Consider the following 57671-nt stretch of genomic DNA (forward strand, 5'->3'; position numbering starts at 1 on the left):
GTGGGTCGCGGACAGCGGTGGCAAGGCCCCGCAGTGGGCGACCGGGTTCTTCGGCGCCGACCACGTGATGACGGTGCTGGCCGTCTTCATTCCGCCCTTCGTGCGGATCGGCGGAGTCATGGAGCCCTGCCAGGTGAACGGGCAGCCCGGCGCGATCTTCCGCGACCGGGACGCGAAGATCGTCCACACCTGGACCATCGACTTCCTCGACGGGCGGATCCAGGCGATCCGGACCGTGAGCAACCCCGAGAAGCTCGGGCACATGGGCCCGGTCGCGGATGCCTGGACGGTCCTGCGCGACATGCGACGGGCCATGAAGAGCGCAGTCTGACCGGGCACACCGATCACGCCCCGGACCGTGTGGCGCGACGGGAACCGAGGGCCAGGCAGGCCACCAAGGGGGCTTGGCCACGCCGGTGCAGAGGAACACGTCACGAGACCCGGAGGTCACGCATGCTCAGGATCGGCATCATCATCGGGAGCACCCGTCCCGGCCGCAACGGCAAGGATGTGGGCACATGGGTACGGGATCTGGCTGCCGCACATGCCGGATCCGTCGCGGGCTTCGACCTCGTGGACCTGGCCGAACTCGCGCTGCCCCTCCTCGACGAGGCCGTGCCGGCTGCCCAGGCCCCGGGTCGGCAACCGCACACCGTGCGTTGGGCCCAGCGCGTCGGCGCTTACGACGCCTTCATCATGGTCACCCCCGAGTACAACACCGCCTTCGGGGGCCTCACCCACTTTCAGCCGCGGGACCTGCACACCATGCAGCTGCACGGCCTCGTGAACGAACTGCTCGCGTGGGCACAGGCGCTGCGCCCGCTCCGTGCGGCTCCGCTGGTCCTTCACCCGACGGCATAGAGGCAAGGAGAACTCACCCATCATGCACATCACCGTCTTCGGGGCGAACGGTCGGACCGGCCGCCTCCTCACAGGCCAGGCGCTCTTGGCCGGGCATCGAGTCTCGGCTGTCACCCGGCAGCCCGCCACGTTCCCGCTGCGCCATGAGCGGCTCGAGTTGGTGGGTGCCGACGTACTCGATGCCGCAGCTGTGGATGCCGCCGTTGCAGGGAAAGACGCGGTGCTGTCGACGCTGGGGGTCCCCGCGGGGAAGGAGGCGATCAGCACCTATTCCCGCGGGACTTCTGGCATCGTCGCGGCGATGAACCGGTATGGCGTCCGCAGGCTCGGGGTGGTCAGTTCGAGCGGGGTCGAGCCGCGCACCTACTCCGATGGCGGCTTCCTGTTCAACCGAATCCTCCTGCCGTACGTGACGCGGGTGCTCGGCAGAACGCTGTACGACGACATGCGGCGCATGGAAGCCCTGGTGCGGGCAAGTGACCTTGCCTGGACGATCGTCCGCCCAGGCGCCCTCTACCACCTGCCGTCGGTGACCGACCACACCCTCGTCCAAGGTCACGCCGACGGGAGGTTCACGGCCCGCGTGGACCTGGCCGCCGCCCTCTTGGGGTTGCTCGACGACGACCGTCACGTACGCTCGACCGTCAGCGTGATCACCACCGTCGAGAACCCCACCGTGCTCCGGTGGATCCGCAACGAAGCACTGATGAGCAAGGAGCGGCCGGCCTGACGGCAAGGAAGCACCGGGGGGTTCTCCGGGCTATGGACGTGACCGTCTCCTTCTGAGGTGGGTTCGTTGTCGATCAGCCCGTGCCAACAGCTCCTACGCGACCGTGCATGCCGGCCCCCGTCGGCGCCGGCGAGCGTTCTACTGCCATCGACGCCCCCGACCTGCTCGTCGGCGATGTCCGGGAGTTCTTCCGCAAGCCGGGCTGAAGCCACCGGGCCGCCGACGTCGAGCAAGTCGGTGCTGCGGCAGCATGTGGTGCCCAGGCTCAGCGAACGACCGGGTTGGGCATGGTCAGCGGGCTTCTGGGCCGCAGCCGCCTGGCCCGCAGCCATGGTTCCTGTGCACCACACGCCTTGCCTCAGGTGAACTGCTCGTGCCCGCTCCCGAGCTGCGGAAGTCCGTCCGCACACGCAAGACGGCCCGGGTGGATGCGTCGGGGACTTCGACGCCTCGGGCGCCGGGACACCTGGCTCCCAGTCCGATCCTTCAGAGGCCGGTCCCAGTCCGCCCCGGCGCGAGGCGCACGCACCCCCCCGATCAACTCTTCGGCGGACGAAGCCGTGGGCATGTTGTCGAACCGCACCGCGTGCGCCCCCTATCCACTGCGGCGGACCGTGCTGTTACCTTCGCCCGTCGGCATGCGTCATAGGTGTGACGAGCGGATACGCCGGTCGCCACACCCACGAGTGAATCGAGAACCGTATGCTGACCAACATCATGTACGTGACGGTCTACGTCACCGATCAGGACCGCGCGCTGGAGTTCTACACCGAGGGACTCGGTCTGGAGAAGCGGCTCGACTTCCCCGGGCCCGACGGCCGTTTCCTCACCGTCGGTGTTCCCCTCAGCCCGCTGCAGATCATCCTGTGGTCGCATGCGCCGGCCGCGGGACAGCCGGGCGGCGCGGGCGCCCCCGGACCGCTGATCCTCGAATCCGAGGACTTGCGAAAGGATTTCGAGAGCATGCGCCGGCGGGGTGTCGTCTTCGAAGAGTCCGAGCCTGTGGACTATCCGTTCGGGGTCCGCGTCGAAGCGGTGGACCCGGATGGCAACCGGATCTCGCTCCGTCAGCAGCTCAAGCCGTGAGCGCCCACCCGTCCGGTCTCGTGGCCGAGGCGTTCGAAGCCCAGCGCGATCGGCTGCGTGCCGTCGCCTACCGCGTGGTGGGCTCGCACGCCGATGCGGAGGACGTGGTCCAGGAAGCCTGGATGCGTCTCGCCCGCCAGGACGCGGCGACTATCGGCAATCTGGCAGGCTGGCTGACCACGGTGGTCGGCCGAATCAGCCTGGATCTCCTGAGATCCCGCAGAGCCCACCCCGAAACCGCCTACGAGCACGAGTTCGCGAACCTCGTGGTGACGGCCGGCAATGACCCCGCGCCGGACGAGTTGGTGGCGCTGGCCGATTCGGTCGGCCTCGCCCTGCTCGTCGTACTCGACTCGCTCACCCCGAGCGAACGTCTGGCGTTCGTCCTGCATGACATGTTCGGGGTCCCGTTCCAGGAGATCGGCCAGATCCTAGGCAAATCCGCCGATGCCGCCAAGATGGTCGCCAGCCGTGCCCGCCGCAAGGTCCAGGCCACGGATCACACGACGGGCCCCGGCCGCGAGCACCGGGAGGCCGTCCAGGCGTTCGGAGCCGCCGCCCTCAGCGGCGACTTCGAAGCGCTCCTGCGTGTCCTGGACCCGAACGTGAAGCTGACCGTCGACACCCCCGGTGGCGTGGTCGTCACCCTCGGCGCCACCAAAGTCGCCGCAGGCGCCCGCCTGTTCTCCGGTGAGGTCGCCCGCCAACGACCTGTGCTGCTCAACGGCATCCCGGGCCACATGTCCTGGAGCCCTGACGGAACACCGCTCTCCGTCATTGCCTTCACCGTCAGCGAAGGCCGGATCACCGGCATCCGTATCGTCGTCGACCCGGCCAAACTCGCCTCGATCCAGTTGTCCACCCCAGACTGAGGCGGTGCCGTCAAGCTCGACGAGTCAGCGGGCTCAGTCTCGCCCCATCGACGTACCCCGCGCCAAGAGGTCCTCACGTGTCCGGTCGTCGCCGGAGTCGGGCGACTACGGGGGCGACCGGCCGGGAACTGGGGGGGGGGGGGGGAAGAGCGCGGGCCCGAAGGGCGGTGACGGGGCGCCCCGCCTGGTTGATCATGGTCAGATCGTGGGGATCGTGACTCGTGCAGTGATCGTTCAGCAATCGCCGGATCACGGGATTGTCGGGCCATGTGATCGTGAACTCGTCGCCGGACTGGGCCCGTTACGGCATGATCGTCACGAGGCCAAGCTGGCATCTCGGCCGCTGAAGCGGGCTGTGGGAGCCGGTGCGAGCACCGGTTCGTGTTCGTCGACCGGCTCCTGGCCGCCCTCGTCCATCTCCGCCACGGAGCCACTCACGACGTCGAGGTGACGCGTGGCGCCGCAACGGTGAGCCCCGACGGGTGGTGCCGGGGCTCACGCGAAGTGGTGGGTCAGCGGTCCATCAAGGCGAATACGCCCCACCCGAGGTATTCCCGCTGGTACCTGACGTGCTGGAAGGGTGCCGTGGTCAGTTCCGCGCGCATTTCGTCGGCGAGTTCGTCGTGGGGGTTGGCGTCGAGCCAGCGCCGGATGTTGAGCCACTGAGCCGCGACGTACCTGTCCCAGCTGTCCTGGTCGGCGAGGACCATCTCGACGACGTCGCAGCCCAGGTCCCCGAACTGCTGGATCAGTTCCGGCAGGGTGAGCAGGTCGTCCTTGCGGGCCATGTGGCAGCCCTCGACGACCGTCTGGTCCTCGGGCTCGCGGCGCCAGTACGGCTCACCGATCAGCATCGTGCCGCCAGGAGCGAGACTGCGCCGCAGCAGTTCGACCGTGCCGGCCACGCCGGAGCCGATCCAGGTCGCGCCGACGCAGGCGGCGATGGCGACGGGTTCGTCGGCGACGTGGCCCGAGGCATCCGCATGCACGAAGTCAACCCGGTCAGCAACGCCCAGCTCCGCAGCCCGTTCCCTGGCGGCGTCGAGGAAGACGGTGCTGATGTCGACGCCCGTGCCGGTGACACCGTGGTCCCGGGCCCAGGTGCACAGCATCTCGCCCTTGCCGGAGGCGAGGTCGAGCATGCGCGTCCCCGGCGCCGGGCTGATGGCCTGGCCCAGCAGAGCCAGCTTGTCGCTGGTGAACGGGTTGCAGATGCGGTGGCTGCTCTCGCGGATGGTGAAGCTACGCGGCAGATCCATGACAGAGGTTCCTTCGGTTCGTGGAGGTCGCAACGGTGGGGCTGAGCGGCCGGAAGCAGTTGGCCGCGAGAACCTGAACCGCCATCAGATACACCTCTTCGAACGTATGAAGGCTGGGACCGTTCGAGGCTAAGGCCACCGTGATCACCGTGTCCAACGCAATCCCGCCCTGACGGCGAACGCCTCATGCGATGCTCGTGGCTTCGCGTCGGGCTCGTGCGCGCGGTGCGTTCTTGTTGTGGCGGCTGCGTCCCGTCGGCTGGATGCTGCCGTCGGGTCCCTTGCCCGCCTCGCGAGGACTGGTCACGGGCGACCCGTCGCTGTCGCCGCGCCCCCCGTACTTCGTGACCCACCGCACGGCGCTGACCACCGTGGAGCGCCTCACCCGCTTCACGGCAGAGCCGCGCCTCTCGCGACTGCCCGCACTCTTCGCCGCCGCGCTGCGGGGCTGACCCCCGCCCTCGGCGTTCCACGCAACTGCCACGCGACGCCCCTGGCGCCCGCCGAAGCATCCCCTACGGAGATCTCATGCCGCCGTGGGCGATGGAACTCGACCTCTGTCTTGTCATTGCCGATACTTCGGACAGCCTGAGAGTCAGGTCCTTCCTCAAGGACTGCGACTGTGCCAAGCCCACCCGCTGCCCTCACCCGCCCTCAGTCCGCTTCCGGGACCGCGCTCGGCAACCACGCGAGGAGTCCGGCTACGGCACGCAGGACGAGGCGATCGAGCGGCTCACGCAGCTGTACGCGGTCCGAAGCCCCCGAGAACTCGCTGTACCGCCCTACAGGGCTCGCCCACTCATCGCCAGCATCCGCAAGGCAGGGGGGTCTTGCGTGACGAGACGCCTCACTTGAAGGAATGACAGGCGAGGCCCGTAGACGTCGCAGGCCCAGCGAAGGAGACGGACGGCAGGGGCACACCGAAGCTGGCTTCGGGCCACAACGGAACACTGAACGCCCCTTCGCCTTGTACGAACCGCATGCTGGAACGATCAGTTGAGATCCCGGCGTCCGATGCGGACAGTACCTGTCCGCATCGAGGGTCATTGTGTGGGTGTGGCCGGAGAGACCGGTGACGAGGGACCCAAGGAGTCGGCATGGCGTTTCTGGTGGCAGGCGCGACCGGTACGGTCGGGCGGCAGGTCGTGGGAGCGTTGCGGGAGGCCGGGGCGCCGGTGCGGGCGCTGACCCGGCGGCCCGGAGAGGCTACGTTCGGGCCGGGAGTCGAGGTCGTCGGCGGCGACCTGACCGACGCGGCGTCGCTGGCGTCGGCGCTGCACGGAGTGACCGCCGTGCACCTGATCAACTTCGGGGGCGACGACTACGCCCCGCTGCAGAACGGCGGGGAGCTGGTGGCGATGATCGAGGCTGCTGGGGTGCGCCGGGTGACCATGCTGGCCGGCTGGTCGGAGTCGAGTCTGGAGCCGGCAGTACGGGCGTCGGGTCTCGCGTGGACCATGGTGGCGCCGACCGAGATCATGGCCAATGCCCTGGAGTGGGCGGAGGAGGTGCGCGCCGGACGGGTCGAGCGGCCGTACGGGGACTCGCGCACCGCGATGGTGCACGAGGGGGACATCGGCGCGGTAGCCGCGACGGCGCTGCTGGAGGACGGGCACGCGGGGGCGGAGTACCTCCTGACCGGCCCGGAGCGCATCTCGCTGCGGGAGAAGATCGCCACGCTGGGCTCGGCGGTCGACCGTGAGGTGGAGTTCGTGGAACTGACCCCGGACCAGGCGCGCGAGGCGATGCGGGCGCAGGGCGTACCGGAGCACATGATCGACTTCCAGCTGGAAGTGTTCGCCGAACCGCCGGTCGAGTACAACACCCCCAACGGCGTGGTCGAGAAGGTCACCGGACGCCCGGCGCGCACTTTCGCCCAGTGGGCAGAGCAGAACGCCACCGCGTTCCGGTGAGAGTCCTACGGCCCGCCGCCGGAGTCGGCGGCGGGCCGGACGTAGGCGTGCGGGATGCGTCCCCATCCGTCTGGCCGTACGACTACCGCCTCTTCCCTGACCGAGAATGGTTCTCGTCCGGATGCACGGAGTCCGGCAGCATCCGGAAGGTGGTCGATGGAGTCGGCAGTGATGGCAGCCTTCAACGTGACGGACGGCTCCCGGCTCGACCCGAGCACGAGGCCAGTTCAGCCGTACGGACACTGGATCACGCGTGTCCGGCCCGGCGATCCGAGCCGGCGCAGGAGATTCACCGAGTGGACGGCGGCTGGCTCCTGGTTGAGTGGTATCGGAGCGCCGTCGCGCCGGACGCACGGTGCTCGGCTGCTCGAAGCTGCGGACGTGGAACCCGCACGACAGCCCATCAGCGAGCAGCCCTCCCTGGGAACGACCTTCCGTCTCCTGTGCCCAGTCTCCTCGTCGAGGAGATCCGCACGGAACTCGCCTGGGAGACCACTTCCAGCTGGTGAACCGAGTGAGGCGCCGTTGGCAGCAGTTCGGATACGAGACTGACGCCGTATCCGTTGTGGGCCCGGGGGCCTGCCAGGCTGTTGGTGGGTCGAGCCGGCGCAGGGAGAGGAACGCGCCGTTTCTCTCCTCGGTGTCCTGGCAGAGGGCGAACAGCTCCTCGAACTGGTCGACGATCAGCCAGGTGTCGCCCGGCGTGTCGGCCGGGCGGAGGCACGACAGAGATCATTTACATCAGCGTCAGCCGGGGCAGACTCGAGGAGCGTAAAGCACCTCATGAACGCGGCTTCTGCCGCAGGGCGGCATACGGCCCACGCCACCCAGTCGAAGGCGGCGGGCACCAGCGCCCCGGCGGTGGTGTCCGAACCGCCACGGCGACGTGACGCGCGTCTCCTGGCATGCCGCCCCACGGTCGTTGCCGTTCTCATCCAGAGGGAACCACCGGTGTACCGAGTCCTGGGGACCGGAGGAGGCACGCCGCGACCGCGAGGCCCCCACGACTGCCTTCGCCGTTAGCGGCGTTCGGCGTGCCCTTAGATGTCGAGGCTCGTTGAGCTCAGGGGTCCGGGCGGCGACTCGCGGATCCCCGCTTCCGCGCGCTTTCTTCACTCACCCGATGGGAACCCCCGCAATGCCTCTCTCCTCACCGCACACTCCGGTCGGGTCATTGCCGGTACAGCGTCTGCCACTGGTACGCCGGCACCGCTGGGACGGATTGCGCTGTGAGTCGCGTCTCGTGCGGGCGGCCTCTCCGCGACTGCGTCCGCTGCTGCTGATCGGCGGCGCCTTCCAGAACAAGGAGACGTGGGGACGGTGCGAGAAGCTGCTCCTTAGGAACATGGACGTCTTCACCGTCGACCCGCCCGGCTGGGGCACGGCCGACCCCCTGCCCGCGAGGCAGAGCGTCGACGTGTTGGCGGACGCTGTCTGCCACATACTCGATGAGAGCGGCCTGCGGCAGGTCAACGTGGTCGGCGGCTCCTACGGAAGCGCCATCGCCTACCGCATCGCCCAGCGCCATCCTGAACGAGTGGGACGGATGGTCCTGGTCGGCACTATGGCCGCCATCCCCGAGCATTCCCGGGAGGCCATGGAGCGGGCGCTCGCCTTCCTGGACGTCGGCAGGATGGACGAGTACGCCCATGCCGCGGTCGACATCCTGATGAACCCGGAGCGTCTCGACGTGATCACCAACGGCTCGCGCGTCCGCCGGTTCCTGCTGCGTCGCCTGACCGCCCTCACCGAGGCCGAGGCCGTTCAGGTGAGTTCCAATACGCGGCGTCTTTTGCACCACGCGGAGCTCGACACGAGTGTGCGGGTACCGGCCCCGACCTTGACCGTGACGGGGGAGCATGACGCCTTCACCACCCCGGACCAGTGTCGTCGCATGGCTGTGGCGTGCGGCAAGGGGTGGTTCGCGGAAGTCGCCGAGAGCGACCACATGCTCTTCCTGGAACGGCCGACGGAGATCATCGACCTGGTAACCCGCTTCCTGGCCGACGAGCCACTGCATGGGCTGCCCTACTGCACGCGGGTCGAGCAGCTCTCCTCGAGCTCCCTCCCGGCGCCCCGGGCCGACGGCCCCAGGCCTGGAGGAAGGGCCGGCTGAACGGACTGAGCGTCAGGACGCCGGGAACGCCGCCAGCGCGACCGGCGGGCTGGCGGGCCGGGCCGAGCCACAGGCCGGCTCGAACGTGATCGCCATGCCGGTCGCCCCGGCCACCGGCCCGTCCATCAGCGTCGCGGTGGTGGTGTGGTGCGGGTCGATCAGGCCGGCGGGGCGCATCGTCACCCTGTCGTCGAACCGTAGTTGATAGACCTTGCCGTGGGGCCACGAGTCCAAGTCCGAGGCCGTGAAGACCGCCTGGTCGAGGCTCCTGGAGACGACGACGGTGCTGGTCGCGCCCTGCGGAAGCACCGTCGCCGTGAGCCGGGCGTACGGTTCCTGACCAGCAGACAGGACACTGCCTTGACCCACCCCGACGCCTTCGACGTGAACCTCACCCAGGTCGCTCTCGTGGCTCGCGTCGGCCGCGCGGCCGACGTCAACTGGCGCCGCCGCCAAGGACGTCTCGAAGCCACCGGCGGCACCGCGCAGAGCCCCCTCTTCCCTCGCGCGGTCGCGGTGGCTGCGCGACATCGAGCTCGACCGGCCCGGCATCCCCTGGCCCACCACGTTGGTCCGGATCGAGCAGCCGGGCAGCGTCCCCTACGAAGAAGACGACCCGTCGCAAACCGCCTGACCTGTGTTCCGGGCGCTTCCGTTCCTTCCGGGGCGCGGCTGGCCTGGGCGCGGGGATCAATCGGGCGCGAGCGCACTGCCCCCCCCCGCATGATGGTGCCGGTCCGCGCTGAGCAGGCGCCTTCCGGATCTTCCGCGATGAGTAGTGAGCCGGGAGGCGCTCTGGATGCGCAGCAGTCATGCGACTGGGACGGTCGGGGAAGGCAAGATCGAGTCGCTGGGGATCGATGGCGGGGGCCTGGTGTGGGGGACTGGCGGACCGATCCGACGTTCGCGATGTGCCGGGCGCTGGTGGACGGAGCGCATTTAGCCCCGCTCATGGAGGCGTGCTCGATGTCCGGGCGTTAGTGGCCGGCATCCGGCCCGAGACCAAGCGCGGGCTCCTCTTCGACGCCGTCCCGTGGGGAGTCTTCCCTCACGGGGACCGTGCCCGGGAGGCCGTTCACCAGTTGCACACCGGCGACAGCCCCGCTCGCCACGCAACGTGCGTTCTCGGTGGACTGTGTGCCAACGACAGCCGGGCCGCTGCCTCCCTCGCCGTACCGTTCCTGACCCCCATCGCCACCGACGTTCATCATCCACAGCGTTTCGACGCCCTCGGTGTACTCTCCGCCCCGGCCCGCGCCCGGCACTTCGGCGTCGCCTCCCGGGAGAACTCCTTCCCCACCGCACCGACCCGCGGCGCCACGCCCCCGACGACTACGACGACTACGACGACTACGACGACTACGGCGTCGAGGTGACCGGCTACCCCGCAGGCTGGTCTGTGCCGCCGCCCGAGCCGCGATCACTACCGAAACCCGCTCCTCCTGCCCCTGCTCGACGACCCCGACCCCACCATCCGCATCTCGCCTACGCACTGGCCACCGCAGCCGACCCCGACCACACGGTCCGAACCGCCTTCGCCACCAGGCTCGCCACGGAGCGTGACGCCATGGTCGGCGCCGCCCTGCTCCTCGCCGCCGCCGAGACCACCCGGTCCTACGCGCAGCGACCGATCGCCTCGTGGAGCCGCGGGCAGTGGCAGGACCGGACACAGCCCCCCGAAGCCCGCCTGACCGCAGCGATCGGCTGGCTTGCCTCAGCGACGAGCCCGGCCCCGAGGAGCTCCGCCGTACTCCCGACGTCCTCGCCGCCGACGAATGCGCGCAGGCCATGGAGGCCCTGCCGTGGACGGCCGCCGCCGGATCCGGTGAACCGGGACTCCTGCGCTGCGTTGCGCATGCTCCACCCCGAAGAGCCCGAACCGGACGATGACCCCTGGGCCGGCCCGCTCTGAGCAACGCGGACCGCTCGCGGCCCTCGGTCATGTCGCCCGTGTGGGCTGAGCTGGGTGTTCCCCGTTCGTCCCTCTTCTGAGAAGGGGGAGTTGTCGGTGGGTGCTGGCAGGGTGTGGGCATGAGGGACGGCGAGAGTGCCCGCATGACGCGGATCCTGAGCGGGCTGCCAGCAGCAGCCCGGGAACTGCTCTTGGGGACGGACTGGGAGGCTCTTCAGCACGCCTACGGCTCCGGAGAGGACATACCCGTCTCCTTGTGCTCCCTCGTGGACGAAGATGCCGAGGTGCGGTCCGAGGCGTTGGCCGCGTTGGACATGAGCGTGCTGCACCAGGGCTCGCTGTACACCGTCACCGCGCCCGCGGCACTGTTCGTCGCCGCGATTCTCGACCACCCCATGTGCCTCGCCGAGCACGAGGGGCACTTCCCGTGGGACGACGCGCCGCCGCGCAGCTTGCGGGCCGCCCTGTTGGTCTGGCTGGGCCAGGTTGCCGTGTCTGCCGCCTATGGGGAGGATCCGGTGCGCGACCGCACCGACTGGCAGTGGGAGCCCTGGCACGACCAGACGCGACGCGAGCACGACCCGGACGAGCTCGCGGCCCTACAGGCGTGCCGGGAGATACGCCCCACCCTCTATGACGCCGTCGAGCCGTTGCTCTCCTCTCCTGATCCCCACGTCCGCGAGGCCGCGCTCGGCGCCGCCATGCCGCTTCTCCTCACCCCAGGGCTCGCCGACCGGGTGCCGCGGGCCGCCAAGCTGCTGCGGGCACGGCTGGGCCCCGTGGCGGGGCGACGGGAGCGCGCGAGCGTGGCGCGGGCGCTCGGCGTGTGGGGGATGGACACCTCCAACCTGCTCGCCGACTCCGACCCAGCTGTGCGGGTCTGCGCTGCGCTGGGTCCCGCCCAAGTCGATCGGCCAGGCGCTCTCGCCGTCCTCCTCGACGCCCTGCGGGACCCGCGAACGACGGACGGCTGGTTCCCCGAGCCACTGCCCGGGCTCGACGGATGGTTCCGGTTCACCGTGCTGCGCTCCGCGCTCGCCCTGGCCGAAACCTTCGAGGAGGTGGCACCAAGAGCGGTCGCCATCGTGGCCGCCGGCGGCACCTCGCTCACCGACCACGAGCGCGGGCCGATCCTGCTCAGAGCTTTTGCCGATGGGTACGCCCCGACCCGTCCGCTCACCCCCGCCCAACGCGAACTGTTGCGGGCCTTCGTGGACACCGACGAGGCGACGGGAGGCATCGCCGGAAATATGCTGTGGTTCCGCGCGGCCGGGCTGCCCGAGAACCGGGACGGTATCGCCGCGTTGCTGTGGCCTTGCCCGCCACCGCGCCCTGCACCGATGACGCTCCCCGCCTGAGGCTGAGCGTCGAATTTGTCCACCCGGGCCATCTACGGGGCACGGTCAAAGACCGGTTGCGGTCCCGCTGCCTGACCACACCGGTGTGCCGGTGCACGATAGGTGTCACTGGACAGTAGGCCGCGATCTTCGGCCCGGACTGGGATCCGGAGGGGCCGGTGACGGCCCGGCGGTACGGGGACACCCTGCAGTGGCGCCAGTACGCCGAGCGTTCGGCAGCCCGCACGCCCGAGGAGTGGCAGGCGGTCCACGACGCGGTAGTCGACCTGGACGGTGAGCTCGCGTCCGCGCTGGACGCGGACGTCGCGCCGGGCAGCCCGGAGGTGGACGCCCTCGTCGACTGCCACCGCGCCGTCTTCACCGCGTACTTCCCCCTGAAGAGGGAGATGCTCGCGGGGATGGTCCCGTCGCCGCCGGCGACGGGATCCAGGGTGGTGGCCGCTCCCCGCTGTGTGGGGGTGTCTCGAGGTCTCTGGGAGAAGGCGGCCGGGCTACGCCGCTCCGCGCGCATCCGAATCCCACCGTGGCGAGAATAGCCAGTGGAGCCCGTTTTGCTCCTTTCCTCAGGGAGGCGACATGTCTCGTTCACGCTCATGGGATCTGCGGGGACGCACCGCCGTCGTGACGGGTGCGGCACGGGGTCTCGGCGAGGGCCTGGCCCGCCGGCTCTCGGCCCGCGGGATGCGGGTGGCTCTGCTGGGCCGTGAGGCCGCCACGCTGTCGGCGGTGGCGGCGACGCTGGACACGGAGACCCACGTCGTCGAGGTCGACGTCACCGACGACGACGCCATGAGCCGGGCCGCGGACGATGTCGTGCGGCACCTCGGTGCCCCCTCGGTCGTCATCGCCAACGCCGGTATCGCAGCCGGAGGCCCCTTCGAGTCCTCCGCCCCGGACACCTGGCGCCGTGTCATCGAGGTCAACCTCGTCGGCAGTGCCGTGACCGCGCGGTCGTTCCTTCCCGGCCTGCGGGCCACCCACGGCTACTTCCTCCAGGTCGCCTCCACGGCGGCCTTCGGCGCCGCCCCCATGATGAGCGCTTACTGCGCCTCCAAGGCGGGCGCCGAGTCCTTCGCCCGCTCCCTCCGCCCCGAGGTGGCCGGCCTTGGTGTCGCGGTAGGCGTCGCGTACCTGCACTGGACCGACACCGACATGATCCGCGACGTCGACCGGCACACGGTGCTCCGCGAACTGCGCGCGCACATGCCCGCGCCTGCCCGGCGCGTCTACCCGGTGGACCAGGTCGCCGCCTGGATCGAGCACGGGGTGGAACGCCGTCGCGCCACGGTCTACGCGCCGCCGTGGCTGCGCCTCGCCCAGGTGGGGCGCCCGCTCTACCCCGTCCTGGTCGACCTGCTGTCCCGGCGGGAGCTGCCCCGGCTCATGCGGGAGCACACGCTTGACCAGACGGGTCTGCTGGGGCACGGCGGGCGGGTCGAAGAGCGGTCGCTCGGCCTCTCCGGTGCGGAACGCAGGCGGGACCGGCGCGAGGACGCCGGGTCGTGAGGATGCCGATGACCCATCCGGGGGCCCTTCGAGTCCCCAATAGCTCCTTGAGATGACAACCGGCACACGGCCGCAGCCGCTGGGCGACCGGCCGATCGAATGAGCACCGCATAAACACCACGCTGACCCGGCGGCACATTCGGCGCGGGACGCGCCGCAGTGCCGAAAGAGTGCGGTGGCCCGCTCGACGACATGGCTGACGACCCGGTCGCCACGGCGGCCTCGAACAACCCCGCCCTGTCCACGCTCGTCACCGCGGTCGAGGAGACCGGTCTGGTCGACACCCTCACTCCCCGTAGCAGTGAGTAGGGCCCGGCTGGGAAAGCCAGCTCGCCGCTGACCACTTCGGCCACTTCGCACTCACCAGCGAGCTGTACTCGCTCCTGGCGGTCGGACGGTGCGCGTCGTCGTCAACAGCTCCGCGGGCACGTCCTGACCGACATCCGCGGCGGACTGAGCACGAAGATCCACCTCGCCTGCGACGGGCCGGGCCGGCCGCTCGCGTTCACGATTACCGGCGGGAACGTCAACGACTGCACGCAGTTCGAGCCGGTCATGGCCCGCATCCGCATCAAGCGATGCGGGCCGGGCCGGCCCGGCACCCGACCGCTGCGGGTGGTCGGCGACAAAGGCTACTCGTCCCGCAAGATCCGCTCCTACCTGCGGCGACGCGGCATCGCCTGCACCATCCCCGAACGCGTCGACCAGATCAACGGATGCATCCGCCGCGGCGAGAGCCTGTGCCGCCTCGACCGTGAGGTCTACCGGCGCCGGAACGTCGTCGAACGCGGTTTCAACCGGCTCAAGCAGAACAAAGCCCTCGCCACCCGCTACGACAAAGGAGCCCGTTACTACAAAGCCCTGGTCACCCTCGCCTGCCTGCGGCTATGGCTCCCCAGCTGACATTGCGGACACCCCCTAGCCTTCCTCGCCGTTCGGTGCTTCCGGGGTGTTCAGCAGCGCTTACGATGATTCTCCAGCTCTCCAGCTCTCCAGCTCTCCAGCTCTCCAGCTCACGGCTCGCCGCTTCTGCCGCGTCTCGGGCTGCTGTTCAGCCCTCCTGTCCGGTTCGGACGACGGCCTGGTCGCCGTGTGGGCCAAACAAGTGCAGGATCTCGACCGCGGTGTTGCCCGCGGGCCCGAACCAGTGGGGTTCGGCGGTGTCGAACTCGGCGACGTCGCCGGGGCGCAGGGTGGTGTCGGAGCCGCCCAGGATCAGGCGGAGTTCTCCGGCGAGGACGTAGAGCCATTCGTAGCCGGCGTGGGTGACGAGCTTCGGTTCGCGTGGGGCGAGGACCTGCTTGAAGACCTGCACGCGACCCGGGTACTGCGTGAGCGGTACCAGCACGCTGCCGTGGTCCTTGCGGTGTGGGCGCAGATGCACCCGTGGATCGCCGGTGGCCGGGGCCGCGACGAGCTGGTCCAGGGCGACACGGTGGGCGCGCGCGAGGGGGATGAGGAGGTCCAGGGTGGGGCGCCGGATGCCCGACTCAAGGCGGGAGAGGGTGCTGACGGAGATACCGCTGTCCTGGGCGAGCGCTTCCAGGGTGAGGCCCCGGTCACGGCGCAGGGCGCGCAGCCGGGGTCCGATGCCGTTGAGGATCTGGGCGAGTTCGGCGTCCATGGCTTCTATTTTGCGGTCTCCGCAAAGATGCTGGGTGCGGGTGGGCGGTCGGTCCGAGCATGGCGGCACATGATTCCGACGGAAGGCGCTCGCCGATGACTACGACCTCTTTGTCAGCACAACCCGGACTCGGCGCGCGCCGGCGCTGGACGGTCCTCGCCGTCTGCGCGCTCAGCATGTTCCTGGTGGGGCTGGACACCACCATCGTCAATGTGGGGCTTCCCGCGATCGGGGAAGGCCTGGGTATCGGCACGCGGGGCCTGGCGTGGGTGGTGGACGCCTACACCGTTGTCCTGGCCGCCCTCCTCATCACCTCCGGCGCGATGGCCGACCGCTTCGGACGACGGCGGGTGTTCCGCATCGGCCTGGTCGTCTTCGGAGCCGCGTCGCTGGTCTGCGCGGTGGCGCCGTCGCTGGGTGTCCTGATTGCGGCGCGGGCCGTGCAGGGGGTCGGCGCGTCGATGCTGAGCCCGGTGGCCCTGGCGATCGTGGTGAGCGCGATGCCCGATCCGAGGGAACGGGCCAGGGCCATCGGGATCTGGGCATCGGTGTTCGGGCTGAGCATGGCGGTGGGGCCGGTCACCGGCGGGGCCCTCGTCGCGGCGCTCGGCTGGCGGTCGGTGTTCTGGATCAACGCCCCGGTCGTCGTGGCCGCGCTGGTGCTTGTCGCGGTGTTCGTGCCGGAGTCCCACGGGCAGCGCACACGCCGTCTGGACCTGCCCGGGCAGGTGCTCCTCGTACTGGCCCTGGGGGCGAGCGTCTGGGTGCTCATCGAGGGCCCGCGCATCGGCTGGTCCTCTCCCGTGGCCGCGGCCGGATATGCGCTGATCGCCGTCACCACGGCCGCGTTCGTTCGGGTCGAGACCCGCCGGAGCGAGCCGCTGATGGACCTCGGGCTATTTCGGCGGCCGGCGTTCACCACGGCGGTGCTGGGAGCCATCGCCGTGTTCATCGCCCTCAGTACGGCCCTGCTGCTGAACACGCTCTACCTCCAGCACGCCCGCGGCTGGACCCCTTTCGCAGCAGGGCTCGCCGCCCTGCCCATGGCGCTCGGCGCCACCCTGTGCGCGCCCTGGGCCGGCAGCCTGGTGGGCCGCCTCGGGCCACGGCGTCCGCTGCTCCTGGCAGGCGCGTTCACCGCAGCGGGAGGCCTGTGCCTGGCCGACCTCGGCCAGCACACCGACATACGCCTCCTGCTGACGGCCCAGTTGCTGCTCGGAATCGGCTTCGGCTTCGCCAACGCACCCCTCACCAACGCCGCGATCAGCGGTCTGCCCGCCTCCCGCACGGGCGTGGCCGGGGCTCTCACGTCCACCGCCCGCCAGGTCGGCTCTGCCGTTGGGGTGGCCGTCGCGGGGGCCCTGGTCGCCGGGGCCGGATCGGGCGGGCTGGCCCGGGCGGCACGTCCCGGCTGGCTGCTGGTGGCGGCCTGCGGGCTGTTCCTGCTGGGCGTGGCGCGGGTGGCCGCGCCGGTACGCCGGGAGGCGTGAGAGCCGAGCGGCCGGCGAGCGCCACGCCCTCGGGGGCCCTGGTCCGGCACCGGGCACCGGCCTCAGGGCTTGTCCCGGCGGCCGATGCCGAGGCGGGGGAGGGGCAGCGCGCAATGTCCCTACGCCGACACCTGACGGAACGCGCGGACTTCTTCGAGGAGGGAGCCGCCACGGCCAGGGGGCTTGCGGCTCATCGGCGACGACGTTGCCGTGTTCTGCGGAGGCCTGCTCAACGATGCGTGCAGATACGCGGAGGTCTACCAGGAGTCCATCAGCGCGGAGACCGGCGCGGCCAAGGCGCTTCTCGACCACGACCCGCCCGTGCCTGACCGTCGTCGGGCCGTGCCTGACTGCGGGCGGCGACGGCACGTACGGGTCGGGACAGGCTTCATCACGCCGGACCTCGGCCTGTTCGCCACAGCGCACGAGGCTGTGGCGGTGGCCATGCGCCATTTGCCGTCCGGGCTCGGCCCGGTCACGCCTGGCGGATGACCTCGTCCGGCAGAGGAGCCGTGCCGGGTACAACCACCGCCCGCATCGCCCCGGCACGGGTGACAGAAGGGCAGCCCTCCTCGCCACGACTGGGCGGTGGTGGTGGGCGAGCAGCGCCCCCGTGTGGCGCCCGGCGGCGAAGTCGGTGCGCACCACACGGACGGGCCTGGTGCCGCGCGCTTGCCGACTGCCCTGTATGCGCCGTCAGAAGAGGCCGTGCCCGCAAGCGTTCGGACCTTGGTGATGGCGCGCCGTCGCAGTGACTATCACGCTGACCAGGCATGTGCTCAAGGTGAGGATCCGGTGTGCTACGCGTGGAGTCCCGTAGATCAAGCATGCGAGGATCGACTGAAATCGCGGCCTCGTTGGCCCGGAACCCGAAGAAGGATCCTCAAAGAGGCGCATACGTGCGTTCGTCGTCGCGCTGCTCGCGACGCTGATGCTGGGCGGTGTACTCGTCGCGCCCGCGTCGGCGGACGAGCCGTCGCCGAAGTCGGCACCCGTCCTTCGCTTTCTCAACTACAACATCTGTGGCAGCAACGACGAGCCCGAAAGCGTCACCCCGTGCGGACCCGACAGGGACGGCGTCAAGTCCCGGGTCGACGTCCTCAAGGGGCTGGTGGCGGACTGGGACTCGGACCTGGTGTTCCTCCAGGAGGTCTGCCGGTCCCAGTACGACGAATTGATGAAGGTGCTCAAGCCCAAGGGGTACGGCGGCAGTTTCGCCGTCATGATCACCCCTGCCCAGGACCCTGCCGCCGATCTGTGCAAGGCGCAGGGTGAGCAGCCCTTCGACGTGGAAGGCGAGTTCGGCAACGCGGTGATCGCCAAGGGGCCCGTGACCGACCCGACATCGAACTGAAGGTCGGAGGAGAGGGCCCCAACCAGACGTGGAGGTCGGCATGTGTTGAGGCGCCGCTCCAGGGCCGCAAGACCCGCGCGTGCTCTGTGCACCTGAACTCGTTCACGATCGACATCCAGACGAAGCAGGCCAACAAGCTGGCCGCCTCCGTGACGCCCTGGATCGACGCCGACGTACCGGTCGTACTCGGTGGCGACTTCAACGCGCAGCACAGCCCAACGGTGTGGTCGACTACAGCCGGACTCCTCAGGCGGCGTCACTCAATGCCTTCTACAGCCACTCGGGGGGCACGGGCCGCTTCATTGAGACGGACGAGACCGCGGCCTACTTCAGCCCGGAGTGCCGCGCCCAGACTCCCGCTCCGCTCCGCTGCCGCTCAGGGGAGCACACGGTCCTCAAGCCGACCATCCCCGTCGAGTCCAAGTACGACTACATCTTCCTCAGCGAGAAGCACTTCAAGAACGCCGTCGGCGACGTGCTGCCGCGCAAGGCCATGTCCGACCACTACCCCTACCGCGCTGCCGCGACCTGGTCGTACTGCCAGAACGCGCCCGACGGCAAGGCCGACCTGCTGCGCCGCAGCGCAGACGGCAGTCTCTACCGCCACTTCGGCGGTCACTCTGAACTGAAGCTCTACGCCCTGTACTGCAAGGTCGGGGCCAGTTGGAACGCCGACTGGAACGCGATGCGCCGCATCGCGCGCGCTGGCGATGTCGATGGTGATGGCGCGGATGACCTCTACACCATCGACAACACGGGAAGCCTGCGTCTCTACCCGGGCCACTACGGGAGCGAGACGTTCTTCCGGTGGCCGCGCACCCTCACGGCGGCCGGAGCCTGGCCGAACGCCGTCGACATGATGACCGTGAGCCCCGACATGAACGGCGACGGACGTCGCGACATGGTGGTTCGGTCCACGAACGGCTCCCTCACGCGGCTCCCCCTACTGACCGACGGAGACGTGGGTCCCGGTGTCACCCTCCCCGCCCCCGGCGGAGAGGCGTGGTCGGACTACGACAAGATCGTGGCCACCGGCGACCTCACAGGGAACGGCACGCCCGACTTCCTGGCCCGCACGCCGGCCGGACCTGTACCTCTATGAGACCGGCCCCGGCGACACGTTCAGCCCTCGCATCCGGATCGGCTGGGGCTGGAACCAGTACGACGACTTCATCGCCCCCGGAGACGTCGATGGTGACGGCAAGACCGACGTGCTGGCCCGCCACCCCAACGGAGACATGTGGTTCTACAAGGGCCTGGGATCCCTGAACGGCACCATCGTCTTCGCCGACAGGTACCAGAGCGGCTACGGCTACCCCGCGGGCGAGACCCTGTTCTGACCGCTGCACGTCGAGCGGCCGCGCCTGGAAGAGCGGGCGAAAACCGTGACGCGCACAGGTGACCGCTGAACGAGGGCCCGTCCATCTGACAAGGACGGGCCCTCACCCGTTGGACTCCACCGGATCCCCCGGTCCGGGCATGTGTCGGTGCCGAACGGGTTCGCCGCCTGTGCAGCTGTGTACCCATGACGACGTCGGCGCGCGGGTCGGGAACAAGAGCTTCGAGACGGCGACGTCCCTCCTCGCCGTAGGAGCCGGCGCCGGACGGCACCTGACCTTCAGCCCGTACGTCGCCGACCACTTGCGCTGCTTCCCGCGCGACACCAGCACCCGCGCGATGTTCTTGTCCGGGTGGGGCGCGGTCGCCACGTGGCAGCCTGCAGCGGCTGGACCAATCCTGCTGATGCGCACGCCGGCGGCAAGCTTGCACTCCGCGAGAGCACCGGCCCCGCGTTCGCCGTCGTCCCGGTGACGACCGGGTGTAACACTCGGTACTCCGACTCCGATACGCGCACCTGAACAGGTGTCCGGACACCTGGCGAATCCTTCCTTGCGCGAGCCCCAGGGCTGGCCCTTTGGGCGGTCGCCACGGTTTGACCGACGTCCCCACAGACCAGCATGCCCCTGCAGCGGCTGGTGTCAGATGGGTGATGGACCAGCGGATTGCGGCGGCTGGATGCCCGGACCAACCTGAAGGCCGAAACCGGCTGGGACGTCGAACCTGCCCCTGCCAGCTGATCTTTGTCATCCGCGGTGGCGTTCGTCGTTCAGATCACCGTGCTGCGCCTTGGGGCCGTGGTGCCTGGTTTGGGCGTTAGCTGTTCCTGTGTCAGCCGACTGGCGGGTCGGTCCGAGTTCGGGTCAGAAGCTTGGGCAGAGGTGCGTGTGAACGGCCTTGTTGATCGCTTTACCGGTGGTGGGGTTGGCGATGTCGGGGAGTCGGGTATCGACGGTGAATCGCTTCACCGCAGTTTGTGCGAGCTTCGCCTCGTCCTTTGCGTTCTTGATGCTGCCGCACTGGTTGATTCCGCGGCTGACGGCCTGGTCTTCCTTGCCGGGCTTGATGATGCGCGGGTCGATGGCGTTGAGCGCGTCGAGGTACGCCTGGCGATCCTTCGCGTCGGGATCGTTGGGGAGGACCGCGGCGGCGCGGAGGCTGGCCTTGGCGTCAGGGCTGAGCGTGGCCGGTGCAGCGGTGGAAGCCTCGGCGCCGTTCTTATCCGACGGGGTGGCGGGAGGGTTGTCTGCGGTACCGCATGAGGTGAGAGCGAGAATCGCGACAGCGGTGACGGTAATGGGCTTGATGCGCATCGGAACAGCTTGCCGAGTCTGCGTGCAGGATGTGAAGAAAGTGATCTTGCTGTGATTCGATATGTCGTCTCCTCTCGCTTTTTCATCCTGTAATGCCGGGTTGAGGGTAATTCCTGTTCCGCGCCACGCGAGAGTGGACTCGGCGGTGAGTATGCCGGGTATGGGGTTGATCATCGCGAGGCGGCCACGGCTTCGGACCATGTTGGTGCTTCGTAGCCGGGATTACAGCGCGTCGGCGCGCCTCGACACACACATCCTTGTCGCCGACGTCGTAGGTGTGCCCCTCGCGGAGCTGGTGCGGTCGCCCCGGCTGGAGACGGTCCGACCGGGGCGGTCGTCGGGGCGACTACCTGGCGATGACCAATCCGTGCATGGGCGGCTGCCGGTCAGCGGCGGCCACGCGTGCCAGGACGTACTCAGTGATGTCTCGCTGGTCAGCCGGGTCGACTACCTGCCAGGCACCCCCACGATCCTGCGGGTCCACCGGTTGGCCTGAACCGGCTGCGGTGTCGGGTCGCGGGGGCGGGTCTGTACTTGGGTGAGCGCTCGGCCTGGTACTTGGGTTTCTCCTTCGCCGTGAGCGCTCTTATCCGCTGGCCGGGTCGCCTGGCAGGCGCAGAGGTACATCCACTGCACGGCCGTCCCAGGGCAGCCAGGGAAGTTGTGTCTCGGGAAGAGACGCGGGGCGTTGGGCCGGGGACGTGACTGGGCCCCGACCGGGGGCTTTGGTCGGGGCCCAGTGGCGAGGTGCGCGGTTCAGCGGTGGCGGAGGGTGTCCTTGACGTCTTCCTTGGCCTGGCGGGCGTTGCCCTTGGCCTGGTCGGCGTGGCCTTCGGCGGTCATCCGCTCGTTGCCGACTGCCCGGCCTGTCATCTCCTTGGCCTTGCCCTTGGCCTGCTCGGCCTGTGCCTTGGCCTTCTCGGTGCCCGACATGGGGACCTCCTCGTGTAGTACCGGATTGGTCGTGACCACCGCCTGCTCGCGATTCCGAGGTCCAAACCCCGCGGGGCTCGCTGGCGTCGGATCTCTCCCGATTCCCCGAGGCGGTCAGTCGGCCCGGGGTGCGACGTAGCGGGAAAGGCAGGTAGTCGGGGAGTGAGGAGCCGGGCGCGCGCGTTATGCCCACCTGTGTCGATAAGAAACAACTAAGAATCGTATGCATGGGTGAGGGAGGGTAGGGAATCCGGTGCTTCGGAGGTTGATAACTATGGTTCCCCTGCTTCTTGTTCTTCTGCTCGCTCTGATTCTGTTCGGTGCCGGTTTCGCGGTGAAGGTTCTCTGGTGGGTCGCGATCGCCGTCCTGGTGATCTGGCTGATCGGCTTCGTTGCCCGGCCCAAGAACAGCAGCGGCCGCTGGTACCGCTGGTAGGTAGCGCGAATGTTCCTGGCGTAGTGAGGGCTGGCATGACGGTGGCCGTCCACCCCCGATCGAAGGGGGGTGGACGGCCACCGTCATGCCGAAACAAGGTCGCGTCTGTGCTGCCGGTGAAAGTGGATCCTGCGGGTAGCCGTATGTGTTCCGGGGCGGTGGCCGTGACGCAGCAGGGAACCTGCTCACCTCCATAGAACGGCTGCCGTCCCGGCCCGAACCGAATGCGGACGTGTGGCGTCGCGAACACGGGGCAGGCGGAGTTCAGGCCGGAACTTCAGTTCCGCTGCATACGTGATGTACCTGAAGAAGGCCGGTCGAGAATTCTATTCCCGATCGGTTCCCGTTCACGGAGGGACTTTCGAATGACTGAGAATGTGTGGGGCTACCGCGAGACGTCCGGCCGTACGGTCGGAGCCGACCTGACGGGTTACAAGGTCGAGGCCGCCGACGGTGCCATCGGCAAGGTCGACAAGCACTCCGACGAGGCCGGCTCCTCGTACATCGTGGTCGACACCGGCCCGTGGATCTTCGGCAAGGAGGTTCTTCTGCCGGCGGGCACGATCGACCGGGTCGACGCGCAGGAGGAGAAGGTCTACGTCGGCTGGACCAAGGACCAGATCAAGGCCGCCCCGGAGTTCGAGAAGGACAAGCACCTCGGCAACGAGGACTACCACCGGCAGGTCGGCGGCTACTACGGGGGCCTCTCCAACCGTCTCTGAGGCGGCCGCAGAGGCGGTGCGGGTGTGGGGCGGCAGCCATCGGGCTGCCGCCCCACACCCGTGTCCTCTCCACACGTGGTCACCGCGAAGCCCCAGACCGGCGTGCCGTACGCGAGTGCCCCGGCGACGACGGGCCCCTACGGATCGTCCCACGCGGGCGTCACCAGAGCGGCCGCCGCCGTTCCGAGGAGTGGTCACTGCCGCTCTGGCCGTGGGCCTGGCGAGCGGTGCGGTGCGGCACCCCCGGCGGTGGAGTAAGCCCCTCGCCGCCGCGGCCAGGCATCCCCACGCCGCCGCAGAGCGGGCCACGGCCAGCAGGGTGTGAGGTGAGTTCCCCATTACCGGGAGCGAGCCTTTTAAGGCCTGTTTTAGAAGTTGCTGGTGTACTGGGTGGGTCGTCCGGGGAAGTCGCGGGCGGCCATCCAGATGGTGAGGTCGCGGGCGATCCGGTCGATGCTGGTCTCGCTTACGACGTCGTGTTCACGGCGGGTGTCGTCGCGGCGGACGACCTCGTAGCCGCCTTCGTCCAGGACGGCGACGGAGGTGAACCAGACCGGGTCGTCTTCGTCGGGCTGGATGACAACGAAGGTGTTGTCCGAGTCGTTGAGGTCGTCGATCAGCATGAACAGGGCGTCCTCGGACGGGGCGTCGATGTGGTCGCCGCTCTCGCTCTCGGCCCGGTAGTACGCAGCCCCCATCGGCCCTGTCTCCCCTCAACCCGCTGACCTGATCGCGGCCAGAATGACATGCGGGACCGACACGTCCGGCAGGTCATAGCCATTCGTTAATCGCGGCGATGAGGATGGTGGCTTCGAAGCGGACCGCGAGCTTGTCGAAGCGGGTGGCCACCGCCCGGTTCCGCTTCAGGCGGTTGATGCCGCACTCGACCGCGTGCCGGGCCTTGTAGTCCTCACGGTCGAAGGCCGGAGGCCGCCCGCCCAACGTTCCCCGGCGCTTGCGGTGGCCGGCCTGATCGGACGGTTCCGGAATGGTGCAACGGATTCCGCGCCGCCGCAGATAGGCACGGTTCGCGCGCGATGAGTAGGCCTTGTCGGCCCGCACCCGCAACGGGCGGACCCGGGGCCGGCCCAGGCCGAGACGAGGGATCCGGATAGCTTCGAGCACCGCCGTGAACTGCGGGCTGTCTCCCCGCTGGCCTGCTGTGACCAGCAGCGATAACGGCCGCTGGCCTTGCTCGCAAGCTAGGTGAATCTTCGTGGTCCAGCCTCCGCGGGACCGGCCCAGACCGTGATCATCCGGTTCGGACCGGTGGCCGCCCGGCGGCTCTTTCTGGGCTTGACCGTCCCGCCGGGCGCCGGCTGCGTGTTGATGGGCCCGGCAGATCGTGGAGTCGACGTTCACGTCCCAGGTGATCAGTCCGGCTGCGTCCGCCCGGGCCTGCAGCCCGGTCAGCACCGACGACCAGACGCCATTGCGCTGCCAGCGCCGGAACAGCCCATAGACCGTCTGCCACGGACCGTATTCCCTGGGTAGACCACGCCACGGGGCGCCGGTCCGCACCCGCCAGCGGATGCCGTCGATCAACCGCCGCCGGCACACCGACGGCCTGCCCAGCCCCGCGACCGGCAACCCCACACCGCCCACTGGTCATCTGATAGATCCCCTCGCCCCACACCGAGATCATCGCGGCGCGAGGCGAGACACGGGCCCCAGTTCTAAAACACGACCTAAAGGGTGTTGCAGAAGGTCCGGCTTCGGCAGGCCGAATTGGTGCCTGGCCTGGTGTTTTACCGTGTCATGGCGAGGTTGTGCATGGTGGCTACGGCCTGGACGGCATGGTGGAGGCCGTCGCCTTTCTGGCGGCAGTCGCGCAGGATCTTCCAGTTCTTCATCCGGGCGAAGGTGTGCTCGACGCGGGCGCGGACGCGTCGGTGTTCGGCGTTGTCTTCTTCCTGCCCGCGCAGGAGGGGGCGTCCGGCTCTCTTGCGGTGCGGGACGATCAGGCCGGTGCCGAGGTAGGCGCCGTCGGCGATCACCGTCGTGCCGGCCGCGGTGGCCGGCAGGGCCGACTCCCGCCACACGTGGGCGTCGGCCTTGTTGCCCGGCGCGGGCCGGGCCGCCGCGATGACCAGGCGGCTGTCCGCGTCGATGATGACCTGCACGTTCGCCGAGAACCGGTAGTTGCGGGAGGAGGCTGCGACGGTGCGGTCGCGGACCGGGATCAACGTTCCGTCCACGATCCACAGCCGGTCCACGCCGGCGACTGGCCGCGGGGCCGCCTCGAGGACCAGCAACGGCCGCAAGCGGTGAATGACCCGGCAGACGGTGGCCGGGGAGATCCCGAAGAGCGGAGCGAGCTGCCGCATGGTGAGGTTCGTGCGGTAGTACACGGCCACCAGCAGGACCCGGTCCGGCAGCGGCAGGCACCACGGACGGCCGCCACCCGGCCCGTTCCCGCCGCGCTCCCGCACCACTTTCACCAGCTTCGCGAACCGGTCGATCCGCAAGCCCGTGAACGTCTCCACCCACACCGGCTCAGCCCGCAACACCCCACCCATGCAAGGGAAATGCCCAGAACTGAGCCTTCTGCAACATCCTTTAGGAGCGAGCCGTCGCAGAGCGGGCCGCAGGACGGCCTCCTCTGGAAGGTGTGGCTGAAGGTGAGCCGGAAGGCATCCTTGAGGGTCTCATGGCGTTCCCGCGCAGGAAGCGCCCCGACTCGACAGGGCCATGAGGCGGTCGAGTTCCGCGTGGTCGCGCCGCTGGCGGGACAGGACGCTGGACAGTCCTGCGAGCTGCTGGACGCTCTGTCGCGCGATGGACTGGCTCACGATCGGTCTCCTTCGCAGGGCGCGGTAAGGGAAGCGGGACGGCGTTGCGTCGTCCTCTCAATTGACGGGGGCGCGGCTCCGCACGTCCTCGGGGTGACCGCCCCCGAGGTAATCAGTGGTTTCCGGGCATGGCGCCGCGCGTGCCGGGACCGTGGCGACTGGTGTCCTTGTCCTTGTCGTGGGCGGCGGCGGGGGCGGGGGCGAGGAGGGTGGCGATGGCGCCGGTGATGAGGTTGCTCCCGATCGAGCGGGTGTGGGCGACATCGCCCGCCACGATCCAGGGGGCCACGCAGGTCCAGATGCCGATGGCGGCCGTGGCCCAGGCCATGGAATGGGTCCGCTTGTATGAATTGCCCAGGCCGCTCAGGAGAAGCATGCGAGCGATGCCCCGGCGATGAGGTTCGTGACGGCAAGGGTGGTGAAGCCGGGAAGCCCGTGTCGGCCGCGGCGCCCGCTCGCGCAGTCATCCCGTATCCCGGCCATCCGGGCTCACGTGTGTGTGCTTGTGCTGGGGCCGTACCAGTCGATGCACAGGACGGTGGCATCGTCTCTCGTGGGCGCCCCGTCGTGAGCATCGGTGACCGCGCCGACCAGCGTGCGCACAACCTCGCGCGGATGTTCGGCGGCGGTCTTTTGGAGGAGACCAAGCAGGTCGAGGGGCCTGGTGGGTCTGGCGGGCCTGTTCGGCAATGTCGGCCCCGGCGCGGCGGGAGCGGCGCGGGGGCGTTGACCAGAGGGTGGCCATACCGGTGGCCGGCGCATTGTCTGCGACCAGCCGGGAGGGGTAACCGCCTTCTTGCACAGGGCCGCGATTCCGGGCACCTCGGCGAGAGGAAGAGGGCAATGACACAGCAGGGCACTCCGTCACAGGCAGAAGGCGATCGCGCCAGCGATGAACGCTCCGAGGAGGAAGGACGGCGGGACACCGATCCGGGACCCGAGCGCACCACCCCGTCACAAGCCGAGGGAGAACGGGAAGGGGAAGACGACGAGGCGGCGTCGTAGAAGTTCGGCCTTCGGCAAGGCGCAGGCGCGACTGGTCAGCCGGTGTGACGGACAGCTGATTCCGATGCTACGGCCGACTCCGTCGCCCTCTGCGGCACCTTCAACGCGGGATCTTGCTTGCTTTACCGGCGGCGCGCGGCCGGGGCGAAATGTCCGCCGGCCGGTACCACTCATCCCTCGGCCACGGACTTTGCTCCGGCAGCCGTCGCCTGCAGGCACAGCTGTCTGCCGTTGTTGGTGTGCTGGTCGAGGATGAGGGGGGTGGCTGCTTCCGTTTGTTCGGTGTCGTGGATGTGTGCGTTGGTGTAGCCGATGTTGTGGGGGGTCCTGTTGAGGGAGGTTGGAGGGCGTCGAGTTTCGGTAGGGTTTTGGCGGCCCGCTTCTCGTGCCGGGTCGTGGGGCGCCAGTAGTTCTGGTCGAGGTCGTGCTCGACGGCCAGGTGGGGACTGCGCGTTGAGCCGTCTGGCCGACAGGACCGCCAGCAGGCCGACGGCGCCGTCGCCGGTCACGGTGACGCGGGTGCGCTCGCTGACGCCGCCGCCGCCGCCGCCGGCGGCGTGGTAGCCGCTGCTCAAGACATCCGACAGGGTCAGCAGTGACGGGACGAGGGCGGAGTCCGACGCGACGGACACTTGACCGGGGTGCCGTCGGCGAGCGGGACGCGGATGGCTTCGGCCTGACCGCCCTCTTGCGCCCTGACGTCCCGGAAGCCGACCTGCGCATGAGCGCAGGAGGTGTACAGGTACCCGCGGGAGAACGGGCAGGTGGTGTCGGAGCTCGCGAATGGGGCGACGACCAGGTCGCCGCGCTGGACGGTGGTGACCTCGGGGTCGGTGTCCTCGACGATGCCGATGAACTCGTGCCCCCAGCCGCCTGCACAGCAAAGGCCCGGACGACTGGCTAATCACCCACGGAGCTGCCCAACGCAGCGTCTGCCCACCCCACGGAGCTGCCCAACGCAGCGTCTGCCCCGATTTCTGCGCCCCCCTCATCCGCATCGAGGGCATGCTCGCGGGGCCCCCGTATGGTGACGACGAACCCACCCACCGGCGGCAGTTCTACTGGCCCGGCCGCTACACCCCGGACACGGACTGGGAAGAGCACATGAACCACCCCCGCCTCCCCGCACGCCTCCTGGCCCGCGAGTCCCTGCCCGGCATCACCGAAGCGCTGGGGAACATGGACGGCTGGCTCCTGCGCGACGGCGCGCACTGGCTCGTCACCCGCCAGCAGGGCACGATCACCACCAGCAGGATCAGCACCGACCGCTCTCAGGTGGTGGCCGCCCGTGCCACGTGGAGCGACCCGGCCGCGGACGGCTCCGACACCTACTGCTCGCCCCTGCCCGACGGCGCCCTGGCCACCAGCGCCCGGGAAGCCGTCACGGTCCATGAACCCGACGGAACTGTCCGCTGGGAGCACCACCACCGGGGCTGGCAGCATGCACCCGAGGCCTCCGGCGCCTGCACGCCCGACCCGGCCGGACGTGTCCTTCTGGCGACCATGGCCGGACCCCTCGGGGGGGGACGGCGTTTCCAGGGGCGACATCTGCCGCGCCCTCGACGTGGCCACCGGCGAGGTGCTCGCCGAGCACGTCCTGCCGTCGTTCTCAGCGACGTACGCCTTCCAGCAGTTTCCGGACGCACGCCCCGAGGTTCTACTCACCGCGTCCATGGGCCAGGACGGTACGCACTGCCTCCTGATCACCTACACGACCGACGGACTCGACGTCCGGGCGGCGGGCACCACCGAGGAGCCGTACGTCGGCCTCGGTACGGACGGGGTGCTGGTCAGCCAGGACGTCGGCGGGGACTATCTCTGCCGTACACAGGGGGGTGCCGACGGCGTCATCGTCGAGGCCGGCGAGGTTCTTCCCGAGGAGTGGGTCTTCGTCGGCTACACCCCGGGCTTCGTCGACGAGAAGCGGGTCCTGGTCGTGGCGGCCGAGGAGCAGTGGGCGGAGGAAGGGACTCACCTCCTGCTCGACGCCCGCACGCTCAGGCCGCTCGCCGAAGTCGACTATCCGGAGACGTCGGGGGTCTTCGCCGTACCGCTCGGCGACGGCACATGGCTCACCGCCGACGCAGAGACCGTTCTGCGCTGGAGCAGCGTCTGATCCGGCAATGCCCCTTGGCCAGCAGATCTGTGGCCGCGACCAGATCGCGCAATGTCACGCTGGCCATACAGGTCGCGCTGAGGAGCCGCTGCCGACCGCATCTGCGCTCCTTCGCAAGTGGGGTCGATGCCGATGAACTCTAGTTCCACGACACGCTCCCAGGGCAAACCATGTGCACAACTGTGCGCGTGACGTTCCCTCAAGGGATCGCGCCGGTCAGGGCCGCATCGGAAGCTGGCCGACTTCCGCCCTTCAGAAGACGAAGGGGCGGCAACGGGGACTGCCCTGCCTGCAGACCACTGACCGGGCACCTTGCCGTCAGATGCCTTGCCCGCGCCCACTGCAGAAGCGGTTTGCCGCGACCACAGGCACCACCGGGTGCGGTGGTATCTGTACCGCACCTACCCACACCCGGGGAGCTCCGTGGGTTCAGGGAACCGAAGCTTGTTCGGGGGGAACTCGCGGGTCGGTCCGTGTGCATCAACTGGTGGATCCGTGGGTTCGGCGGCACCTGCCGGGTGGGCCGCGAGGCGGCGGGCTTCCGCCGTGACCTCGGCATCGGCCTGAGCTGTTGCTCCGTCGCCGTCTTCGAGCATGCCGTACTCGTCATCGAGCTCGGCGAGCCGTTCAGCCAGGGGCAGCTCGTGCCCGTAGCGCCGGTGAATCCGGAAAGTGAGCTCCCAAGGTTGCAACTCGCCGGCAAGCATGCGCCGTGCGAGCGCTCGCACGGCAGCTTCTTGGCCGGCCTTGCTGCCGACCGGATGGAGGGTGAGGCCGAGTTCGGCGAGTGCCTGGGGAAGCAGGTCGTGGACGTCGTAGTCCGCCTCGGCGCGCGTGCAGGCGGCGAGGATCCGAAGGTTGGGGGTGTCGAGTCCGGCGACGAGCGCGTCGCAGGCGGAGTCGACCACCTCGCTCGCACTGATCTCCCCCACACGCCAAAGGGCGGCATGGTCCTGTAGAGCGATTGCTGCTGCTTCGGTCGACGTCACTCGCTCATGATTCCCTTCACGGTACGTCCCGGGCGAGCACATTTCAGCGAAGGTGCTGTTCAGCGGCCTGTTCCAGCAGGGCTCGTGGGGAATCCGCGTAGCGCATCGCGGTCTCCTCGTCGAAGCCGAAAACCTCGGCGAGGTGGAGCAGGTCGGGTCCGCAGGCCAGGGGCCTCTTCGAGTTGGTGGTTGACGCGGAGCCGCTCCAGGGCAGCGTCTGCCCACGCATGGGCGCGCTGATCCAGTGGTTGCTGGCCCGACCGCTCGTGTGGCGGCCTGGTTGTTGATCAGCAGGTGGAGGATTTGCAGTGCTGGGCCACCGGCGGCGCCGGTAGCCCAGCCAGTCCGTCGGGAGCTTCAGGGGGAGACCGTCCAGAGGCCGGGCGCGTCCGGCGAGGATCAGCCGGCGGTTGCCGAGGTCGAGGTCACCGAGCGTGAGGGTGGCAGTCTGGGCGACCCGGCGGCGTGGACCGCCGCGAGCGCCCAGGACGAGCCGTGCCGCCGGGGCGGTGGCCGCTGTGACGGAGTTCTCGACCTGCTCGGGGAGGAGAGGTTGGAGCATGCCGTACGCGTTCTGCCCGATCTTGACGCGGCTGGTGGGGTTGCGGAAGACCAGCCTGTGCCGTTTTGCCCAGGTCAGCAGCGAACGTAGCGGCGACGAGTTGGTCACGCCTCTGGTGAGCGTGCAGTGTCTCGACGTAGGTGAGGATGTCGTCATCCAGGGCCCGTAGCGGGGAGAAGACTGCCGTGTGCCGGATCACGTCGCCTTCGACGTGGCCGGTGAGGACGACGGCCAGGCTCCCGTTGACGGCGAAGCGGGTGTTGCGTCCCCAGCCGCGAGCTTCGGCGAGCCGGTGGGCTAGGTACGTCGCCCCGCCCCGGCCAACCACATGGCTGGCCAGAGCTGCGTCGGCCGGGCCGAGTCGGCAGACGCCACTGCTTTCAGGATGTGTGCCACCAACGAGTGCTCTATCAGCTGACAGCCGATGCCCCGCCCCGTCGTTCTCAGCCGCCGTCGTCCTGCCCGCCTGCCGTCAGCATGCTCCTGAGGACCTCGGCGGGCAGCTTCGCCCACCGGGCCACCTCCTCTCACGGCACTCCGCCGTTCACCGCCGCCACCGCAGTACGCTTCCAGGCCGCTTCGATCACACCGGCACTGTGCCCGAGACCGCGCAGCAGCTGCCGGGCGACCTCCGCGGTCGGCCCGCTCCGCACCCCGCGCAGCTGCAGCAGCTGCTCCTCGGCACCGTCGACGAGGCTGCTGATCCGCCCGCTGCTCGTCGGGTACCACCGCTCTCCACATCGCCCCCGAGCCCGGCGCCCGCTTCTCCTTGCCGAGCACCCGCAGCCGCGCCGCCATCGTCGCTGGCTGATGGCCCTGGTGCACCCACCACGGATCGTCCGTGTATCCCGGCGGCCCGCCGGCTCCGCGGCGCTGGCGGATGACGCCGCCCGTCCACGCGATGAACGGCCCGCCGTGGTCCGTCGCGGCCAGCGGCCCGAGCCACGGTCGACCGACCCGCTCCCCGACCCGGCGGCAGAACATCCCGTCCGCAGGCAGCGCCCGAGGCCACCCCGCCCCACTGTCCACCCACACCAGCTCCGCCATGCCCGGATCCAGCAGCACCTCGGCGACCGCCACCACCTCCGGGAAGACGACCGCGTCCCGCCCCACGATCCGCCACCACTCCAGATCACCCCCAGCGTCACCGCCCGCAACCAGATGCATGCGCCGCGGCCAGATCGTCTCCCACTCCCACCCATAGGCCTGCTCCCACCACCGGGCGACCACCGCCTGCGCCAGCGCTAACACCCGCACCGCCCCCCGGGCCTGACCCGCCCACCCCCAACCGTCGGCCCGGGCCCCGGGGTGGGCGCACCGCCGCGGCGGTCACTCGTCACGGTGGCCCCGGGCCGCGCCCCCACCCGGGGGTGTCCCGGGGCGGCGGGGGAGACGATCATTCGGTCATGAGACCCGAAGTGCAGACGTTCGTTGCCGACGGACCGCTTCCCGACTGGGACGCGAGCGAGGAAGAGATCGACCGGCGTGAACGCCAGCTGAGGGCGATCTCCCGCCCTGTCACGTCCGAAGAGGCCGCTGCCTTGGCCACCTGCTTCGGCCCCGACGACTGCTACGGCGTCGCCTGGACGCTCGTTCACCTGATCGAGACGGCTCCCAATCCGGTGCCGCCGTGGGAGGATCCGGGTCCTGAAGCTGGCGACTGGGTCGAGGTTCTGCGCGGGCGATGGGGCGGCGGACCCCCTGCGGCTTGACGGCTTAACTACATGAGGTGTCTTCGTACGCGATAGCCGTGGAGAGAGGTCTTCTCCCGCCTGGGGCCGGCGGCCAGGACGCGACGCTAACGAACTCGGTGCCCTACGTTCCCGCCCGCTCGGTCTCGCGACTGCGTCTCCCCTCGGGGGTCCGGCGCGGGTCGGGCGGAGAGGATCCGTCACCATGACCTTCATCGAGCCCGGCCTGTCCGTACGTAACGGCTTCGCCGAAGGACCACTCGCCGACGCCGCGCTGTCCCGCGCGGCGCGCGCCGGGCAGCTCCTCGAAGAACTGCAGGAGCAGGCAGCCACGATGACCGACCGCCAGCTGCGCGACGGCGTGCACCGGGCGCTACGCCGCTTCACCCAGGAGCAGCCGCCCGCCTGCCAGGTCGACCGCTTCACCGCGTGGATCCGGCGCGGGGTGCGCATCGATTGGGTTGTCCCCGACCGTCTGCCCTGCGCTTAATGCCCGCCGGGCGGGAGAGTCCCTCCAGCCTCTCCCGCCCGGCGGGAAGGGCCGGACTATCTGGCGCCGCCAGTCTTCCGCTGTCGGTGGTGGCTGGGACGCTGGTCGGATGAACGCCGATGACGAGCAGCTGCTGCGCGGTCGGGTGTACGGCTGCGACCACGACGACCCCAACCCGGGCCCGCTGCCGCACCAGACGTACGCCGTGCTTGTCGGCGGCCAGCTGGACGGCCTGCTGCTCGACATCACCGGCTGGCGGCCGGAAGAGGTAGTTGACGGTGTCGCCCTGGTGACCGAGCTGGGGGCGGTGGCCCGGCGGCCGGGGCGCTGTACGACCCGCTCCCCGACGCCCCGCGCCCGGCAGTAGGGCCGGGGGTATTGTGCCGCTTCCACTACTCCGGCGACACGCCCTGACTCGCGCGAGTCAGGCGTCGCCGATGTGGTCGAAGCCGCGGAGCATCGGCGTCAGCTCCTGTGCGCACCCCGCACAGCGTGCACAGCTGCGTCCCTGGGCTCTCCGCCACGTCCAGGGCGCGCTGCACATCGAGCAGCGGCGAACCCTCGGGCGCCTCTTCGCAGTCCGGCGCGTGCAGCACACCCCGGGCCGGGCCCCTTCCCTCGCGGGCCTTCGCCAGGATCCCAGCCCGGAGGCAGGCGCTCGCCGAGGACCTCGCGGACCGTCGACTCCGGCGGAAGGGGTTCGGTGGGGACTCGGTGGGGACATGGTCGTAGTCGACGTCGTCGACCGGCCATACGTGCTCGGGTGCCCGGACCCACACCCGGTACTCCGCGGCCTCCACGCCGCCGTCCTCGAGGTTGCGGTACGACGGCAGGCGAGGTACAGCCAGCCGCCGAGGGCTGCCGCCGCCTCCACAGCCGCGCCACGACCTCCTGCTCCGGGTGCTCGAGAACCGGGTCGGCGAGCAGCACAACGCGCACCGGCACCGGCTTGGCCGCGTCATCGGAGGCAGTGGTCACGACCCCACGGGAAGCCCCGCCGCTCCCCGCTGATGCACGACACCGCTCAGGCGGCTTGAGGTGAAGGCGGTCCATCGACTTCCTCACGTCTCCGGGCTGGTCGCCGAGCACTCCCATGACCGGCTGAGGCCTGGGGCGGGCCGTGGCTCGGCTGCGCGCGGCAGTAGGCCGCTGACCTGCGCGAAGTAACGGATCACTGCTCCCGAACCAAGTGAGGAGTGACAGACTGCAGAACCGTTGTGGAGGACCAAGGTGCACAGATCCGGTCATGATCCCGGACGGAGCCGTACTCCGTTCAGCGACGTCTACGAGGCGCATTTCGATGCGATCCTCGGATACGTCACCCGCAGAACCACCGACCGGCATACGGCCGCGGATCTGACCGCGGACGTGTTCGTGGCGGCGTTGGAGGCATTCGACAGCTACGACGTCAGCCGTGGTACGCATCGTGTCTGGTTGCACGGGATCGCCCGCAACACCCTGGCCGCTCACGCACGTCACACGGCGCGTGAGCGGGAGGCGGTGACCGTGCTGAACGGACGCCGGCTGCTCGACGAGGAGGACATGCTCCGCTTCGAGGAGCGTATCGACGCCGAGCGGGAGGCCCGGGCGCTGCTGGCCCGGCATGCGGTGCTGTCCGCGCCGCTGCGCGCGGTGATCGACTTGGTCGTCGTGGACGGCCTGACCACGAAGGAGGCCGCGAAGGTGCTGCGGATCTCCCAGGCGACCGCCCGTGTCCGTCTGCACCGTGCCCGGGCCGCGTTGCGCGCCGGGCTCACCACCCCGCCCGGCACTATCAGCACCCCTCTCGCGGAGGCCACCCGATGAACACCCCGACCGGTTTCAAGGAGCGGCTCGGTGCGGAGCTGGCGATCCTGGAGAAGGCGCGGGCCGAACGCGCCGCCGAGGAGCTGTCCGAGCACGGTACGCAGGCCGCAGGCAGGGTCTTCCCGCGGACCGCCGTGCGCCGGGGGGTCGCGCTCGCGGGACTGGCGGCCGCGGTCGCCACCACCGTCGTCGCCACCTCGGGTGGACCGGGAGCGCAGAGCGGTCCGGTGCGCGCGGTGACGGTCGCGCAGGTCCTGGACGCCGCCGCGGCCGGCGCGGCAAAGGGGTCGGGCCATGAGCCCGAACTCCGTCAATGGGTGTACACCGATACCGTGGTCTGCGAGCCGGCCTGCGGTCATTACACGTCCTGGAGGCGGTACGACGGGGCCCAAGGTGCCTCTGTCGGAAAGGCGTTCGAGACGCAGGGCCGCACGGCCGTCCTCGTGTCCGAGACTGACAAGCTCCCGAAACGAGGAATGGTCGGGGAAGACCCGCAGAAGACATGGAAGGTTCTCTCCCAGCTGCCGACCGAGCCGGGTGAGCTCCTGGCAAGGGTGAGCAAGGACCGTTTCTTCGCGGCCGGCCAGGACCCCAGCGCACCGTCCGACCCCGGCCCGGACAATGCCTACGGCTTCATGGACGAACAGCCCCCGGCTGCCACCCCTGGAGCCCGGTTCGCCAGAATCCTCAACATCCTGCGGGTCGCGCCGAACATCCCCCCCGAGATCAACGCCGCGCTCTACCGCGCGCTCGCCCTGATCCCCGGGGCCGAACTGGTCGACGCACCGATGAAGGACGCAGCCGGCCGGCCGAGCCTCACGATCTCATTCGATTTCCACGACCGCCATCGCACCCGCGAGTACCTCTACCTCAACCCCGAAACGTACGCGTACCACGGCTTCCGCAGGGACTGGCAGGGCGAAAGCAGCTTCACCGAGTCCTACGCCCGCACGGCGACCGGCATCGTCGACCACCCCGGCCAGGTCCCCGGGGGCCCCGCACCCGACCCCTCCGACATCGTGATGATGACACCGCCGACCATGCACTCCCGACCGGTAGGTCCTTGATCCCGGAGTGGCGGCCGGGCAGCTGCTGATCCGCGGGAGACCTCGCAGAACGCCAGGCCGTGGAGGACAAGATGCGGGACTGCCAGCAGTCCGTGCTTGCGAGCCCCCTCCTGCGCCGCCCGTGGCACTGCCTCCGCGCAGGAGCGTTCAGCACACGCCGCTCTCAACGCCGCAGCCGTACGCCGGCTGACCGTCCTGCGGGCACACCGCGTCGGATGGGGCGTCTGGGCCGATCTGGTGGCACTGCACCGCACCTGCGCCACGGACGTGACGGTGGTCCATCACGCCGGCTGCCCGCAGATGTGGTGCACTTGCTGCGCCACTGCGACCACCGTGTTCTCACCTCGCACGCCGATGTGCAGGCGCTGTATCCGCCGGCCCGGACGTCGGGGGAGTCCTGGGCGGAGGGACGTCACCGGTGACTGACCGTGCTGGGAAACGGTGCTGCGTCGGGCAGCGGCACGTGAGGTGGGGGAGGACTCTCCCCATGCGCCATGGGTCAACGTTCCGTTGTTTCGTTGTTCCTGAGGGTAGGGTGGGTGTCGTGTCGGACGACTTGGGGATTGAACCGCGTACCGGCCTGGCTGGCCTTCCGCCAGGTGACGGTGTGCCTGCGGGTGCTTTGCAGCGGGATGCCGCACTGCTCGGCAGGCTGCTGGCCGACGCCGGTCAGGGCGGCGGGGCGGGGGAGCGGGGGGTGTCGGACGAGGATGTGGCCGCGGCCTTGGCCCTGTTCGAGGACATGCGGACGGCGTTGGACCGGCTGGAGGCGCAGGTCGTCATCGAGGCCCGGCGCCGGGGTATGGAGTGGCGGCAGATCGCGTCCCATCAGGGCATGAAGTCCTCTCAGGCTGCGTCCCAGCGGTATCAACGGCTGGTGACACGTCTCGAAGAGATCCGCCAGGGCATCCGGTAAGGCAGGAGACCCCCTTTCTCATGAGCCATCCGCCCACCGATCCGCTCTCCGCTGTCGACGCGCTCCTCGCCGCCGTCGACGACGGCACCGTGCTGCCCCCTCCCGCCGAACGGGTCCGTCTGCGCGAGGCGGCGGGCCTGACCCAGGCCGCTGTCGCCCAGGCCCTGGGTATTCGTGTGCCGAGCATCCAGGCGTGGGAGGAGGGGCGGGCGGAGCCGAAAGCCGAACGCCTGCAGGCCTACCAGCGTCTCCTCGAAGGCCTCGCCCAGCGTTACCCCGCTCTGCAACCGGCCACGTCACCGGTCTGCCCACCCACATCCCCGGCCCTCCCGTCCGAGCCGGTGCCCTCTGCCGCGCCGCCTGGCCCGGCGTCGTCGGCGATGGCTCCGTCCCGGCCGGCACCCGGTCAGCCGCAGCCCGCTCCTGCGCCGCCGTCCGGCACCCCACGCCACACACACGAGTACCCTTCTTCGGCGCCGCGTCAGGCGGCCGCGGCCAGGCCGGGAGCGCCGCGCCGCCCGGCGATGAAGAAGGCCGCTTCGGCCGGTACGCCGACCTACGGCACGGATCCGCGGTTCGCGAACGGGCCGCTGGCGGTCGTGGACATCAACGCGGAGGGCCAGGTGCTGGCGTACTGCACCGGCGGCCTGGTCCTTGACGTGCCTGCCAAGTCCCTGCCGGCCCTGGTGGAGTGGACACTCAACGAAGCGGCGCTCGGGGCGCCGAAGCTCGCCGGGCCGGGCAAGGACGCCGACCCGCTGCTCGTCCTCACCGAGACCGCGTGCGAGCGCTACGGCCTGCCGGCCACGCTCACCGACGAGGAGCGCCACGCCGGGCGCCTCCCGGAGGGCCACAAGGCCGTCAAGCAGCTGCTGCGCGCGGAGTGGAAGCTGACCAAGCGCGGGCTGGGGCCGTGGGCGAGGATCTACCGCCCGGCCACCGGTTCGGAGCGTGCGTGCGTGCAGTTGTGCATCCCGTCGTGGAACGCGCTCGACACCCGCAACTGGGGGCACGCCGCACAGCTCCCGCCGGCGGACCTCGCCCGCGTCCTGGGCGTGTACGCCTCCCGCGTGATGACGCCGCGCGGCTCCACGGCTGTGACGGGGCTGGAGCTGATGACCGCCCTGCACCCACCGACCCGCGCCTCCGCGCCCGATGCCGCGGGCAAGCGGCACTCCGAACACAACCCCGGCTCCCTGGGCACCGAAGCAGTCGACCCGGCGCCGTGCGAAGCCCCGGACGGCCACCCGCTCCTGAAGGACCTCCCGCGCTTCCACATCCGCGGCCCGGGGGAGAAACTGTTCGAAGAGGCCTACGACTGGGCACGTCCGATGACCGACGCCGAGTGCACGCTGCGCCACCTGGTCGGCATCGACGTCAACATGGCCTTCGCCGCCGGCGCCAACGGCCTGACCGTCGGCCTCGGCGCACCCACCCACGTCACCAGCCCGGTCTTCGACCCGAAGCTGCCCGGCTCCTGGCTGGTCGACCTCTCCCACGTCGACCTGTCGAAGGTGAAAGCCGGCAAGGAATGGGTCCAGCTCGACGGCTCCCTGCTGCCCTCCCCGTTCACCCCGAAGGGCGAGACCCCGACCGGCCCGGCCTGGTACGCGACCCCGACAGTCGCCTACGCGGTAGAACTCGGCTACGAAGTCGCGCCCCTTGAGGCATACGTCCGCCACGACAACGGCCGCTACCTGGACGGCTGGTACACCAGGCTGCGCGACGCCTACCTGGCCACGATGGCGGACCTCGGCGTCAGCGCCGACCTGCCACCCGAAGCCTTCCTCACCGCGATGGACGGCTACAAAGACCGCGACCCCCAGCTGGGACTCGTCGTGTCGGCGATCAAGGCGACGGTGAAGGGCGGCCTCGGCAAACTCCGCGAACGCCCGCGCGGGGAAGGCTGGCGGCCCGGCGAACCGTGGCGCGCCCTGTCCCGCCCGACGTGGCGGCCGGACATCCGCGCGGCAGTCATCGCCCGCACCCGGGTCAACCTGCACCGCAAGATGATCAAGCACGCCGCGTTCACCGGCCAATACCCCATCGCGATCCTCTCCGACTGCGTCGTCTACGCCGCGAACGGACCGAGCCCGCTGGACTTCCTGCCCTACCGCCAGGGCAAGCCGCTCCCGGGCGGCTTCAAGCTCGGCGTCAACCCGGGCCTGGTCAAGCACGAGGGCACGCAGGAGGTCCTGTGGGGCGAGGAGGTCCGCGACCGCTTCGACGCACCCGAGCTCAACCTCGCCCGGTACATCAAGGACGGCAGCGTCACCGACACCGACAACGGCGAATAGGGAAAGGGGACGCGACGATGACCATGTTCGGCGACGGCCTGGACGCCGCGATGCACAAGACGTTCACCCGTCCGGCGCCCAAGAGCGCCGGCGCGCGGATGCGCTACCTGGTCAGAAAGCTGGGCGGCACCCGGCAGGTCGCCCAGATGCTGCGGATCTCCCAGCGCACCGTCGAACGGTACGTGAAGGACCAGATCAGAAAACCCCGCCCGGCCCTCGCCGCCCGCCTGGAGCGAGAGGTCAAAGCCCGCTGGCAACCCCAGATCCGAGCCAAGGCCCGCCAGAAGGCGGCGACCACCGGCGGCATCATCATCGACACCCGCGCCCGCCTCGGCTACACCGCCCCCATCGGCTCCACCGACCAGGACCGCATCCGCCACCTGACCATCGCCCTGCCACCCCTCTACGCCGCCCGCCTCTTCGACGCCCAGGACGCCGGCGCCACCGACGCCCGCCTCCAGGAGATCGCAGCCGAAGCGCTCAAGGAGGTGTACTTCCAGGACGGCGGCCGCCGCGCCGGCTCCCTGGAAGAAGTCCGCTTCACCGACATCGAACACCTCGAGTTCGACCTGTAGCAACCGCGAGCCCCGACCACCTGCCCAAGAGCACCGAGCCCCTGCTGCGGATCGCTGACATCGTCGCCGGCGCTATCCGCGCCTTGCGCACCAGATACCCGCAGTACGGCGCCACGCTGACCAACGAGATCGACTTCGACGTCTCCACCGACTGCTGAAGACCCCGGAAATGCGCCGAGCCAGGCTCCCGGTCTGCCCCAGGTCACCTGGCTCCCGCGGTCACCGGCTTGAAAAACGCACGACAGGTCGCCCTTCACTGTCCCAGGCGCTCCTGTCTTCGGGCGATGTCTAGGACAAGGGTGTGGGTCGCCGAGGGGGAGGCACGGCCCTCAGCAGCTCCCACAAGGGTGTGGAGCCGCCGGCCCATTCCGCGAGGACTGTGCGGTTGACCAGATGCAGTCGCTGGTCGCGGGCGAACTCGATGGCCGGCCTGGTGAACCTGCCGTTGGTGACGAGAACGACGATGTCGCCTCCGTGGACGGGGCGGCCGGTGCCGTTGAGGACCTGCAGGTCCGGGGTACCGACCGCGGCCCCGGCCAGTCCGTCCCGGCGGTGTTTGCATTGGATGACCCACCGCCGCCCGAAAGGATCGGTTGCCTTCACATCCGCACCGTTGTCCCCGGCACCGCCGACCTGCACGGCATCCGCGCATCCGTCACGGTGCATCAAATCCCGAACCGCGTGCTCGAACTGCCGATGATGCAACGCGTCCAGCTGCGCCAGCGCGTACCGAAGCCCCTGCGACCGCACCCGCTCCCACTGGACCGCCCGCTGCCGCCGGACCATCCAGACAGTCACCACCCCGCCTGCGAGCAGCACCAGGACGACCGGGACCCATGGATGGGCGGCGAGGAACCTCACCAGACCCGTCAGGAACAGCCACACGAGAAGAACACCGCCACCGACGAGGACAAGCTGTTCACCACCTGCGTTCTTGCGGGAACGTCGCCTCGCCGGGCGGCGTCGCGCAGGGCGCCGGCTCACCTGGCGCCCCCGCTCCGGTCCCACTTGATCGGGTATGACACCGTCGGAGCCGGCCGCGGAGCGGTCTGCTTCCACCCGGGCCACTTGATCGGGTAGGACACGGTCGGCACCGGATGGGGCGCCGCCCTACCCGAGCTCGGCCACTTGATCGGATAGGTCACCCCCGACGACGACCGAGGCGCCGGCACCCGCTCCGTTCCCGTCCCGCTGCCCGCCGATGTGGGCGAGCCGCCGAACACGAACACCGCCGCCACGATTACGACGGCCAACGCGGTCTGCTTCCTCGTCCCGGCCGGCGCTCTCCAGTACTGCCCGACCACGGTCCCGTTCCGCTTGATGTAGCCGCTCACTAACGGCAAAGCCGACCCTCCCCCAGGTCACGGCGCGAATCCCGCGCGACGTACCAATATAGCGAGCCTCACTGACAGGCGGTCACTCGTCAGCCACCTGACGTGATCATCAAGCTGGCGGTCGTGGGCTGCTTCGGGGCCGAGGAACCGCTGTCGTCAAGCGAGAGACAGGTGAGACCACCAGCCAGTGGGCTGTCGGTGCACGTGCCGGGGGCGGGCGCCTGGACGCGGGCGGAGTACGCGGCCTGTTCCACATCGCCCTGGAGAACGGCCTGGAGTGACAGCGCCGCCCGTGGCGGACACCTGAGCACGACAACGCCCCCGGAGCAAGGGGCCGGGGACGCGTCGTACGGCGGGCTCCCGACGCTTTCAAGGCGGCCGGCCCAGGCAAGGCGCTCTATCCGGGGTATGCGATCACGGTGGGAGTCTGCTTAGTCTGAGGGCGGACCCTGTGGGATCTCAGAACGCTTGTCAGATGCCGACGCTGTGGCCTGCAGCTCTCTGGCCTTTCTCACGCCGATAGCGTTGCTTGTGTCCCAGGCGCGTGGCTATTTCCCGCCTCGGCCAGTCTTCTTTGATTCGCACCGTTGCTGACCCGTTCTCCGGGGTGGGACCGTGGCTGGCATGGTCGACACTCGCTCGCGACGGTACGAGGCAGCCGCCCGAAGATTGTTCTGGTCCGGCATCGCCCTGTTGCTGCTGGGCCTGTCCGCTCTCGCGGCCGCGCGGACGGACGGCGCCCGTCCGTGGGTGTGCGACCCGGGCTGCCGCCCGGCGGAGAATACGGCGTGGGAGATCGTCAGCATGCTCGGTGCGGTGGGTGTGGGCCTGGGCGCGCTGCTTGGGGCCGTCGCCGTGCTCATGGCTACCCTCCGCCGCCCACCGGCCCCTCCGTTGTCGAGCGATTCTTCAGCCGGGTCAAGCAACACCCGGCCGGAGTAGTGCATCTGTCCTCTGTGCCCGCGGAACGTCCGCCACGGCGCAGCCGAGCGCAGCAGATCAAGCGTGAACAGGCTGACCAGCCAGTCTCAGCTTCGTGGCCGATCGGCCACGAAGCGGCCACCAGCTCGCGCGGGCCCGAGCCGCGGGCTCCCTTGCCGTGGCGGACGTGGAGCTTGCCGAAGCGCCCCAGGTCCCACTTGATGTCCGCCAGATCGAGCTTGCACGCTTCGCTGACCCGCAGCCCGACCTGGGATATCAGCTTGGAGGTGGTGTAGTTCCGGGCGGTCGGAGCGAACTTCCGGCAGGTCGCCAGCTCGCCGCCCCATCCGGGGCTCTGGCACAACTTCTGTGACTGAGCACTCTGAGCAACGGCCGGGATGCTTCCAGACGTCGAAGAAGACTGTCGTAGAAGAGGCAGGATGAGGCTGGCCGGATTCGAACCGGCGTCCTCCCACATGTGGTGAAGGCGCGACAACCCCTGCGCTACGAGCCCCATCCTGCCAGGGATCATACGAGCCCCGGCGCTCCACTGCCCCGAGTATTCGAAGACGGCGGACCACTCGGCGTGATGCTTCACAGAAGCCGTGCCAGAACCCGAGAACCGACAGCAGATGTTCACCACTCCGGGTTCTGGCTCACTTTCCGTGGAGCATGCACGCTGAGTGATGACTGTCGGTGAGTGGGCTCTGAGGATGTTGCCCGGAACTGACCCGTACCGGGTGCAGTGGGGACGATAGTTCGGGCTGTGGAAGAAGTGGTGCTCAGGCTGGAGGAGTTGCTGTTTCCGTTGATCGACGACGTTGCGGTGCTGTCGGTCGCATCGGGCGGCCCGAGCACCGCTTGGCAGATTTTCCGGCACGTCACCGAGGAACTGCCCGGCCGATCATCGGCGGAAGCTACCGTGCGTTCGGGATGTTGCGCCCTCGCCTTCTACAGTGAGCGGGTTCAACAGGGGAGGGAACCCAACACCATGAAGTACCGCATCAACCGCCGCGTCGTCGCGGCGATGCTCATGTCGACCACTGCCACCACGCTCGCTGCCTGCGGGCCCGCAGGCAGCGATGCAGACTCCAAGAGTTCTGTGGACGCCGACAGCGTCAGCCCGGGCGCAGCCAACCCGGAGGACTCCTTCGGCGGTCTCACCGGCGCCCAGATCAGTGACAGGTCCAAGGACGCGCTTCGGAGGGCCACGTCCCTGCGCGTCAGCGGCGATATGCCGAACCCGCGTACCGGCGGCACTGTCACGCTGGACATCGTCCTGGATACCACCGGTTCATGCCGTGGCGCGGTTACCATGCCCGGCGCCGGCACCCTCAATGTGATCAGGGGCCCAGAGGCCTACTTCATCCAGGGGGACGAGGGGTACTGGCGGATGGCGGTGGCGACGGCCGCCAAGAACAGGCCGGACGCCCAGGTCAACGCCTTCCTGAAGGCGGTCAAGGGCCGATGGATCAAGGCGAGCGAGAACACGGCCGAGACCTCCCTGCCCTCGAAGATGTGCGACCTCGCCGCGATGACCAATCAGTTCGGGGCCGACTTGTCAAAGGCCACCGAGCGCGGAGCGGACGTCACCCGGGACGGCCAGAAACTCGCGGTCATCTTCAACCGCGACGGAAACGAGGTCGTCACCACCTACATCTCCAAGGGCATCCGCCCCTACCCGGTGGAGATCACTGCCACCGGCGGCCGCGCTTCCATGGACGTGAAGTTCACCGACTACGGCAAGCCCGTCGACACCACCCCGCCGCCCGCCGACCAGATCATCGACTCCGGGAAGGCCGGCCTGCCACCCAACCGCCGATCATGACCACTCTCACGCCGCCTGTCTGCATGCCGGCGGCCCCACGGAGCTGGTCGTCCGGCTCGCTCCCGCCGAGCCCGCGGCGACCGGCAGGGCCGGGAACCTGCGGATCGACCACATCCGGGTGTCCTCGCTCTCGGAGAAGCCGAGCTGGGCGTGGATGTCGAGGATTCGGCCCTGGAGCCTGTCGGCCTCAGCAGCTCGGCGGGGCTGTACTCATGTGACGGCCCTACCGCCCCCAGCGAGCGCCGTCGTGAACGGGTCAGCCCCCAAATCCCGGTGGAGGGCTATCCAGCCGTGTGCGGGGAAGGCGAGTGTGTCGCCTGGGTGGGTCTGTGGTGCGGGTGACTTTCTGTGGGGGCTCGACTGTGGGGCCGTTGTGGCCAGGCGGCGGGTGTGTGGGTGTGCGGAGGTTCGGTGGAGAGTAGTGACCAGGTCATGCGGCCTTCGTCGGAGGTGTCGGTGCCGCGGCTCACTGTTCCGGTGACAGCTGTGAGTGAGGCCAAGACGGTGCCGTGGTCGTGAGTCCCGGTGTGGCTGAGGACGACGATGAGGAGCAGTCCGTTCTGGTCGGCCAGGTGGATGCTGAGGCGTTTGCCTTCACGTTCACGGCAGCCTCGACGAGAAGCTTTACGGTTTGCTCCAGGAAGCTGTCTTGGGGGTGGCTGTAGTGCCAGCCGCGTACGGTTCGGTCACCATGCGGACTGCCTTGCCTGCCGCCCAGGGGTCGGATGTGAGTACCCCGTTGCGGACGCGCCGGTTCCTGACAGCCATACGGGGGCGCCGGGTCTCGAGCGGGCCTGGCCTGGTCCCGGCAGGGGGAGCGTGCTGCTGACGGGCTTCGTCTTCGGCTCGGGCCGGGGGAGTTCGACCGGTTTCTTCTGCGGAGGGGGTGTGCGAGGCGGATAGCTGGGCGGGACTTTCGGACCCTTGTTCTCCGTCGGCTCGTTCAACGGAACCTCCTCGCACGCTGTCTGACGCCTCTACCCATCGTGGCAGCAGTTCAGGGCTCCTGGTTGCCACTTTGCTCCGTGCGTCCGCGAGTGGAGAGGGGCTGGGCCTCTGATGAGGGTATGAACGCATGGACGGTACGAGCCGCGCGCGTTGCTGTGGGGGCCTGGCGCGCGGCCTTTGCGGGGACAGTGCCCCCGCGGCCCGGCGGACGCGCTGGGGCGTAGAGCTGGCCGGTGAAGCTCCTTGCAGCCGAGGGCGCGTTCGTCACGAAGTCATTCTCTGTCCCGGCGCTCGGCCGAGCACTGCCCGGCCCCGCCGCGCTGACCGGCTTCTCCCCGCGCCCGCGGGGTTCGTCCCCTCGGTACGTGCGTCCACAACCGGGCGCAGGCCCTCTCTCCGCTCGCGAGGGGATGGCCCCGATGACCGGGCTGATACGGATCTCGGCGAGGGCCTGCTCCCGCTCACGCGGGGACGCGTGGTTCTTCGGCGTGAGGGGCAGGCCCTGTGCTGGGACGGTGGAGTTGTCGTCGGGACGGCGCGGGAGGCACCGCAGGCCGCCCCTTCTGGGAGCGGCCCGCGTGATTGCGCGGCCACCGCTGGTGGTGGCTGAAGCGCCGATGTGAGGTGAGGTGTGGGGTTAGCCGAAGGCGCGGGTGCCGGTCCAGTTGACCCAGCTGGCGGTGGTGCGGGTGCCGTGCTTGTTTGTTTCTCCTGGGTAGAAGTAGAGGGTGCCGTCGGTGGCCATGGCCCAGATGTCGGGTGTGGTGGCGGTGTCGCGGTCGACGTCGGGGGTGCCAATGACGAAGGGCATCTGGGCAGCGTTCCATCCGCCGGTGCCGTAGATGGTGTCCTGGCCGGTCAGGGAGCTGGCTTCGGTGGCGAGCGAGGCGAGGTCGACGCCTGTGCCGGAGGGCTTGCCCTTGCGTAGGACGAGGCCCTTGTCGGTGACGGGGCCGCGGAAGAGGAGGTCGGGGATGTTGTCGCCGCTGAAGTCCGCGACGGTGACGATGTCGCGGTCGGTCCAGGTGCCGCCGGTGATCAGGCGGGCTTCGGTGAAGGAGGCGCCGGTGTAGCCGATGAAGGCCCACAGTTCGTCGCCGGACGTGGCCAGGACGTCGGGGAGTTTGTCGCCGGTGATGTCGCCGGTTGCCTTGATCTGAGTGAGGGAAGCGGGGGAGGGGGCACCGGCGGGGAGGAGAATTTCACGGCGTTTGGTGACGTTGACGGCGCCGTATCCGTCGCCCGGGTACATCCACAGTTTGCCGCCGACGCGGACGATGAGGTCTTCCAGGCCGTCGCCGCCGTAGAAGTCTCCGTTGTGGGTGATGAGGGCGCCGTTGAAGTGTGCGGAGGCGGGGGCGATGAAGATGGGCAGGCCGTCGCCGCCGTTGGGGTCCTTGTTCGGGTTGAGCTGGTAGGCGCCGGACATGGAGTAGTCGAGCTTGCCGGTGCCCTTTGCTGTGGTGGCGGTGCTGCTGAGGGCCTGAGAGGGGAACAGGCGCAGGTTGTTCTGGCCGGTGATGGTGAACAGGTCGGGCAGTGTGTCACCGGTGACGTCGCCGGGGAGGTCGGCGTTCTCGCGGGGGGTGACGTAGAAGAAGTACTTGGTGGGTTCGGAGACGTGCCCGGTCTGGTCGACGGTCCGTGCGTACAGCACGTTGGGACCGGCGGCAGGCGGCTTGACGCCCGAGACGGTGGTGACGGTGGAGGTCAAGGCGTTCGTGGGGCGGGTGACGTCGATGGGGTAGTTGTTGGCGTTGAAGCCGTACTCGAAGCGGATGACGTCGGTGTCGAGGGCCTGGAACTTGAAGGTTCCGGTACTGCCGAACTTGATCGTCGACCAGTTGGAGTCTTCCGGGTCGTTGCCGAAGGTGTTCTCGTTGCCGTCGGCGTTGGGGAACTGGTCGGAGGTGACCCGGGGTGGCTTGGGGGCGGTTTCGTCCCAGATGAAGCGGCAGGGCACCTTCGGCATGTAGGCGGAGGAGCTGCCGGCGGAGTCGACGGCCCGGACCGACCAGGAGTAGACGGTGTTGTTCACCAGACCGGAGGTGGAGAAGCCGGGGGTGGTGCGGGTGGCGGCGGCGGTGCTGCTGCCGACGGAGACGGTGCCGGTGGATTTGAGCATGTCGCCGGTGGTGGACCACTTGTTGGTGGGCCACAGGGCGAAGTCGAGGTAGTCGAGGTTGCTGTCCTGGTCGGTGGAGCGGGCGGTGAAGGTGAGGCTGGAGGAGCCGACGCGGACGTAAGGGGGGTTGGTGGTGCACTTGAAGTCGGGGCCGAGATCGAGGTTGGTGGGGGCGGTGGGGGGCCGGTTGTAGGTCAGTTCCAGATAGGGGGCGTTGTCGCCGTCGGCCTGGAACTTCTTCCACGCGTACTGCGACTTCTCGTCTCTGGCACGCATACCGAAGGTGATCATGCTTTTGCCCTGGTCGGCGGCTTTCTGGGCGGCGCTAAGGACGTTGAATGTCTCGTAGTCGTCGCGGCAGTTGGTCTTGTAGCCGTGGGCGAAGCTCCGGGCGGGTGCGGCCAGGTTGGAGTCGGTGAGGGGCGGGGCGTTCTTCCAGTTGGTGCGTCCGTTGATGGGGCTGGTGACGTGGACGGACATGGCGCGAGCGCTGCAGGACCAGGAGTACGTCTCCAGCATCCGCAGGGTGGCCTTCTGGATCTTTGCGCCCTTGAGGTTCTTGTCGTAGGAGATGTTGAAGTACGAGCGCGAGGTGCCCCAGGTGTCGGACTCGAAGCCGACCCGTGCCTCGTGGGTGCCGCCCTGGTTGAAGTCCTTGCCGTTGAAGAACGTGGCACTGGGGTGGCGGCTGTAGGCGGTGGTCCAGTCCTGGGTGTGCTTCCTGACCGTGGGGTCGATGAAGACGGGGTACGCGGTTGCCGGGTCGGTGAGGAAGTCCTGGCTGGGCGTGAGCAGCCAGGTGCCGTCGCCGAGTTCGGCTTCGACGATGTCGCCCCGGGACTCGGGGGAGGGGCCGTTGAGCAGGGGCAGGCTCAGCGTCGCGGCGTCACCGGTCTGGGACGGCGCCGGCGTCGGCTCCGCGGGAACGGGCGGCAGAGGCTGGTCGGTGATGGTGGGGGCGGCCTCGTCGGTGGCGGTGGGCAGTACCTCGCCTTCGGGGTCGACGTTGTCGTCGGCGAGGGCTTCGGTGCTCGTGCTGGGGCTGGGCTCCGGGGCACTGGTCGTGGCGGCCGGAGTCTCGGGAGACTCCGGGGCGGTCGGCTGCGAGGAGGCGCCGAGCTGGCCGTCGGTGACGGCCGGCGCACCGCTGCTGTCCCACATCAGCGGGGTCGGCGACAGCGCGACGTCCTGCCCGTCGAGGTCCTCCGCTGTCACGATGCCGGAGGACGAGTCGAGCCTGAAGGTGAGGGAGGGGGATGCCAGGCCGTACGACAGTTGCGCGACGCGCGGGTCGGCAGCGGCCTGACGGTTCTTCACGACGATGAGCTGGGCGAAGCCGTCGTCCTCGGCCGTCAGGACGAGGTCCGCGCCCGGGAAGATCTCCGGGTACAGGGCGCGGGACCCGGATATGACGGGAGTGGGGACGGGCCCGGGCCAGGTGAGCTGGATCTCGTGGGTCTGGGGGGTCTCCGTCGTGCCGCCGACGGTGAGCGTGACGAGCGGGCTGCCCGCCTCGCCCTCTGCCTTCAAGTTGTTGACGAGCGAGACCCGGTGCACCTGTCCGCGCGATGCCCGCTCCCCGCCAGGATTGCCGCCGGAGAACACGACCCTTGTGTTCGTGGCCGCAGGTGCCCAGCCCGCACCGGTCCGCTTCAGCGTCGTGTCGATCTTGTTCCACTCCTGGCCGACCTTGGCCCAGACCGGGGAGGCGTACAACTTCTTCGTCATCAGCCCGTCGGGACGCGCCCAGGTACTTGAGCGCGCGGTCCGCAGCGCGGTGACTTCGACGGGCTTGCCGGCCTTGCGAGCCAGGGAGGACGCCGACGCCTCGTCCACCGCCCGATCCGCCGACTTGGCCTTGTCATCGTTCGCTGGCAACGTCTCAGCCTGGTCGCCGGCGCCTGCCCAGAAGCCCGCGTAGGTGATGCCGCCCGCGGCGAGCGCAGCCGCGACCACCATGGCGCTCATGCGCCGTGCCGCCGGCCGCTGCCATGTCTGTCTCATCGGGGGAGGACCCTTCTTCCCAGCATTCCGGGCGCTGACGGCACCGGCTGAAACCACGAAGCCGGCCATGACGTCCTAGGGAGGGACTCCGGATCGAAGATCACCCCCGCGCGGGCATGGCTGGGCGAGCCGATGATGTCCCATCAACCCCGTCGCGTCACCCCGCAGGTGACGTGCGCAGGGACTGCCCCGTTTCGCTGCCAGGTAGCGGCCACTGGGCCAGGAATCGCCTAGGTGAAGGCGTTGCGGCTCGCAGGGCAGGTGGAGATCCCATGAAAACAGGACGAAAGATCGTCGCAATCGGTCACTTCGTGGCGTGATACACGTATCGCGTTCACTTGAGATCATTTCGCAGGTGACCTGCGTAAATACGCGATGGATCCGGAGCTGAGGCTTCAGTGATCATTCGATCGACTACGCACCGTGACAATCCTCACGTCTGACACGTCACCTCTGGAATTCCTTCACGTATCGCACGCAGAATCTGCGGGATCTGAAGTGCAATCACCTGCAGTCCGCCTTCCGGCTTCCGCTCCAGGTGGTTCGGAGGGACCTCGCCTTGTTCGCTCGTCACCGTCAAGCCCGCCGCAGGGTTCGGCGTACTGTCATCCCCGCGCTCGGCGCAGCGCTGCTGGTGGGTCTGCTGCCTGCCCAGGCTCTGGCCATGCCGCCGGATCCGGGGAACATCGAGGCGGGGCGTGAGCCCATCGAGGCCGATCCTCTCGAGTTGGAGAAGATCGAGCTGGACAAGCCCGTCGAGGGTGAGACATTCGAGAAGGATCTCGAGACGCTCAAGGCCGAGGTCCCCGCCGACCAGCAGCAGCCGCCGGCGGGAACGACGACGCCACCTGCAGCTGACACCGAGTCCTTCACCTTCGGCTCTGCTCCCGTCAGCCCCGCCTCCTACGCGCGGGCCACGGCGGCAGCAGTGGAAGGCAGCCTCACGAAGATCCCCAACATCCCCGTTCTCGCCGGACAGGCTGCCGGGCACCCCGCCCCGACCGGTACGTGGCAGTTCAGCGTCGTCGACCGCAGCAGCGAACTCAGCCAGGGCGGGGACGAGGCGCTCAAGGTCGGATCAGTCGTCATGGTCCAGGCTCCCGCGGCCGGCTCCGTTCCGCTCTCTGTGGGAATCGACTACTCCAAGTTCGAGAACCTCCACGGAGCCGACTGGGCCACCCGGCTGCGCCTGGTCCAGTTTCCCGAGTGCTACCTGACCACGCCCCTCGAGCCCGCGTGCCAGGAGTACGAGGAACTGGAGACGGTCAACGACCCTGTCTCCAACACCGTGACCGCGACCATCGACACCGCCGCCGACGGCACCGTCATCCCCGCCCTCGCCGGACAAGCCACCCCCGCGTCCGGTCCTGCGGTCATGCAGGCCGCCTTCACCACCGCCACTCCCACGGCCGCGGGCGGCGACAGAGCCGTCATCGGCACCGTCGACTCCGGTGCGGGCGCCGGTGGTTCCTTCAAGGCCACCCCCCTGGCCTCAAGCGGCAAGTGGTCCGCAGGCGGCTCCTCCGGCGCCTTCACGTGGTCCTATCCGGTGGTCATACCGCCCGCCCCGGCCGGCCCCGCACCGAACGTCACGCTGTCGTACAACTCGCAGGCAGTCGACGGCAAGACCGCAGTCTCCTCCCCCCAGGCATCGTGGATCGGCGAAGGATGGGACTACAGCCCCGGCTTCATCGAGCGCCGCTACCGCAGCTGCAAGGACGACACCCACACCCTCACCGCCGGCACCCCCAACAACACCGCCAAGGCCGACAAGACCAGCAGTGACCTGTGCTGGGTCTCCTACAACGCTGTCATGTCCCTCGGTGGCAGCACCACCGAACTCGTCCGCGCCCCCGCGAACAGCGACCCGGTCACCGACACCGAGATCTACCGCCCCCGCAAGGACGACGGCACCCGCGTCGAGCGAGTCGTCACCCCCGGAACCAACGGTGATGACAACGGCGAGTACTGGCGGGTGACCACCACCGACGGCACGAGATACCACTTCGGCCTCAACAAGGTCGGCGGCACCCACGCCGACACCAACTCCGTCTCCACCGTCCCCGTCTTCGGCAACCACCCCGGCGAACCCTGCTACACCACCACCTTTGCCTCCTCCCGCTGCGGCGCGGGTAAGCAGCAGGCGTGGCGATGGGGCCTGGACAAGGTCGAAGACGTCCACGGCAACGTCATGATCGTCAACTGGAACCAGGAGACGAACCACTACGCCGTCCGCGGTAAGCGCAAGGATGTCAAGCCCGAAGCGTACGAACGCGCAGCCAACCCCACCACCATCGAATACGGCCTGCGCACCACCGACCTGACCCGCCCCTCCGCCACAGTCGCCTTCGGCACCGACCAGCGCTGCCTGAAGACCACCGGCTGCGCAGAAGCCAGCTTCAAGCCCGGTAACCCCACCGCCTACCGCGCGTGGTGGGACACCCCCGGCAGCCTCAACTGCGCATCCGGCTCCAAACTCTGCCCCGGCTTCCCCTCCTTTTGGACCCAGCTCCGCCTCAAGACCGTCACCACCAACGCCACCCGCGCCACCCCCGACGGACAGACCAGCTTCGGCAAGGTCGACACCTACACCCTCAACCACTCCTTCCCCGAGGACTGGTACGACACCGCCCCCGGCCTCTGGCTCAACTCCATCACCCGCCGCGGCTACGCCCCCGGTGACACCGTCGGAACCCCCCAGTCCAAAGACGGCGTCAGCTTCGACCACTACACCGTCGGCAAGCGGTCACACGAATCCCTCCGCACACGCCTCCTGATCGGCGAGCAGCTCCCCAACCTCGTCGCCAGAGACAAGGACGACAAGCGCCCCGGCTTCACCCGGCCCCGCATCGGAACCATCGCCACCGAAGCCGGCGCCGACATCGAAGTCGAGTACATCGGCGGCTGCCAGTACCAGCCCGCCACCGACAAGGAACAGGCCAACGGCGCCTGCTACCCGGTGCGCTGGTCCCCTGACGGCGAGGAGAAGACCCCCGCCAAGGCCTGGTTCAACCGCTACGTCGTCCAGTCGGTCACCGAGACCGACAAGATCGCCAACATCTTCGGCAAGCCCATCAAGACCACCTACGACTACCTGGGCCCGGCATGGGCCAAGAACGACGACGAATTCCTCCGCCCTGCCCTGCGCACCTACAGCGACTGGCGCGGCTACCGCCGGGTCACCGTCACCAAGGGCCCCAAAACCACACCCCCCTCGGCGGCGCCCAAGCTGGGAGACCCGCCCCACGCGCCCGCCTCACAGTCACGCGCCACGACGCTCTACTTCCAGGGGCTCGGCGGCGAGGTCAAGGACTCGGTCGACGGCACCGTTCTCCTCGCCGATGACGCCCCCCAGTACGCCGGCATGACCGCCGAAACCCTCACTTTCCTCAACTCCGACACCGCCAAGACCTACTTCGACAATGACCCGGCCACCAAGCCCGTCTTCAAGAACCGGACTCGGACCTTCCCTGAATCGTCCCCACCCACAGCAGAACGAGCGCGCCAGGCCGAGGACGGCAGCAACCTGCCCGCCCTGCGCTCGTACCGCACAGCCGTCAAAAAGACCGACAGCATCCAGGCCGACGGCGCGAACTGGCGAGGCGTCCGCACCACCACCCTCGACCGAGACGACTACGGCCTGCCCACCGCCGTCGAGACCGCTGTCCTCACACATATCGGCACCACAGAGACGCTCTCCCAGCAGACCTGCACCAAGACGTCCTACGTCCACAACACCACCGCGTGGCTGATCGGACTGCCCAGCACCGTCCGCACCACCGCCACCACCTGCACTGACCACGCCGGCGCCGACAAAGCCACCGAACTCAAGGGCTCGGTCCAGAGCCGCTACGACCACCTCGACCACGGCGCCACCCCCACCAAGGGCCTCGTCACCTCCGTCGACGGCATCGACGGGACCGGCACCACTCACTCCGTCAGCACCAGCACGAAGTACGACGACCTCGGCCGCGTCACCAGCGTCACCGCACCCGAGGTGGGAGAGACCAAGACCCAGTACGACCCGCCCAACGGAGGCCCGGTCACCTCGGTCACCAACGTTAAGACGGTCAACACCAAGGACCGTGCCACCGTCACGACCTTCGACCCGGGCCGGGCTTTGCCGCTCAAGGTCACCGACCCCAACGGCCGCATCACCAGCACCCAGTACGACGCCCTCGGCCGCCTCATCAAGGGATGGTCCCCCTCCCGGTCCGCCGGAACTCAGACCCCCAATGTCGAAATCGCCTACCAGACGGCGACCGTCGCAGCCGACGGCAAGACCAACCCCGCAGCCGTCACCGTCAAGACCCTCAAGGACGACGGCAGCTACGCCCGGCAGACCACGCTCTACGACGGCCTGATGCGCCAGGTCCAGACCCAGTCCGAAGCCCACGGCCCCGGACGCATCGTCACCGACACCTCCTACAACGACCACGGCCTGGTCGCCGAACAGACCAGCGGATACCTCGTCAAGGGCGAACCCGCCACCGACCTGTTCAAGGTCAAATCACCCACCCTCGTCAAGAGCCGGGTCAGGACCGCCTACGACGGCATGGAACGCGCCGTCCTGCAGATCCCCTACCACGGACAGGCACGCCAAGCCTGGACCACCACCACCTACGGCGACACATCGACCTTCGTCGACCCCGCCGGCTCCACGGTCCCCTCGACCACCACGGTCACCGACGCCCTGGGCCGCGTCACCGAACTCAGGCACCACACAGCACCTGGCAAGTACCGCTCGACCACATACAGCTACGACAAGCGCAGCAACCGTGACACGGTCACCGACCCCGCCGGCAACGCCTGGACCTACCTCTACGACACCCGCGGCCGCGTGACCTCGGTCAAGGACCCCGACACCGGCATCACCCAGACCCAGTACGACAACGCCGACCGTCCCACCAGCGTCACCGACGCCCTCGGCCAGACCACCTACACCACCTACGACGTACTCGGCCGCGTCACCGCCGTGCACGAGGGCTCCAAGCTCCACGACCCGGTCAAGTCCTACACCTACGACCCGGCCGGAGCCTTCGGCCTGGCTTCCGAGTCCACGCGCCACACCACCAAGCCCGACGGCACCAGCAACGGCGACTACACCACCAAGATCACCGGATACGACGCCGAGTACCGCCCCACCGGCCGCCAGGTCACCATTCCACTCAACGACATGACGACCGGCCTGTCCGGCTCCTACACCTACAGCTACACCTACACCGCCACGGGAAAGCCCCTCTCCGTCACCCTGCCCGCCAAGGGCGGCCTGGCGGCCGAGAAGGTCATCACCCGCTACAACGAAGACGGCCTGCCCGAATCCACCTCCGGCAAAGCCTGGTACACCTCCGACGTCACCTACTCGCCGTACGGCGAAGTCCTCCGATCCGTCTCCAGCGCACAGCCCTACCGCGTCTGGACGACCAACTTCATCGACGAACACACCGGCCGCCTGATGCGTACCGTGACCGACCGCGAGAAGGCCGGCCCCCACCGCATCTCCGACACCGGCTACGCCTACGACGCCGCAGGCATGATCACCGCCAGCGCCCGCCAGGACGCGGTCACGGACACCAGCACCACCTGGGACAACCAGTGCTTCACCTACGACGCCATGGGTGAACTGGTCCACGCCTGGACCTCGAACATCAAGCCCAACGGAACCGGCATCGGCTGCAAAGCCGCATCAGGAACCACCTGGGGCTACAACAGCACCGGCACCCCCTCCAGCGGCCCCGTCGCCGACGCCGCCAACGCCGCGAACACCGAACCGGCAGGCCTGTCCAACGCCGCACCCGCAGCCGGCACCATCGCCACCAACACCGGCACCCCCACAGAGGCACTCACCGGAGCCGTCACCAGCCAGGCCGCCTACCGCCAGTCCTTCACCTACGACTGGATCGGCAACCGCGCCAAAATGACCGAGCACGACCCGGCCGGCGACACCTCCAAGAACGTCGCCTACACCTACAACCACAGCACCACCCAGCCCCACACCCTCACCTCCGCCACCTCCACCACCGCGGGCAAGAACAGCGCCTACACCTACAACCCCACAGGCACCACCAAAACCCGCGATCTCCCCGGCGGCACACCCGGCACCCCGGAACAGACGCTCCAGTGGACACCCGAGGACAAACTCGAGTCGAACACCGTAGGCAGCAACAAGACCACCTACGTCTACGACGCCGACGGCAACCGCATCCTCGAGAACTCTGACACCGGCAGCACCCTCTACCTCGGCGAAACCGAACTCACCACCGACTCCGTCGGGCTCATCACTCGCGCCTCCCGCACCTACGCTCAAGCCGGCGCACCCACCGTTGTGCGTACCAGCGTCGATCGTTCTGCAACCCACAACCTCAGCGTCCTGCTTACCGACCACCTTGGCACCGCACATACGTCCGTCGACGCTGACGGCACCCAGGCCGTCACTCGTCGCGCGTTCAAGCCCTACGGTGAAACCCGCGGTACCAAGCCCGCCGACTGGCCCGACAAGCGCAGCTACCTCGGCGTCGGCATCGACGACACCATCACCGGCCTCACCCACATCGGCGCCCGCGAATACGACCAGAACACCGGCCGTTTCATCTCCGCCGACCCCCTCATCGACATCACCGACCCGCTCCAAATGAACGGGTACACCTACGCCAACGGAAACCCCGTTTCTAAGAGCGATCCCACGGGCTTCGCCCCTGACGACTGCGCGAACAACGGCGTCAGCTGCTCGCCCAACTCGGACGGCTCATGGAACGTAGGAAAGACCAGCGAATACGCAAAATACAACGGGACGCCTGCGTCGGAGCTCCGGGCAAATAACGACCCCGATATTGCATTCAACGACGAAAGCGCCGCAACGGGTGACGCGATCGAGGCAGCAGCCGCCAAGTATCTGAAGGGGAAGGTTTACGACGAATTTATGCGTGCCTTCCGCGGTCAAGTCAACGATCGCGCTACCTCCTCCCAGTCGTTCTATGAGGCATCCGCAGACGACAAGATCTCCGACGCACTTAACCTGTGCGAGGGCCGGAATGCCATGAGCTGCTCGAAGGAGATGCGAGATTTCCTAGTGCTTCTGGAAATCGAAAAGGGCGTCAGGGCAGGCGCATTCGAGGGGGGTGGCCGTCCGGGTGGCGCTCAGGCCTCCAAAGCGTTCACGGCGAAGGTTCGGTCTCTCACACCCTGCAACAGTTTCGTTCCGGGGACCAAGGTCCTCATGGCTGACGGATCTGTGAAGCCCATCGAAGAAGTAGCAGTGGGGGACGAGGTACTCGCCGGCGACCCCAGAGACGGTTCTACGCAGTCGGAGACTGTCACAGCGGAAATTCAGGGCTACGGTCGCAAGCAGCTTGTCGAGATCACGGTCGATCATGGTGATGGGCCAGTCCGGATGATCGCTACAGCGGGGCACCCCTTCTGGGTTCCCGAGGCAGGTGAATGGATCGAGGCTGCAGATCTCACATCTGGCCAGCGGCTACGCACTAACTATGGCGCTAACATCCAGATAACTGAGGTTAAGCGGTGGACTAGTCCAAGAGCCAAGGTCCACAATTTGTCTGTCACCAACCTCCACACGTACTATGTGGTGGCGGGCGAGACTCCGGTACTGGTTCACAATTCCAACTGTCCCCTCACAATGTCTTCTGTCATTAGCGAGGATTCGGCGCTGGTGAAGGCCGCGCAGCAGGCGGGGAAGAATCAGAAGGTTCAGGCTGACCTGGACAGCCTGTTCCAGCAGCTGTCGCGCGGAAATATGAATCCGGGCCTCGGAAGTAAGGCGTTGGCCGGAACGGATGTCACCTACGCGCGAGGAAGGAACGGCGGTCGCCTGTTCTTCCGGAACGTTGACGGAGGGATTCAGGTCGTTGGGAAGTCCGATAAAGCGAACGAGTCCAAGGTGATTGCGAGGCTAAATCAGCTCTATGGTCAGTGACCCTCTCTATCACGTAGAGAACCAGCAGTTCAGCGCACTCTTCATGTTGGGCGCAGAGGACGACAAGGAAACTGTTGAGAATGTAGACGCGGAACTCACCCTCCCGGATGGGACACGGTGGAGCGCCACGTTCATGACGCTGAGAGCGATCGCGCAAGTGATGGATCGATGGAGGGAGACTGGAGAATGCTCCGGCGGGGCATATTTTCAGTGTCCCGATCTCGTGATCATTCCGGAGGGAGGTCTGGCTGCGATGCTGGATTTCTTCAAGGGGATTATCGATTCAGGCGGACCTGAAGGAGTCTTGCAGCTTCTGGGTGAAAGCTAGCTCGCCCGTAGGTGCTGTCGAAGAGTGAGGCAGGATGCCCCTTTCCCGATTGGCGGAGAAAGGGGCATCCTGATCTTTGACGGCAACGCTGACGGCAACGTCAGCGGACGACGACTGCGGCGGGTGGGTCTTCGGAGCCGTCGTCCGCTGAGCCGAGGGTGTTGCTGAGGGTTTCGATGGCTTGGCGTTGGAGACGGAGTCGGACGTGGGCGTAGACGCCGGCGGTGACGCCGATGTGGGCGTGTCCGAAGAGTTCCTTGATCACGACGAGGTCGATGCCCTGTTCCAGGAGCAGGGTGGCGGTCGAGTGCCGGAGGTCGTGGAAGCGGATGCGTCGGAGTCCGGCCTGGTCGAGGAAGCTGCGGAAGCTGCGGGTGAGGTTGGCCGGGTCGAGAGGCCGGCCGGTAGGGGTGGTGAAGACGAGGCCGCTGTCCTGCCAGGCTGACCCTGCTGTTCCGCGCTCCTTGTCCTGCTGCTGTTTGTGCTCCTTGAGGGAGTGGAGGCATTCGGTCGGGAGCGCGATACGGCGCTCAGACGCCCGGGTCTTGGTGGGCAGATGCGTGAGGCCGCCGGTGCGGGTGCGCTGGAGCGAGCGGCGGATGCTGGCCGTTCCGGTTGTGAGGTCGAGGTCTTCCCAGGGGAGGCCCAGGAGTTCGCCCTTGCGGAGTCCGGTGCGCAGCGCGAGTTCGTACAGCGCGTGGAGCCGGTCCGCGCGGGCGGCGTCGAGGAACTGACGAGCCTCCGTCGCAGTCAGGGGCCGGAAGCGCCTGGGCCGGGGCGTGGCGGCTTTGACGTTCCGGGCGACGTTGCGCGGCAGCTCGTCCTCGCGGACGGCGTGTTCCAGAGCCGACTTGAGCACCGAGTGCACGTAGGTCACGGTCAAGGGGGACAGCCGTTTCTGGCAGCACTCGCCGATCGTGCAGCACTTCTTTCGTTCGGTGTCCAGGCCCTGGGTGCAGCACTGACAGGTGGTGCGGAGCCGGTCGAGGAAGGTGCGGACGTCCTTGGCGGTGAGCCTCGCGATCTTCTTGGTGCCGAGGCCGGGGATGAGGTGGAGGCGGACGCAGGCGGCGTAGCGTGTGTGGGTGTTCTCGCGGAGCCGGTGGACCGCGACACTGCCG

At 68.8% G+C, this 57671-nt stretch carries 45 protein-coding genes, 1 tRNA gene and 5 pseudogenes (2 of these 51 running past the window's edge); 32 read left to right on the plus strand and 19 right to left on the minus strand.

Annotation, left to right across the window (positions count from 1 at the left end; genetic code table 11):
- The 5 genes and pseudogenes from ACIP84_RS16100 to ACIP84_RS16120 all read left to right on the plus strand — a co-directional run.
- Window positions 1–331, plus strand: a pseudogene (locus ACIP84_RS16100) (RNA polymerase sigma-70 factor); it begins 593 nt to the left of the window's first position.
- Window positions 332–453: 122 nt separating this feature from the next.
- Entirely contained in the window at window positions 454–861 is a 408-nt protein-coding gene (locus tag ACIP84_RS16105; RefSeq protein ID WP_401798292.1) for an NADPH-dependent FMN reductase, read from the plus strand.
- 22 nt (window positions 862–883) lie between these two features.
- On the plus strand, window positions 884–1591 hold the full coding sequence (locus ACIP84_RS16110; RefSeq protein WP_401798293.1) for an NAD(P)-dependent oxidoreductase: 708 nt from the start codon (window positions 884–886) through the stop codon (window positions 1589–1591).
- 702 nt (window positions 1592–2293) lie between these two features.
- Window positions 2294–2677, plus strand: coding sequence for a VOC family protein (locus tag ACIP84_RS16115; protein ID WP_401798294.1), 384 nt, complete (start codon window positions 2294–2296; stop codon window positions 2675–2677).
- Window positions 2674–3549 (plus strand): sigma-70 family RNA polymerase sigma factor, encoded by an 876-nt coding sequence (locus tag ACIP84_RS16120; RefSeq protein WP_401798295.1) that lies wholly within the window; start codon window positions 2674–2676, stop codon window positions 3547–3549. Before ACIP84_RS16115 ends, ACIP84_RS16120 begins: the two co-directional genes overlap by 4 nt.
- 512 nt (window positions 3550–4061) lie before the next feature.
- Here the strand turns inward: ACIP84_RS16120 and ACIP84_RS16125 are convergent.
- Window positions 4062–4808, minus strand: a complete 747-nt coding sequence (locus ACIP84_RS16125; RefSeq protein WP_401798296.1) for an SAM-dependent methyltransferase — start codon at window positions 4806–4808, stop codon at window positions 4062–4064.
- A gap of 281 nt (window positions 4809–5089) precedes the next feature.
- Here ACIP84_RS16125 and ACIP84_RS16130 point away from each other — a divergent pair, with 281 nt between their 5' ends.
- The 3 genes from ACIP84_RS16130 (at window position 5090) to ACIP84_RS16140 (ending at window position 8837) form a co-directional block, all read left to right on the plus strand.
- Entirely contained in the window at window positions 5090–5260 is a 171-nt protein-coding gene (locus tag ACIP84_RS16130) for a hypothetical protein (protein ID WP_401798297.1), read from the plus strand.
- Between the two features lie 645 nt (window positions 5261–5905).
- Window positions 5906–6721, plus strand: coding sequence for an SDR family oxidoreductase (locus tag ACIP84_RS16135; protein ID WP_401798298.1), 816 nt, complete (start codon window positions 5906–5908; stop codon window positions 6719–6721).
- A 1138-nt stretch (window positions 6722–7859) separates the two neighbouring features.
- Window positions 7860–8837 carry an alpha/beta fold hydrolase gene (locus ACIP84_RS16140; RefSeq protein ID WP_401798372.1) on the plus strand — a complete coding sequence of 326 codons (978 nt, stop codon included), beginning with the start codon at window positions 7860–7862 and terminating at the stop codon, window positions 8835–8837.
- Window positions 8838–8849: 12 nt separating this feature from the next.
- Here the strand turns inward: ACIP84_RS16140 and ACIP84_RS16145 are convergent, their stop codons facing one another.
- On the minus strand, window positions 8850–9368 hold the full coding sequence (locus ACIP84_RS16145) for an anti-sigma factor (protein ID WP_401798299.1): 519 nt from the start codon (window positions 9366–9368) through the stop codon (window positions 8850–8852).
- A 1524-nt stretch (window positions 9369–10892) separates the two neighbouring features.
- Between ACIP84_RS16145 and ACIP84_RS16150 the strand changes: the two genes are divergently transcribed.
- The 5 genes and pseudogenes from ACIP84_RS16150 to ACIP84_RS16170 form a co-directional block, all read left to right on the plus strand.
- Window positions 10893–12107 (plus strand): HEAT repeat domain-containing protein, encoded by a 1215-nt coding sequence (locus ACIP84_RS16150; protein ID WP_401798300.1) that lies wholly within the window; start codon window positions 10893–10895, stop codon window positions 12105–12107.
- Between the two features lie 119 nt (window positions 12108–12226).
- Window positions 12227–12496 (plus strand): annotated as a pseudogene (locus tag ACIP84_RS16155) (TipAS antibiotic-recognition domain-containing protein); the annotation flags it as partial.
- 187 nt (window positions 12497–12683) lie between these two features.
- On the plus strand, window positions 12684–13613 hold the full coding sequence (locus tag ACIP84_RS16160) for an SDR family oxidoreductase (RefSeq protein ID WP_355969054.1): 930 nt from the start codon (window positions 12684–12686) through the stop codon (window positions 13611–13613).
- Between the two features lie 132 nt (window positions 13614–13745).
- A pseudogene (locus ACIP84_RS16165) lies at window positions 13746–13901 on the plus strand (fasciclin domain-containing protein); the annotation flags it as partial.
- A 150-nt stretch (window positions 13902–14051) separates the two neighbouring features.
- Window positions 14052–14516, plus strand: a pseudogene (locus ACIP84_RS16170) (IS5 family transposase); the annotation flags it as partial.
- Between the two features lie 148 nt (window positions 14517–14664).
- Here the strand turns inward: ACIP84_RS16170 and ACIP84_RS16175 are convergent.
- A complete protein-coding gene (locus tag ACIP84_RS16175; protein WP_401798301.1) occupies window positions 14665–15237 on the minus strand; it encodes a helix-turn-helix domain-containing protein in 573 nt (190 codons plus the stop codon).
- 95 nt (window positions 15238–15332) lie between these two features.
- Here ACIP84_RS16175 and ACIP84_RS16180 point away from each other — a divergent pair, with 95 nt between their 5' ends.
- From ACIP84_RS16180 to ACIP84_RS16200, 5 genes are all read left to right on the plus strand, one after another.
- Window positions 15333–16727, plus strand: a complete 1395-nt coding sequence (locus ACIP84_RS16180) for a DHA2 family efflux MFS transporter permease subunit (RefSeq protein ID WP_401798302.1) — start codon at window positions 15333–15335, stop codon at window positions 16725–16727.
- 183 nt (window positions 16728–16910) lie between these two features.
- Entirely contained in the window at window positions 16911–17219 is a 309-nt protein-coding gene (locus ACIP84_RS16185; RefSeq protein ID WP_401798303.1) for a hypothetical protein, read from the plus strand.
- A 439-nt stretch (window positions 17220–17658) separates the two neighbouring features.
- Window positions 17659–18081: a hypothetical protein gene (locus tag ACIP84_RS16190; RefSeq protein ID WP_401798304.1), complete on the plus strand. Its 423-nt coding sequence runs from the start codon at window positions 17659–17661 to the stop codon at window positions 18079–18081.
- 223 nt (window positions 18082–18304) lie between these two features.
- Window positions 18305–19183 carry an FG-GAP repeat domain-containing protein gene (locus ACIP84_RS16195; protein WP_401798305.1) on the plus strand — a complete coding sequence of 293 codons (879 nt, stop codon included), beginning with the start codon at window positions 18305–18307 and terminating at the stop codon, window positions 19181–19183.
- Window positions 19184–19253: 70 nt separating this feature from the next.
- Window positions 19254–19421, plus strand: a complete 168-nt coding sequence (locus tag ACIP84_RS16200) for a hypothetical protein (protein ID WP_401798373.1) — start codon at window positions 19254–19256, stop codon at window positions 19419–19421.
- A gap of 861 nt (window positions 19422–20282) precedes the next feature.
- Here the strand turns inward: ACIP84_RS16200 and ACIP84_RS16205 are convergent.
- Together ACIP84_RS16205 and ACIP84_RS16210 are read right to left on the minus strand one after the other, a co-directional pair.
- The gene (locus ACIP84_RS16205; protein ID WP_401798306.1) at window positions 20283–20933 is read right to left on the minus strand and encodes a hypothetical protein; all 651 of its coding nucleotides are present in this window, start codon (window positions 20931–20933) and stop codon (window positions 20283–20285) included.
- A 555-nt stretch (window positions 20934–21488) separates the two neighbouring features.
- The gene (locus tag ACIP84_RS16210) at window positions 21489–21665 is read right to left on the minus strand and encodes a CsbD family protein (protein WP_401798307.1); all 177 of its coding nucleotides are present in this window, start codon (window positions 21663–21665) and stop codon (window positions 21489–21491) included.
- 274 nt (window positions 21666–21939) lie between these two features.
- Between ACIP84_RS16210 and ACIP84_RS16215 the strand changes: the two genes are divergently transcribed.
- Window positions 21940–22101: a hypothetical protein gene (locus ACIP84_RS16215; RefSeq protein ID WP_055599699.1), complete on the plus strand. Its 162-nt coding sequence runs from the start codon at window positions 21940–21942 to the stop codon at window positions 22099–22101.
- Window positions 22102–22466: 365 nt separating this feature from the next.
- The gene (locus tag ACIP84_RS16220) at window positions 22467–22823 is read left to right on the plus strand and encodes a PRC-barrel domain containing protein (RefSeq protein WP_401798308.1); all 357 of its coding nucleotides are present in this window, start codon (window positions 22467–22469) and stop codon (window positions 22821–22823) included.
- A gap of 368 nt (window positions 22824–23191) precedes the next feature.
- On the opposite strand, the gene ACIP84_RS16225 is transcribed toward ACIP84_RS16220, so the two are convergent.
- From ACIP84_RS16225 to ACIP84_RS16255, 7 genes and pseudogenes are all read right to left on the minus strand, one after another.
- Window positions 23192–23521, minus strand: coding sequence for a hypothetical protein (locus tag ACIP84_RS16225; protein WP_401798309.1), 330 nt, complete (start codon window positions 23519–23521; stop codon window positions 23192–23194).
- 73 nt (window positions 23522–23594) lie between these two features.
- Window positions 23595–24457, minus strand: a pseudogene (locus tag ACIP84_RS16230) (IS5 family transposase).
- A gap of 114 nt (window positions 24458–24571) precedes the next feature.
- Window positions 24572–25342: a transposase gene (locus ACIP84_RS16235; RefSeq protein ID WP_401798310.1), complete on the minus strand. Its 771-nt coding sequence runs from the start codon at window positions 25340–25342 to the stop codon at window positions 24572–24574.
- Between the two features lie 129 nt (window positions 25343–25471).
- Entirely contained in the window at window positions 25472–25615 is a 144-nt protein-coding gene (locus ACIP84_RS16240; RefSeq protein ID WP_401798311.1) for a hypothetical protein, read from the minus strand.
- A gap of 112 nt (window positions 25616–25727) precedes the next feature.
- Window positions 25728–25943, minus strand: coding sequence for an SPW repeat protein (locus ACIP84_RS16245; RefSeq protein WP_401798312.1), 216 nt, complete (start codon window positions 25941–25943; stop codon window positions 25728–25730).
- A gap of 847 nt (window positions 25944–26790) precedes the next feature.
- On the minus strand, window positions 26791–27252 hold the full coding sequence (locus tag ACIP84_RS16250) for a hypothetical protein (protein WP_401798313.1): 462 nt from the start codon (window positions 27250–27252) through the stop codon (window positions 26791–26793).
- Window positions 27210–27473 carry an alcohol dehydrogenase catalytic domain-containing protein gene (locus ACIP84_RS16255; protein WP_401798374.1) on the minus strand — a complete coding sequence of 88 codons (264 nt, stop codon included), beginning with the start codon at window positions 27471–27473 and terminating at the stop codon, window positions 27210–27212. The genes ACIP84_RS16250 and ACIP84_RS16255 overlap by 43 nt, the downstream gene beginning before the upstream one ends.
- Window positions 27474–28106: 633 nt before the next feature.
- Here ACIP84_RS16255 and ACIP84_RS16260 point away from each other — a divergent pair.
- Window positions 28107–28736: a hypothetical protein gene (locus ACIP84_RS16260; protein WP_401798314.1), complete on the plus strand. Its 630-nt coding sequence runs from the start codon at window positions 28107–28109 to the stop codon at window positions 28734–28736.
- Window positions 28737–29137: 401 nt separating this feature from the next.
- On the opposite strand, the gene ACIP84_RS16265 is transcribed toward ACIP84_RS16260, so the two are convergent.
- Together ACIP84_RS16265 and ACIP84_RS16270 are read right to left on the minus strand one after the other, a co-directional pair.
- A complete protein-coding gene (locus ACIP84_RS16265) occupies window positions 29138–29725 on the minus strand; it encodes a hypothetical protein (protein ID WP_401798315.1) in 588 nt (195 codons plus the stop codon).
- 43 nt (window positions 29726–29768) lie between these two features.
- The gene (locus tag ACIP84_RS16270) at window positions 29769–30395 is read right to left on the minus strand and encodes a hypothetical protein (protein ID WP_401798316.1); all 627 of its coding nucleotides are present in this window, start codon (window positions 30393–30395) and stop codon (window positions 29769–29771) included.
- A 1298-nt stretch (window positions 30396–31693) separates the two neighbouring features.
- Between ACIP84_RS16270 and ACIP84_RS16275 the strand changes: the two genes are divergently transcribed.
- The 3 genes from ACIP84_RS16275 (at window position 31694) to ACIP84_RS16285 (ending at window position 32835) form a co-directional block, all read left to right on the plus strand.
- The gene (locus ACIP84_RS16275; protein ID WP_401798317.1) at window positions 31694–31999 is read left to right on the plus strand and encodes a hypothetical protein; all 306 of its coding nucleotides are present in this window, start codon (window positions 31694–31696) and stop codon (window positions 31997–31999) included.
- Window positions 32000–32183: 184 nt separating this feature from the next.
- A complete protein-coding gene (locus ACIP84_RS16280) occupies window positions 32184–32468 on the plus strand; it encodes a hypothetical protein (protein WP_401798318.1) in 285 nt (94 codons plus the stop codon).
- Between the two features lie 109 nt (window positions 32469–32577).
- The gene (locus tag ACIP84_RS16285) at window positions 32578–32835 is read left to right on the plus strand and encodes a hypothetical protein (RefSeq protein WP_401798319.1); all 258 of its coding nucleotides are present in this window, start codon (window positions 32578–32580) and stop codon (window positions 32833–32835) included.
- A 25-nt stretch (window positions 32836–32860) separates the two neighbouring features.
- Here ACIP84_RS16285 and ACIP84_RS16290 read toward each other — a convergent pair whose 3' ends face one another.
- A complete protein-coding gene (locus ACIP84_RS16290) occupies window positions 32861–33430 on the minus strand; it encodes a DUF6233 domain-containing protein (RefSeq protein WP_401798320.1) in 570 nt (189 codons plus the stop codon).
- Window positions 33431–33698: 268 nt separating this feature from the next.
- Between ACIP84_RS16290 and ACIP84_RS16295 the strand changes: the two genes are divergently transcribed.
- From ACIP84_RS16295 to tpg, 5 genes are all read left to right on the plus strand, one after another.
- Window positions 33699–34274, plus strand: a complete 576-nt coding sequence (locus ACIP84_RS16295; RefSeq protein WP_401798321.1) for an RNA polymerase sigma factor — start codon at window positions 33699–33701, stop codon at window positions 34272–34274.
- The gene (locus ACIP84_RS16300) at window positions 34271–35341 is read left to right on the plus strand and encodes a CU044_5270 family protein (protein WP_401798322.1); all 1071 of its coding nucleotides are present in this window, start codon (window positions 34271–34273) and stop codon (window positions 35339–35341) included. The genes ACIP84_RS16295 and ACIP84_RS16300 overlap by 4 nt, the downstream gene beginning before the upstream one ends.
- A gap of 544 nt (window positions 35342–35885) precedes the next feature.
- Window positions 35886–36257, plus strand: coding sequence for a hypothetical protein (locus ACIP84_RS16305; protein WP_401798323.1), 372 nt, complete (start codon window positions 35886–35888; stop codon window positions 36255–36257).
- A 20-nt stretch (window positions 36258–36277) separates the two neighbouring features.
- On the plus strand, window positions 36278–38554 hold the full coding sequence (gene tap / locus ACIP84_RS16310; protein ID WP_401798324.1) for a telomere-associated protein Tap: 2277 nt from the start codon (window positions 36278–36280) through the stop codon (window positions 38552–38554).
- 17 nt (window positions 38555–38571) lie between these two features.
- Window positions 38572–39129, plus strand: a complete 558-nt coding sequence (gene tpg / locus ACIP84_RS16315; protein ID WP_401798325.1) for a telomere-protecting terminal protein Tpg — start codon at window positions 38572–38574, stop codon at window positions 39127–39129.
- 288 nt (window positions 39130–39417) lie between these two features.
- On the opposite strand, the gene ACIP84_RS16320 is transcribed toward tpg, so the two are convergent.
- Together ACIP84_RS16320 and ACIP84_RS16325 are read right to left on the minus strand one after the other, a co-directional pair.
- Window positions 39418–40014 carry a restriction endonuclease gene (locus tag ACIP84_RS16320; RefSeq protein ID WP_401798326.1) on the minus strand — a complete coding sequence of 199 codons (597 nt, stop codon included), beginning with the start codon at window positions 40012–40014 and terminating at the stop codon, window positions 39418–39420.
- A gap of 1811 nt (window positions 40015–41825) precedes the next feature.
- Window positions 41826–41899 (minus strand) — tRNA-Val (locus ACIP84_RS16325).
- Window positions 41900–42150: 251 nt separating this feature from the next.
- Here ACIP84_RS16325 and ACIP84_RS16330 point away from each other — a divergent pair.
- Window positions 42151–43212 carry a hypothetical protein gene (locus ACIP84_RS16330; RefSeq protein ID WP_401798327.1) on the plus strand — a complete coding sequence of 354 codons (1062 nt, stop codon included), beginning with the start codon at window positions 42151–42153 and terminating at the stop codon, window positions 43210–43212.
- A gap of 1585 nt (window positions 43213–44797) precedes the next feature.
- On the opposite strand, the gene ACIP84_RS16335 is transcribed toward ACIP84_RS16330, so the two are convergent.
- Window positions 44798–48289: a DNRLRE domain-containing protein gene (locus tag ACIP84_RS16335; protein WP_401798328.1), complete on the minus strand. Its 3492-nt coding sequence runs from the start codon at window positions 48287–48289 to the stop codon at window positions 44798–44800.
- A gap of 664 nt (window positions 48290–48953) precedes the next feature.
- Here ACIP84_RS16335 and ACIP84_RS16340 point away from each other — a divergent pair.
- Together ACIP84_RS16340 and ACIP84_RS16345 are read left to right on the plus strand one after the other, a co-directional pair.
- A complete protein-coding gene (locus tag ACIP84_RS16340) occupies window positions 48954–56222 on the plus strand; it encodes a polymorphic toxin-type HINT domain-containing protein (protein ID WP_401798375.1) in 7269 nt (2422 codons plus the stop codon).
- Window positions 56212–56550 (plus strand): hypothetical protein, encoded by a 339-nt coding sequence (locus ACIP84_RS16345; protein ID WP_401798329.1) that lies wholly within the window; start codon window positions 56212–56214, stop codon window positions 56548–56550. The genes ACIP84_RS16340 and ACIP84_RS16345 overlap by 11 nt, the downstream gene beginning before the upstream one ends.
- 100 nt (window positions 56551–56650) lie before the next feature.
- Here the strand turns inward: ACIP84_RS16345 and ACIP84_RS16350 are convergent, their stop codons facing one another.
- A protein-coding gene (locus tag ACIP84_RS16350) for a tyrosine-type recombinase/integrase (RefSeq protein WP_401798330.1) crosses the window boundary here: on the minus strand, window positions 56651–57671 show its 3' portion. The gene runs 248 nt beyond the window's last position; 1021 of the gene's 1269 nt are visible here — the last part of the coding sequence; its start codon lies beyond the right edge, outside the window; the stop codon is at window positions 56651–56653.

The organism is Streptomyces sp. NPDC088707 (assembly GCF_044752725.1).
Taxonomy (GTDB): Bacteria; Actinomycetota; Actinomycetes; order Streptomycetales; family Streptomycetaceae; genus Streptomyces.

Coding starts and splice junctions, on each gene's coding strand:
- ACIP84_RS16205 (WP_401798306.1), bottom strand. CDS start 20,933: ATGGTCCGAAGCCGTGGCCGCCTCGCGATGATCAACCCCATACCCGGC.
- tap (WP_401798324.1), top strand. CDS start 36,278: ATGAGCCATCCGCCCACCGATCCGCTCTCCGCTGTCGACGCGCTCCTC.
- ACIP84_RS16220 (WP_401798308.1), top strand. CDS start 22,467: ATGACTGAGAATGTGTGGGGCTACCGCGAGACGTCCGGCCGTACGGTC.
- ACIP84_RS16125 (WP_401798296.1), bottom strand. CDS start 4,808: ATGGATCTGCCGCGTAGCTTCACCATCCGCGAGAGCAGCCACCGCATC.
- ACIP84_RS16215 (WP_055599699.1), top strand. CDS start 21,940: ATGGTTCCCCTGCTTCTTGTTCTTCTGCTCGCTCTGATTCTGTTCGGT.
- ACIP84_RS16190 (WP_401798304.1), top strand. CDS start 17,659: ATGCTGGGCGGTGTACTCGTCGCGCCCGCGTCGGCGGACGAGCCGTCG.
- ACIP84_RS16160 (WP_355969054.1), top strand. CDS start 12,684: ATGTCTCGTTCACGCTCATGGGATCTGCGGGGACGCACCGCCGTCGTG.
- ACIP84_RS16290 (WP_401798320.1), bottom strand. CDS start 33,430: ATGACGCGGCCAAGCCGGTGCCGGTGCGCGTTGTGCTGCTCGCCGACC.
- ACIP84_RS16140 (WP_401798372.1), top strand. CDS start 7,860: ATGCCTCTCTCCTCACCGCACACTCCGGTCGGGTCATTGCCGGTACAG.
- ACIP84_RS16335 (WP_401798328.1), bottom strand. CDS start 48,289: ATGAGACAGACATGGCAGCGGCCGGCGGCACGGCGCATGAGCGCCATG.
- ACIP84_RS16245 (WP_401798312.1), bottom strand. CDS start 25,943: ATGGCCTGGGCCACGGCCGCCATCGGCATCTGGACCTGCGTGGCCCCC.
- ACIP84_RS16235 (WP_401798310.1), bottom strand. CDS start 25,342: ATGGGTGGGGTGTTGCGGGCTGAGCCGGTGTGGGTGGAGACGTTCACG.
- ACIP84_RS16105 (WP_401798292.1), top strand. CDS start 454: ATGCTCAGGATCGGCATCATCATCGGGAGCACCCGTCCCGGCCGCAAC.
- ACIP84_RS16115 (WP_401798294.1), top strand. CDS start 2,294: ATGCTGACCAACATCATGTACGTGACGGTCTACGTCACCGATCAGGAC.
- ACIP84_RS16145 (WP_401798299.1), bottom strand. CDS start 9,368: ATGTCGCGCAGCCACCGCGACCGCGCGAGGGAAGAGGGGGCTCTGCGC.
- ACIP84_RS16340 (WP_401798375.1), top strand. CDS start 48,954: ATGCCGCCGGATCCGGGGAACATCGAGGCGGGGCGTGAGCCCATCGAG.
- ACIP84_RS16110 (WP_401798293.1), top strand. CDS start 884: ATGCACATCACCGTCTTCGGGGCGAACGGTCGGACCGGCCGCCTCCTC.
- ACIP84_RS16175 (WP_401798301.1), bottom strand. CDS start 15,237: ATGGACGCCGAACTCGCCCAGATCCTCAACGGCATCGGACCCCGGCTG.
- ACIP84_RS16300 (WP_401798322.1), top strand. CDS start 34,271: ATGAACACCCCGACCGGTTTCAAGGAGCGGCTCGGTGCGGAGCTGGCG.
- ACIP84_RS16285 (WP_401798319.1), top strand. CDS start 32,578: ATGAACGCCGATGACGAGCAGCTGCTGCGCGGTCGGGTGTACGGCTGC.
- ACIP84_RS16280 (WP_401798318.1), top strand. CDS start 32,184: ATGACCTTCATCGAGCCCGGCCTGTCCGTACGTAACGGCTTCGCCGAA.
- ACIP84_RS16275 (WP_401798317.1), top strand. CDS start 31,694: ATGAGACCCGAAGTGCAGACGTTCGTTGCCGACGGACCGCTTCCCGAC.
- ACIP84_RS16135 (WP_401798298.1), top strand. CDS start 5,906: ATGGCGTTTCTGGTGGCAGGCGCGACCGGTACGGTCGGGCGGCAGGTC.
- ACIP84_RS16225 (WP_401798309.1), bottom strand. CDS start 23,521: ATGGGGGCTGCGTACTACCGGGCCGAGAGCGAGAGCGGCGACCACATC.
- ACIP84_RS16345 (WP_401798329.1), top strand. CDS start 56,212: ATGGTCAGTGACCCTCTCTATCACGTAGAGAACCAGCAGTTCAGCGCA.
- ACIP84_RS16210 (WP_401798307.1), bottom strand. CDS start 21,665: ATGTCGGGCACCGAGAAGGCCAAGGCACAGGCCGAGCAGGCCAAGGGC.
- ACIP84_RS16180 (WP_401798302.1), top strand. CDS start 15,333: ATGACTACGACCTCTTTGTCAGCACAACCCGGACTCGGCGCGCGCCGG.
- tpg (WP_401798325.1), top strand. CDS start 38,572: ATGACCATGTTCGGCGACGGCCTGGACGCCGCGATGCACAAGACGTTC.
- ACIP84_RS16150 (WP_401798300.1), top strand. CDS start 10,893: ATGACGCGGATCCTGAGCGGGCTGCCAGCAGCAGCCCGGGAACTGCTC.